At 71.0% G+C, this 56872-nt stretch carries 51 protein-coding genes and 1 riboswitch (2 of these 52 only partly in view); of the genes, 12 read left to right on the top strand and 39 right to left on the bottom strand.

All coding sequences use genetic code 11. The features are described 5' to 3' along the window. Together ACFWJW_RS20350 and ACFWJW_RS20345 are read right to left on the bottom strand one after the other, a co-directional pair. Window positions 1–347 carry the 5' portion of a hypothetical protein gene (locus ACFWJW_RS20350; RefSeq protein ID WP_387242980.1) on the bottom strand. The gene continues 697 nt to the left of window position 1, outside the view, so only the first 347 of its 1044 coding nucleotides appear in the window; it begins with the start codon at window positions 345–347; its stop codon lies beyond the left edge, outside the window. Between the two features lie 562 nt (window positions 348–909). Continuing rightward, window positions 910–1764 carry a LysR family transcriptional regulator gene (locus ACFWJW_RS20345; RefSeq protein WP_387242977.1) on the bottom strand — a complete coding sequence of 285 codons (855 nt, stop codon included), beginning with the start codon at window positions 1762–1764 and terminating at the stop codon, window positions 910–912. An 80-nt stretch (window positions 1765–1844) separates the two neighbouring features. On the opposite strand from ACFWJW_RS20345, the gene ACFWJW_RS20340 reads away from it, so the two are divergent. Further along, window positions 1845–2339: a cupin domain-containing protein gene (locus ACFWJW_RS20340; protein ID WP_387242974.1), complete on the top strand. Its 495-nt coding sequence runs from the start codon at window positions 1845–1847 to the stop codon at window positions 2337–2339. Here ACFWJW_RS20340 and ACFWJW_RS20335 read toward each other — a convergent pair. Together ACFWJW_RS20335 and ACFWJW_RS20330 are read right to left on the bottom strand one after the other, a co-directional pair. Beyond that, the gene (locus ACFWJW_RS20335) at window positions 2336–2752 is read right to left on the bottom strand and encodes a DUF6463 family protein (RefSeq protein ID WP_387242971.1); all 417 of its coding nucleotides are present in this window, start codon (window positions 2750–2752) and stop codon (window positions 2336–2338) included. The genes ACFWJW_RS20340 and ACFWJW_RS20335 overlap by 4 nt on opposite strands. Window positions 2753–2862: 110 nt before the next feature. Continuing rightward, window positions 2863–3507 (bottom strand): DUF2867 domain-containing protein, encoded by a 645-nt coding sequence (locus ACFWJW_RS20330; RefSeq protein WP_387242968.1) that lies wholly within the window; start codon window positions 3505–3507, stop codon window positions 2863–2865. A gap of 127 nt (window positions 3508–3634) precedes the next feature. Here ACFWJW_RS20330 and ACFWJW_RS20325 point away from each other — a divergent pair, with 127 nt between their 5' ends. Next, window positions 3635–4255, top strand: coding sequence for a TetR/AcrR family transcriptional regulator (locus ACFWJW_RS20325; protein ID WP_387242965.1), 621 nt, complete (start codon window positions 3635–3637; stop codon window positions 4253–4255). Between the two features lie 248 nt (window positions 4256–4503). Continuing rightward, window positions 4504–5676, top strand: a complete 1173-nt coding sequence (locus tag ACFWJW_RS20320) for an FAD-dependent oxidoreductase (protein ID WP_387242962.1) — start codon at window positions 4504–4506, stop codon at window positions 5674–5676. 238 nt (window positions 5677–5914) lie between these two features. Here the strand turns inward: ACFWJW_RS20320 and ACFWJW_RS20315 are convergent, their stop codons facing one another. From ACFWJW_RS20315 to ACFWJW_RS20295, 5 genes are all read right to left on the bottom strand, one after another. Beyond that, window positions 5915–6709: an enoyl-CoA hydratase/isomerase family protein gene (locus ACFWJW_RS20315; protein ID WP_387242959.1), complete on the bottom strand. Its 795-nt coding sequence runs from the start codon at window positions 6707–6709 to the stop codon at window positions 5915–5917. Continuing rightward, a complete protein-coding gene (locus tag ACFWJW_RS20310; protein ID WP_387242956.1) occupies window positions 6706–7932 on the bottom strand; it encodes a CaiB/BaiF CoA transferase family protein in 1227 nt (408 codons plus the stop codon). The genes ACFWJW_RS20315 and ACFWJW_RS20310 overlap by 4 nt, the downstream gene beginning before the upstream one ends. A 49-nt stretch (window positions 7933–7981) precedes the next feature. Continuing rightward, entirely contained in the window at window positions 7982–9352 is a 1371-nt protein-coding gene (locus tag ACFWJW_RS20305) for a M20/M25/M40 family metallo-hydrolase (protein ID WP_387242953.1), read from the bottom strand. Window positions 9353–9453: 101 nt separating this feature from the next. After that, window positions 9454–10731, bottom strand: a complete 1278-nt coding sequence (locus ACFWJW_RS20300) for an MFS transporter (RefSeq protein WP_387242989.1) — start codon at window positions 10729–10731, stop codon at window positions 9454–9456. 215 nt (window positions 10732–10946) lie between these two features. Continuing rightward, window positions 10947–11393, bottom strand: a complete 447-nt coding sequence (locus ACFWJW_RS20295) for an ATP-binding protein (RefSeq protein WP_387242950.1) — start codon at window positions 11391–11393, stop codon at window positions 10947–10949. Between the two features lie 255 nt (window positions 11394–11648). Between ACFWJW_RS20295 and ACFWJW_RS20290 the strand changes: the two genes are divergently transcribed. Beyond that, complete coding sequence (locus tag ACFWJW_RS20290; protein ID WP_387242947.1) at window positions 11649–12548, top strand: LysR family transcriptional regulator; 900 nt, start codon at window positions 11649–11651, stop codon at window positions 12546–12548. Window positions 12549–12863: 315 nt separating this feature from the next. On the opposite strand, the gene ACFWJW_RS20285 is transcribed toward ACFWJW_RS20290, so the two are convergent. From ACFWJW_RS20285 to ACFWJW_RS20265, 5 genes are all read right to left on the bottom strand, one after another. Next, window positions 12864–13793, bottom strand: coding sequence for an IS481 family transposase (locus ACFWJW_RS20285; RefSeq protein WP_387242945.1), 930 nt, complete (start codon window positions 13791–13793; stop codon window positions 12864–12866). 211 nt (window positions 13794–14004) lie between these two features. After that, the gene (locus tag ACFWJW_RS20280) at window positions 14005–14697 is read right to left on the bottom strand and encodes a hypothetical protein (RefSeq protein WP_387242942.1); all 693 of its coding nucleotides are present in this window, start codon (window positions 14695–14697) and stop codon (window positions 14005–14007) included. Between the two features lie 800 nt (window positions 14698–15497). Then, on the bottom strand, window positions 15498–18905 hold the full coding sequence (locus ACFWJW_RS20275) for a M48 family metallopeptidase (RefSeq protein WP_387242939.1): 3408 nt from the start codon (window positions 18903–18905) through the stop codon (window positions 15498–15500). Then, complete coding sequence (locus ACFWJW_RS20270; protein ID WP_387242936.1) at window positions 18902–19432, bottom strand: hypothetical protein; 531 nt, start codon at window positions 19430–19432, stop codon at window positions 18902–18904. Before ACFWJW_RS20270 ends, ACFWJW_RS20275 begins: the two co-directional genes overlap by 4 nt. Window positions 19433–20876: 1444 nt before the next feature. Further along, window positions 20877–22268 carry a peptidase C39 family protein gene (locus tag ACFWJW_RS20265; protein WP_387242933.1) on the bottom strand — a complete coding sequence of 464 codons (1392 nt, stop codon included), beginning with the start codon at window positions 22266–22268 and terminating at the stop codon, window positions 20877–20879. A gap of 227 nt (window positions 22269–22495) precedes the next feature. Between ACFWJW_RS20265 and ACFWJW_RS20260 the strand changes: the two genes are divergently transcribed. Together ACFWJW_RS20260 and ACFWJW_RS20255 are read left to right on the top strand one after the other, a co-directional pair. Further along, entirely contained in the window at window positions 22496–23080 is a 585-nt protein-coding gene (locus ACFWJW_RS20260) for a uridine kinase (protein WP_387242930.1), read from the top strand. 475 nt (window positions 23081–23555) lie between these two features. Continuing rightward, the gene (locus ACFWJW_RS20255; RefSeq protein ID WP_387242927.1) at window positions 23556–25448 is read left to right on the top strand and encodes an AAA family ATPase; all 1893 of its coding nucleotides are present in this window, start codon (window positions 23556–23558) and stop codon (window positions 25446–25448) included. An 82-nt stretch (window positions 25449–25530) separates the two neighbouring features. Here the strand turns inward: ACFWJW_RS20255 and ACFWJW_RS20250 are convergent, their stop codons facing one another. From ACFWJW_RS20250 to ribD, 10 genes are all read right to left on the bottom strand, one after another. Continuing rightward, the gene (locus ACFWJW_RS20250; RefSeq protein WP_387242924.1) at window positions 25531–26661 is read right to left on the bottom strand and encodes a hemolysin family protein; all 1131 of its coding nucleotides are present in this window, start codon (window positions 26659–26661) and stop codon (window positions 25531–25533) included. Continuing rightward, a complete protein-coding gene (locus ACFWJW_RS20245) occupies window positions 26658–28031 on the bottom strand; it encodes a hemolysin family protein (RefSeq protein WP_387242921.1) in 1374 nt (457 codons plus the stop codon). The genes ACFWJW_RS20250 and ACFWJW_RS20245 overlap by 4 nt, the downstream gene beginning before the upstream one ends. Before the next feature lie 174 nt (window positions 28032–28205). After that, a complete protein-coding gene (locus ACFWJW_RS20240; RefSeq protein ID WP_387242918.1) occupies window positions 28206–28658 on the bottom strand; it encodes a PH domain-containing protein in 453 nt (150 codons plus the stop codon). 58 nt (window positions 28659–28716) lie between these two features. Beyond that, window positions 28717–29565 carry an ATP phosphoribosyltransferase gene (gene hisG, locus ACFWJW_RS20235; protein WP_387242915.1) on the bottom strand — a complete coding sequence of 283 codons (849 nt, stop codon included), beginning with the start codon at window positions 29563–29565 and terminating at the stop codon, window positions 28717–28719. Between the two features lie 50 nt (window positions 29566–29615). Continuing rightward, entirely contained in the window at window positions 29616–29888 is a 273-nt protein-coding gene (locus ACFWJW_RS20230; RefSeq protein ID WP_042157533.1) for a phosphoribosyl-ATP diphosphatase, read from the bottom strand. 34 nt (window positions 29889–29922) lie between these two features. Then, window positions 29923–30408, bottom strand: coding sequence for a 6,7-dimethyl-8-ribityllumazine synthase (gene ribH / locus ACFWJW_RS20225; RefSeq protein WP_018087562.1), 486 nt, complete (start codon window positions 30406–30408; stop codon window positions 29923–29925). A 54-nt stretch (window positions 30409–30462) separates the two neighbouring features. Next, on the bottom strand, window positions 30463–31779 hold the full coding sequence (locus ACFWJW_RS20220; protein WP_387242911.1) for a bifunctional 3,4-dihydroxy-2-butanone-4-phosphate synthase/GTP cyclohydrolase II: 1317 nt from the start codon (window positions 31777–31779) through the stop codon (window positions 30463–30465). After that, the gene (locus ACFWJW_RS20215; protein WP_387242908.1) at window positions 31776–32429 is read right to left on the bottom strand and encodes a nicotinamide riboside transporter PnuC; all 654 of its coding nucleotides are present in this window, start codon (window positions 32427–32429) and stop codon (window positions 31776–31778) included. Before ACFWJW_RS20215 ends, ACFWJW_RS20220 begins: the two co-directional genes overlap by 4 nt. After that, a complete protein-coding gene (locus ACFWJW_RS20210; protein ID WP_387242905.1) occupies window positions 32426–33070 on the bottom strand; it encodes a riboflavin synthase in 645 nt (214 codons plus the stop codon). The genes ACFWJW_RS20215 and ACFWJW_RS20210 overlap by 4 nt, the downstream gene beginning before the upstream one ends. A 1-nt stretch (window position 33071) precedes the next feature. Then, window positions 33072–34199, bottom strand: a complete 1128-nt coding sequence (gene ribD / locus ACFWJW_RS20205) for a bifunctional diaminohydroxyphosphoribosylaminopyrimidine deaminase/5-amino-6-(5-phosphoribosylamino)uracil reductase RibD (protein WP_387242902.1) — start codon at window positions 34197–34199, stop codon at window positions 33072–33074. 153 nt (window positions 34200–34352) lie between these two features. Further along, window positions 34353–34483, bottom strand: a riboswitch (FMN riboswitch). Window positions 34484–34657: 174 nt separating this feature from the next. Between ribD and ACFWJW_RS20200 the strand changes: the two genes are divergently transcribed. Then, window positions 34658–35428, top strand: a complete 771-nt coding sequence (locus ACFWJW_RS20200; RefSeq protein WP_387242899.1) for an SDR family oxidoreductase — start codon at window positions 34658–34660, stop codon at window positions 35426–35428. A gap of 343 nt (window positions 35429–35771) precedes the next feature. Here the strand turns inward: ACFWJW_RS20200 and ACFWJW_RS20195 are convergent, their stop codons facing one another. After that, entirely contained in the window at window positions 35772–37040 is a 1269-nt protein-coding gene (locus tag ACFWJW_RS20195; protein ID WP_387242895.1) for an ROK family transcriptional regulator, read from the bottom strand. A gap of 70 nt (window positions 37041–37110) precedes the next feature. Between ACFWJW_RS20195 and ACFWJW_RS20190 the strand changes: the two genes are divergently transcribed. After that, on the top strand, window positions 37111–38340 hold the full coding sequence (locus tag ACFWJW_RS20190) for an MFS transporter (protein ID WP_387242892.1): 1230 nt from the start codon (window positions 37111–37113) through the stop codon (window positions 38338–38340). Between the two features lie 295 nt (window positions 38341–38635). Here ACFWJW_RS20190 and ACFWJW_RS20185 read toward each other — a convergent pair whose 3' ends face one another. Beyond that, complete coding sequence (locus tag ACFWJW_RS20185) at window positions 38636–39139, bottom strand: acyl-CoA thioesterase (protein WP_387242889.1); 504 nt, start codon at window positions 39137–39139, stop codon at window positions 38636–38638. A 285-nt stretch (window positions 39140–39424) separates the two neighbouring features. Here ACFWJW_RS20185 and ACFWJW_RS20180 point away from each other — a divergent pair, with 285 nt between their 5' ends. Continuing rightward, window positions 39425–39985, top strand: a complete 561-nt coding sequence (locus ACFWJW_RS20180) for a cysteine hydrolase family protein (RefSeq protein ID WP_387242886.1) — start codon at window positions 39425–39427, stop codon at window positions 39983–39985. Window positions 39986–40223: 238 nt separating this feature from the next. Next, complete coding sequence (locus ACFWJW_RS20175; RefSeq protein WP_387242883.1) at window positions 40224–40634, top strand: RidA family protein; 411 nt, start codon at window positions 40224–40226, stop codon at window positions 40632–40634. 79 nt (window positions 40635–40713) lie between these two features. On the opposite strand, the gene ACFWJW_RS20170 is transcribed toward ACFWJW_RS20175, so the two are convergent. After that, window positions 40714–42099, bottom strand: coding sequence for a uracil-xanthine permease family protein (locus tag ACFWJW_RS20170; protein ID WP_387242880.1), 1386 nt, complete (start codon window positions 42097–42099; stop codon window positions 40714–40716). A gap of 317 nt (window positions 42100–42416) precedes the next feature. Here ACFWJW_RS20170 and ACFWJW_RS20165 point away from each other — a divergent pair, with 317 nt between their 5' ends. Continuing rightward, the gene (locus ACFWJW_RS20165) at window positions 42417–43178 is read left to right on the top strand and encodes a DUF5995 family protein (RefSeq protein WP_387242877.1); all 762 of its coding nucleotides are present in this window, start codon (window positions 42417–42419) and stop codon (window positions 43176–43178) included. A 71-nt stretch (window positions 43179–43249) separates the two neighbouring features. Here ACFWJW_RS20165 and ACFWJW_RS20160 read toward each other — a convergent pair whose 3' ends face one another. The 4 genes from ACFWJW_RS20160 to ACFWJW_RS20145 all read right to left on the bottom strand — a co-directional run bounded on the left by ACFWJW_RS20160 (window position 43250) and on the right by ACFWJW_RS20145 (window position 47396). Further along, complete coding sequence (locus ACFWJW_RS20160) at window positions 43250–44950, bottom strand: flavin monoamine oxidase family protein (protein WP_387242874.1); 1701 nt, start codon at window positions 44948–44950, stop codon at window positions 43250–43252. A gap of 93 nt (window positions 44951–45043) precedes the next feature. Further along, entirely contained in the window at window positions 45044–45859 is an 816-nt protein-coding gene (locus ACFWJW_RS20155) for a carbon-nitrogen hydrolase family protein (RefSeq protein ID WP_387242872.1), read from the bottom strand. 209 nt (window positions 45860–46068) lie between these two features. Then, window positions 46069–46356, bottom strand: a complete 288-nt coding sequence (locus ACFWJW_RS20150) for a hypothetical protein (RefSeq protein WP_387242869.1) — start codon at window positions 46354–46356, stop codon at window positions 46069–46071. Between the two features lie 104 nt (window positions 46357–46460). Then, entirely contained in the window at window positions 46461–47396 is a 936-nt protein-coding gene (locus ACFWJW_RS20145; RefSeq protein WP_387242866.1) for a LysR family transcriptional regulator, read from the bottom strand. A gap of 54 nt (window positions 47397–47450) precedes the next feature. Between ACFWJW_RS20145 and ACFWJW_RS20140 the strand changes: the two genes are divergently transcribed. Next, window positions 47451–48899 carry an MFS transporter gene (locus tag ACFWJW_RS20140; RefSeq protein ID WP_387242863.1) on the top strand — a complete coding sequence of 483 codons (1449 nt, stop codon included), beginning with the start codon at window positions 47451–47453 and terminating at the stop codon, window positions 48897–48899. 14 nt (window positions 48900–48913) lie between these two features. On the opposite strand, the gene ACFWJW_RS20135 is transcribed toward ACFWJW_RS20140, so the two are convergent. The 8 genes from ACFWJW_RS20135 to ACFWJW_RS20100 all read right to left on the bottom strand — a co-directional run. Beyond that, entirely contained in the window at window positions 48914–49369 is a 456-nt protein-coding gene (locus ACFWJW_RS20135; protein WP_018087583.1) for an Lrp/AsnC family transcriptional regulator, read from the bottom strand. Window positions 49370–49379: 10 nt separating this feature from the next. Continuing rightward, window positions 49380–50852, bottom strand: coding sequence for an amino acid permease (locus ACFWJW_RS20130; RefSeq protein ID WP_387242860.1), 1473 nt, complete (start codon window positions 50850–50852; stop codon window positions 49380–49382). A gap of 380 nt (window positions 50853–51232) precedes the next feature. Next, window positions 51233–52696 carry a GuaB1 family IMP dehydrogenase-related protein gene (locus ACFWJW_RS20125; RefSeq protein ID WP_387242857.1) on the bottom strand — a complete coding sequence of 488 codons (1464 nt, stop codon included), beginning with the start codon at window positions 52694–52696 and terminating at the stop codon, window positions 51233–51235. A 177-nt stretch (window positions 52697–52873) separates the two neighbouring features. Next, a complete protein-coding gene (locus tag ACFWJW_RS20120) occupies window positions 52874–53317 on the bottom strand; it encodes a barstar family protein (RefSeq protein WP_235464673.1) in 444 nt (147 codons plus the stop codon). After that, window positions 53314–53781 carry a ribonuclease domain-containing protein gene (locus ACFWJW_RS20115; RefSeq protein WP_387242853.1) on the bottom strand — a complete coding sequence of 156 codons (468 nt, stop codon included), beginning with the start codon at window positions 53779–53781 and terminating at the stop codon, window positions 53314–53316. Before ACFWJW_RS20115 ends, ACFWJW_RS20120 begins: the two co-directional genes overlap by 4 nt. Window positions 53782–53972: 191 nt before the next feature. Then, window positions 53973–54989: a sugar-binding transcriptional regulator gene (locus tag ACFWJW_RS20110; RefSeq protein WP_387242850.1), complete on the bottom strand. Its 1017-nt coding sequence runs from the start codon at window positions 54987–54989 to the stop codon at window positions 53973–53975. Window positions 54990–55209: 220 nt separating this feature from the next. Next, a complete protein-coding gene (rpe, locus tag ACFWJW_RS20105; RefSeq protein WP_387242847.1) occupies window positions 55210–55893 on the bottom strand; it encodes a ribulose-phosphate 3-epimerase in 684 nt (227 codons plus the stop codon). A 54-nt stretch (window positions 55894–55947) separates the two neighbouring features. Beyond that, window positions 55948–56872, bottom strand: the 3' portion of a protein-coding gene (locus tag ACFWJW_RS20100) for an RsmB/NOP family class I SAM-dependent RNA methyltransferase (RefSeq protein ID WP_387242844.1). It continues 509 nt past the right edge of the window; the window shows 925 of its 1434 coding nt (coding positions 510–1434); its start codon lies beyond the right edge, outside the window — the gene reads right to left on this strand; it ends in the stop codon at window positions 55948–55950.

Here is a 56872-nt window from a genome sequence, read left to right as displayed (position 1 = left end):
TTGAAGTCGCTTACCCACTTCTCCCGGGAGGACGGAACCATGATGGCGTCCGAACCCGACGTCGGGGACGGGATCTTGGCCAGCTCCGCGGCTCCGGAAGTCGAAGCACCCTCACCAGGGTTGGAATGCGGTTCGACCGGGCGGTCCGCCGGCCGTTCCGCCGGCCGCGCCGGCTCCTCACCGGGCTTCGGGACCTCCTTGGGCACGGGTTCCGGAGCCTTCCCGATGCCCGGCGCCGTAAGGAGATCGGTCCCGATCTGGGTGAAGATCTCGGCCGTGCTCGGCGGACGATGCAGCCTCTCGGCATCCGCGGGGCAGCGGCTGGACCACTCCTGCTCGCTTTCCACGCCGGGGTCCCACGGTCCACAGGCCCGAGCGGCGGACGCCGGCGCGGCCATCCCGAATACCGCCGCCCCGACAACGGCGACAAGGGCAACGCCCTGGAACGCCCGGTGGCGTCCCGGCGCCTCGCCCGCCGGTCTCCTCTTGCGAGAGATCTCGTGTGACATCTTTTTTCCTTCCTTCCGCCGGGCGGCCGATGCATCAGCCCGTTCCCGAACTCCCCAAAGATTGCGATACGAAGAATTCCTCCCTTCGGCACATAAGGAGAGCCCCGCTCCGCACTACGGGTTCCGCGGACTTATCGGTAACTTCCACAAGATTCCGGAGCTCATTTCGCGGAAGACGAGAGAACCCCTAGAACGGTTCCATCACCGAACCGAGAGCCATTCTCATATTTCGGCTCGGACCATTCATGAGGCACACCAAAATCCCCTGACCTGCCCGCTCGTTCGCACTCATGCACCCATCACAAAAGGGATGACGCGCACCCTCCCGAGGAAGCAGAAACATCGCGGGTCTTCGCCCAGTCCCCCAAGGACGAATTACCGCTCGCGTACTTCACCATGCTCAGCGCTGATAGGCGGCGATCGCGGTCCGGACGAACGAGCGGATCAGTGGATTCGTGTCCTCGCCCGCGTTCCATGCCACGACCACACGGCTCGGCGGCATATCGATGAGCGGCACCACGGTGAGCCCCGCCGCCGGCTCGTGGTGCAGGAGGGTGATCCCGACCGTGCCGTTCCAGAGAACGGCTTGCTGACATTCCTGAACGGCGCGCACCACCGGGCCCTCACGGGGTTCCCCGCCGTGCCAGTAGGACTGCCAGCGGGGGTCGGTGCCCTCCGGAAACCGGAACCAGCGGCGATCGGCCAGGTCGGCCGGCTTCAAACCGCCGCGCCGGGCCAGCGGATCATCGGCGCGCAGCAGTGCTCCCACCGGGTCGGCGCGCAGCGCGTGCACGGTCAGGCCGGTCTCGTCGAAGGGGCCGCGGGTCAGGGCGACATCGACCAGTCCGGCGTGCAGCCCGCAGGTGGGGTCGGTCAAATCGGCCTCGCGGATGCGGACTTCAACACCCGGGTGCAGCCGGTGGAAGGCGCCGGCCAGCCGGGATGCGCCCGGGTCGGTGCTGCCGCCCAGCATGCCGACGGTGAGGATCGCGGCACCGGCCGCCGCGGCCACGCGTACGCGTACCCGGTCGGCCTGATCGAGCAGCGAGCGCGCCTCGTCGAGCAGCACCGCCCCCACCGGAGTCAGCGTGACACCGGCGGACGATCGGTCGAACAGCGCGGCGCCGGCCTCGGTCTCCAGCTGCTTGATCGCCCGGCTCAGCGGCGGCTGGCTCATGTGCAGCCGCGCGGCGGCCCGGCCGAAGTGGAGTTCCTCGGCGACCGCGACGAAGTAACGCAGCGTGCGTAGCTCCATGCTGCGACGATACCCGGACGGTATCGATGACACGGAACAGGTCTTGGACCGCCGCATCGCCCCGGCAGTGGAATGGGCACATGACTGACGAACCGAAGACCAGTGAGCCGATGCCCGACCCCGCCGTATCGGTGGTCGGTCCGGGCGACGGCGAGACGATCCTCCTGGGCACCACGCGCATGCGGGTCCTGGAAGACGGCAGCAACACCGGGCACCGTCTGGGCCTCGCCGAGTCCGTCCTCGCGCCGCACACGCCCGGACCGCCCCAGCACCGCCATGCCCAGCACGACGAGGGCTTCTACATCATCTCCGGCACCGTGCGGTTCACCGTGGGCGACAAGGACTACGACGCGACCCCGGGCACACTCGTGATGGTCCCGCCCGGAGCCCCGCACACCTTCGCCAACACGACCGACCAGCCGGCCGTCATGCTGAGCACCTTCACGCCGGACCTGTACGTGCAGTACTTCCGCGACCTGGAGGAGATGTTCGCCGGCGGCCAGGCGCTGACCCCACAGGGGAGCCTCCAGGTGATGAGCCGTTACGCCACCGAGCCCGCCGCCGACTTCACCTAGGGAATCCGCGTCGCGTCCGCGTGCGGCTCCGAGTTGGCGCGGCCGGCGGCGCGGCGGCCGCCGGCCCACAGCAGGATGCTCGCGAGCAGGAAGAGCGGCCAGGGCGTGAGGATGAGGATGAAGGCGTCCACCACGCACCAGAGCCCCAGCGTCCACGCGAGGAACGGCGGTGGTGTGATGCCGCGGCGGTCCAGCCACAGAACGATCAGTCCGACCACGATGAGGGGCGGGCCGAAGCTCTCCAGGGACAGCCAGAGCGCGCTGTTGGCCGGGCTCATATCGGAGAAGCGCTCGTGCCACAGAGCCCCGCTGAACCACTCCCCCGCGTAGCGTGCCGCTCCCTCCACCGTTAAGGCGGAGAGCGTGTGCGCGGCTCCGAGAAACACCAGGAGCCATCCGGCCCATTTGATCATCTCAATCCTCCGGTCTGTGAGGGGCGTGGAGCCACTCGGCTGTGGAGTCGCGCGACGTCACGCGGGTGTCGTTCGGTTGTCGTTCGGTTGCCGTTCGGCCGTGGTTGGGGTCAAGCCGGGCCGGCGGCATCTCTGCGCGCGGCGTCTCCGGCGTCTCCGGCGTACCTGCGCGGGCGGCCGTGGTCGAGCCAGGCGCGTTCCCATTGGCGGGTCAGTGCCGGGTAGACGATGAGGTACCGGAACGGTGCGATGGCGGCCATGTAGAGCCGTCCGAACAGTCCGTTGGCCTTGACCAGGGCCGCCATACGCAGTGCGTATCCGCCGTCGTCGGTCGGCACCCAGCCCAGATGCATGACGCTGTGGACGGTTTTGTTGGCCAGCTCGCGGGCCGCCTCGTTGTCGAGCTGGTAGACCTCGGCGAACGGGTCGGCACAGGGGACGGCGTCGTCGGCGGTCCGGGCGAGGTCGCGCGGAAGGCGGTCACACAGCGAGTCGACCCGCCCACCCAGGCCCGCCCGAGCGGTGTCCCAGCCGAGCAGGGCACCGAGCTTCCAGCGCACCGCGAACAGCAACCGGACCGCGGCGGGATCCTTCCGACTGTCGTACGCAGTCTTCAGCGCCCTGACCATCACAGGAAAGTCGTCGGGCCCGGCACCGGGCGCACGGAAGGACCACACGTCCTCGACCCGGAAGTCGTGCGTGAACTCATGGATCCGCCACGGCTGTGCCGTGTGGGCGGCTTTCGGGATGCGCATCGGTCATTCCTTCCGGGCCGGCGTGCCCTGCCAGTTGGGCCGGGACCCGCCGGCGCACCAGAGATACGGACGGACCCGAGTTACGGAACCGATGGTTTCGATACTCACGGTTCCGTATGATGCACCCATGTCCGCTCGAGAGCAAGCCCGCAACCAGGGGGGCCGCCCCCGAGACAGCCGCGTAGACGACGCCATCGCCTCCGCCGTACGAGAGCTGCTGTCCGAAGTGGGATACACGCGGCTCACGATGGCCGAGGTCGCCGCGCGAGCCGGCGTGGGCAAGGCGGCGATCTACCGGCGCCACGCCACCAAACAAGAGATGATCTTTGACGTTCTGCTGCCGGATCAGTTCCTGGCCGTGGCACCCGACCACGGCTCGCTCCGCGCCGACCTGGCCGCCGTCATCGCCGAAATCGCGGACAGCATGGCCCTTCCGCCACAGGGGACGGTCCCCGGCCTGCTGGCCGATATCCACGCCGATCCCGCCCTACGCGACCGGTTCGAAGAGAAATACCTGGGAGCCCAGCGCCGGACCCTCACGGAGATCCTGGACCGCGCGACCGCACGCGGCGAACTCACCACCCGCCCCGCCCCGGCCACCCTCAACGCCCTGCTGGTCGGCCCCGTCTTCGCCTGGCTGTTCCTGCTGTCCGAATCCCCCGGCCAACTCCCCGCCCTGACCACCGCACTCCTCGACGCGACACTCGCCCTCATCGGCCCGATCCAGGCCCTTGAGGACGAGCGGTAGGGACGGGCCGGGGCACGGGGCTGAAAGCACTGCCGAGTCGGCAGCAGGACCACGAACAGGTCCACGACGGCAGGACGTTGAGCAGGGACAACTGCCCCGAACCATAGGCATCGTTCCCGCGGCGTGCCGTGACCAGGGAGGCCGGGGTCTTGGAGCCGCCGCGCCGTACGGCCCCACCAGGCACCGTGCCCAGGTGCATCATGGAACTGAACGCCCGAGGGGACCAACGCAACAGAGCGGACGGGTACGTGACACACATTCTGGTCATCGGTGGCGGGATCGCCGGAGCGGCGACCGCGCTGGCCCTGCACAAGGCGGGATTAGACGTCACCGTGCATGAGGCGCACCCCGACACGGCCGAGGACATAGGGGCGTTCCTGACCCTGGCGAGCAACGGGATGCGCGCACTGGCGCAGCTCGATGCCTCGGCTGTGGTCACCGCGCTCGGTTTCCCGCTGCGCTCGATGCGCGTGCTCGACGACCAGGGCAGTGAGGTGGCCCAGGTGCCGCTGGGCGAGGCCGACGACGCGCTCCTGCGGTACCGGTGCCTGCGCCGGGGCGAGTTGAGCGCCGCGCTTCAGGCCGAGGTCGTGCGTCGCGGAATCCGGCTGACGCACGGTGCGCGACTGGTGTCCGTCGAGAACGGTCCGGACGGGGTGAGCGCGCGATTCGCCGACGGCGGCGTCGCGACCGGCGATCTGCTCATCGGCGCGGACGGCCTGAGCTCGGCCGTCCGGCGCTCGACAGCACCCGGCGTGGAGCCCGTCTACGCGGGGCAGAGCGTCTTCTACGGCTACACGCGCAGCGCCCCGGTGGCGGAGGACACCGGCCACATCACCATGGTGCGGGGCAGCTCCGCCGCCTTCGGCTACGCGGTCTCCCCGGACCGGGAGACGTACTGGTTCGCCCGCGTGGGCGGAGACGCCGTCCCCGCCCACGACCTCGCCCACCCCACACCGTCCCGCTGGCGCGAGCAACTCGTCGCGACGCTGAGCAAGGACGCCACCCCCGCCGCGGGCATCGTCGCGGCCTCCACCGACGACATCATGGCCACCAACGCCACCGAGATCCCGCCCGGCACCCCCTGGCGTTCCGGACGAACGCTGCTCATCGGCGATGCGGCACATGCGGCCTCACCGGCGACGGGCCAAGGGGCCTCGATGGCCCTGGAGGACGCGGTCATCCTCGCCAAGTCCCTACGGGACATCCCCGACCCGGAGCGCGCCCTCGCCCTCTACGAGGCGTGCCGCCGCCCCCGCGTGGAGCACAACATCACCACCAGCGGAGAAATCTCCCGCGGCACCCGCGCCCCTTCCCGCCCCGCCGGCGGACCGCCCCCGCAACGCCCCGGCGACGACGCTCTCACCGCCCAACTGGACTGGAACCGCGACATGAACGCCGTCCCCGGCAAAACGGACTGAGTAGCGGATCCACCAGGCCCTCGCCCGGCTCCGGCATGGGAAAACCAGCTTCGAACGAGCCCAAGCTGGGCCGTGCTGAGTTCGTGCTGACTTCCGCTGCCGCCCCTTCCTGTCCGTTCGGGGGTGTTGCGCTGGGTCAGTGCTGGCTTCTGGCGCTGAGGGCCGAACCGCGGACAGCACTGAGACAGACAAGACGCGCACTCTTCACTGCGCGTCATCTGCCGCACATCCTCCCTGCTCAGCCCGCGAGGGGCGGATCCGGTGCGCCTGCCGCCGAGGGCCCGAGGAAGGCGGCGACCGCCGGACCGAAGTGCGACCGTGCCACCACCGGCCGCGGATTGACGGCGGTGGCCGTTCGCTGCGGCCCCAGCACGGCGCCGACCGCCAGCTTGGCGGCGCGGATCGCCGCCGGCGGCTGCGCGGCGATGGCAGCGGTGAGCCGGCTGGTGCGATCGGTGAGTTGCGCCGCGGGCACCTGGTGGTCGGCCAGTCCGAGCACCACCGCCGTGCGGGCGTCGACCAGCCGGCCGGTGTAGAGCAACTCCCGTGCCACGGACGGTCCGGCCAGGGCGACCATCCGGGCCGCGAAGGCCGGGCTGGCGAGGATGCCGAGCCGGGCGATCGGCATCCCGATCCGGGCGGAATCCTCCATCAGCCGCAGGTCGCAGGCGAGGGCGAGCTGGCACCCCGCTCCGGCGGCGACCCCGCGGATCTCGGCGATCACCGGGACGGGACAGTCCTCGATCGCGGAGAACGCCTCTTCCATGTGCGCGAACGACCCTTCGACGTAGCGGGGTTCCGCGTCCACCCAGTCGGTCATGTCGGACCCGGCGCAGAACGTGTCCCCGTGCCCGCGGATCACCAGCACCCGCAGCGACCGGCAGGCGCCGAGTTCCCCGACCTCCCGGGCCAGCCGCGCCCAGGCCGCGCCGGGGAGGGCGTTGCGCCGGCTGCCGTCACCGATGCAGATCTCGGCGACCGCCCCGGACCGGAATGTCGCGATGCTGACGTCGGGCTCGGGTACGGCGGTCACTTCACGGCCTTTCGGGCGCGCAGGTCGGACCACTTCCGCGGGCCGACCCCCATCGCGGTCAGCACCTGCGCGGTGTGCTCCCCGTGCCGGGGCGGCGGTGTGCGCACGGCCGCCGGGCGCTCGGACAGCTTGATGGGCGAGGCGAGCGTGCGCAGCAGGCCGGCGTCGGGGTGGTCGAGTTCGGTGACCATGCCGCGCGCGACGACCTGGGGGTGCCGCAGCGCCTCGTCGACGGTGTTGATCGGTCCGACCGGTATCTCCGCCTCGGCCAGCAGCGCGGCCCATTCCTTGGCCCCCCGGGCGCCCAGCGCGTGCTCGATGAGCGGGAGCAGCTCCTCGCGATGGCGGACCCGGTCCGAGTTGGTCGCGAAGCGCGGGTCGTCGGCGAGTGCGGCGAGCCCGATCGCGGTGGCGAAGCGGCGCCACTGTCCGTCGTTTCCGGCGGCGACCATGAGGTGACCGTCAGCGGTGGGAAATGCCTGGTAGGGCACGATCGTGGGATGGGCCGAACCGTAGCGCTGCGGAACGCTGCCGGAGGCGAAGTACCCCCCGGCGACATAAGTCAGCCAGGCCACCTGGCCGTCCAGCAGCGACACATCGACCCAGTCGCCGGTGCCGGTGTGCTCACGGTTGCGGAGGGCCGCGAGGACGCCGATGGCGGCCCACATCCCGGCGGCCAGATCGGCCGGCGACACCCCGAAGCGCACAGGCGGCCCGGTGGGCTCACCGGTCACGCTCATGACGCCGCTGACCGCCTGCGCGATCGCGTCGTAGCCGGGCTCGTTCCTGTACGGCCCGGTCTGCCCGTACCCGCTGACCGAGGCGTACACCACGGCGGGATTCCGGTCGCGGACCTCCTGGTAGCCCAGGCCGAGGCGGGCCGCCGTACCGGGCCGGAAGTTCTCCACGACAACATCGGCGGTGGTGGCCAACTCCCGTATCAGGGGCAGGCAGTCGGGGTCCTTGAGGTCGACGGCGATACCGCGCTTGTTGCGGTTGACGCTGTGGAAGTACGCCGCGTCCTCGCCCTGGAAGGGCGGTCCCCAGGCGCGGGTGTCATCTCCGGAGACAGGGTCCTCGACCTTGATCACATCAGCGCCCAGGTCGGCCAGCACCATGGTGCAGAACGGCCCGGACAGGATGCGGGACAGATCGAGGACCTTCAGACCGGTGAGGGCTCCGTCGTGGACGAGCCAGGGCTCGGGCTGTGGTGTGGTGTGCATGCGCGGTGTCACGCCTCTGTTCGAGTGGTTTCGCCTGGCGGCCGGACATTCAGGAACCCAGTTCGAGCAGGAGCTCCATGCAGATCGCGGTGGCATCGAGGAAGTAGTCGACGCGGAGGTTCTCGTTGGGCGCGTGGTTGGCCTGGTCGGCGTTGGCCAGCGGCAGGCCGATGCTGGGCACACCGAGGATCCCGGTGAAGATCCAGTCGGGAAGCGTGCCGCCATAGGCGGGGATCAGCAGCGGATCACGCCCGGTCACCCGGGAGATGGCCCGCGCCACCCTGGGCGTATGGGGGTTGTCGATCGAGGTCCGGGACGCCGGTACGCCACAGACCATGGTGACCGTCACCTCGGGGGCATGGACCCGCAGGTGTGCGGCCACCCGCTCGAAGACCACCTGCGGGTCCTGCCCCGGCGTCAGCCGGATATCGACACCCGCCTCCGCGGTGTCGGGGATGATGGTCCGGTCCACATCCCCCGTGGTGATCCCGTTGATCGTGAGCGTGGGGCGGTCAGCCAGCCGCTCGTAGAAGGACAGCCCGTTGAACGCGGGGTCCATCGCGGTGAGTCCGATGCCCCCGAGGACTTCCTGCAGGTCGAGCGGGAGGGCGGCGAACGCCGCCCGATCGGCGTCGGACAGCGGTTCCCGGCCGTCGTCGAAGCCCTCGACGAGGACCCGGCCGCTGGGGTCCTTGAGACTCGCCAGCGCCTGGACCAGCCGCCATGCCGGGTTCGGCGCGACATTGCCGAAATTCCCGGAATGCAGCGGGTGGCTCGGACCGGTGGCGCCGATCTTGAGACGGATCATGCCGCGGACCCCGTGCGAGACGCACCATTCACCGGACTCATGCACCGAACGGTCACTCCAGACCACGAGATCGCAGTCGAACCGCTCCTGGTGCGCGCGCAGGGTGTCCGCCAGTGTGGGGCTGCCGATCTCCTCCTCGCCATCGAGGAGCACGGTGACCGTGCAGGGGAGCGCGCCGATGTGCTCGTCGAAGAGGCGCAGCGCCTGTAGGTGCGCATAGTGCTGCCCCTTGTTGTCACCGGTGCCGCGGCCCCAGATCCGCCCGTCCCGCAGGACGGGGGTGAAAGGATCGGAGTCCCACTTCTCGCGTGGCCCGGCCGGCTGGACGTCGTAGTGGCCGTAGAGCAGGACGTGCGGCGCTCCCGTCGGTCCCGCACGGTGGCCGACCACCAGCGGCCGGCCCTTGCCGGCGAGCACCGACGGGGTCAGGCCGGCCCGCCTGACCTCTTCGACGGCGACATCGGTCGCGGCGGGGAACCCCTCGCCGGTCATGCTCACACTGGGATGGCTGACGTACGCCATCAGACCGGCGATGAGTTCGTCCTGACACCCCTGCACGAGTTCGCGTGGCGTGGCGGGGAGTTGGGTGCGGATCGTGGAAGCGTCAGTCATTGTTGACCTCGTTCTTTCTGGGCACTGCGGGCAGGGCGCCGGTCAGGCAGGGTGTGTCCAGGCGGGGATACATAGGGCGGCGCGGTGGCCGTCCGGGTGGGTCAGCGCACGGTGAGGAAGCGGCGGGCGGCCAGCAGGGAGGCGATGCTCAGGGCGCCGATCGCCATGATGTAGAAGCTGGGCGAGAGGTGACTGCCGGTGGCAGCGATCAGCCAGGTGATGACCACGGGTGCGAAGCCGCCGAAGGTCATGACGCCGATGTTGTAACTGAGGGACAGGCCGGTGCCGCGGGTCGCGGTCGGGAAGACCTCGGACATCAAGGCGGGCAGCGCACCGAAGTAGCCTGCCTTCAAGACACCCAGGATGAACATCACCACGCCCATGACCAGCAGCGACGGACTGCCCGACAGCAGCAGGAACAGTGGGTAGATGCTGAGGATCATGGCGGCCCCGGCGATGAGCATGACCTTGACCCGGTCGATCCGGTCCGAGAGATGGCCAACCAGAGGAGTGAGGGTCGTCAGTGCCACGCCGGACACCGCCGCGCCGATGAAGCCGGCGGAGGACGGCAGCCCGAGGACCTCGTGTGCGTAGGTCGGCATATAGACGATCACGTAGGTCACCGCGGTGGACATCGCCAGTGCGCCGACCATGAGGAGCACCGGCAGTTTCTGGTTCCGGAGCACCTGGCGGATCGGGGTCACCGCTACCTCTCCCGCCGACGCGACGTCGGTGAATTCCGCGGTCTCCGGGACATGACGGCGGATCAGGTATCCCACCGGGCCGATCAACAGGCCGACGATGAACGGAATGCGCCAGCCCCAGGAATCCAACTGCGCTCCGGAAAGGCTCAGACTAAGTACGGTGCCGAAGGTCGCGGCCAGCAGTGTCGCCGCGCCCTGCGAGGCGAACTGCCAACTCGCCATGAATCCCCGTCGGCCGGGGGCTTGTTCGGCCAGGAATGCGGTCGCGCTGCCGAACTCCCCACCCGCTGAGAATCCTTGCAGCAGACGGGCCACCAGAATCATTACCGGTGCGGCCATTCCGATGGACTCATAGGTGGGCATCACGGCGATCAGCAATGTGCCGATCAGCATGAGCTGGATGGTGAGCAGCAGCGCGGCCTTGCGCCCGGCGCGGTCCGCATACGTTCCCAGTACCAGCGCGCCCAGAGGCCGGACCAGATACGAGACCCCGAACGCGCCGAAGGCGAGCATCAGGGACACCGTCGGATCGCCGGCCGGGAAGAATGCCTTGGAGATCGAGGCCGCGAAGAATCCATACGAGGTCAGGTCGTACCACTCCAGCATGTTCCCGGCTGTGGCCGCGAGCACGGCACGCCGTGCTCGGCTCTTACTGACAGGCTTCTCGGCATCCATCTGATCTGTCTCTCTCAGGGTCGTCACGAGTGTCACTCCCTCGAATCGAGCAGGCGAACCGCCGCGAAGGGCGGCATCGCCGATGGGCGAGTCCGAAGCGGAAAAACGGATCCGGCAACTCGTTGAGCGATGACGCTAGAGCCACCCGATCGTTCGCACAATCGCAACTTCTAGAACACCTGATTGCCAAAAAGGCAACGCACAGCGGAATTCCCTCACACCGCGGGAAGGTCCGCCCATCGCGTGATCCCGCCGGGGACGACACGAGTGCCGTGCCGGGCGGCCAGGGCGGAGACGATGCCGTTCCCCCGACCGTGTTCCGCCGGGGTTCGGCCGTCGGCAGGCCGGGGCACGGACCCGGCGGGACCCGCGTCGGTGACCTCGATACGCAGCGCACGGGACCCCTCGGCCACCGTCCGCGAAAGCTGGAGCACGGCCGGCGGGAGAGCATGGGTGACCGCGTTGGTGACCAGTTCCGAGATCACCAGGACCGCGTCCTCAATGGTGGCGGGAGGCAGATTCCAGCCGGTCAGCACGGTCAGCGCCCGTCGACGCACCAGGCCGACGGCCTCCGGTATATGCGGCAGCGGAATGTGGAATTCGGGGTCCCCACCCGGCATCGCATACGAGCCGGAGTATTCGGTGGGAGCTGTCGCATTCATCGCTTTCCCCTGCCGCGGCCGCCTGCGGGAGGGTGCACACCCGAGCGATCAAGGGAACCTTGGGCCGACCGCCGGCTGATCGACGAGTTAGCCGTACGAGAGACGTACGAGAGACGCTTTTCGTCTTACGGGCCGCCCGGCCGGGTGAGCCCGCAGGGCATAGAACGAAGGTAGACACAGCACCAGCATTCGCACAATCGCAATTTATCGAACAATTCGTTGCCCAAAAGGCAATGCCCTTCTATGCTTGACGGCATGCTGAACAGTCCGGCTCTTGAGTACTTCCTTGAAGTGGTCCGCACCGGCTCGGTCAATGAGGCATCCAGGCGACTTCTGGTCGCCGGCTCGGCCATCAGCCGGCAGATCGGAAAACTGGAGCAGGAGATCGGGGTACCGCTCTTCGAGCGCCGTCCGCGCGGAATGGTGCCGAGTGCGGCCGGCGCCCTCTTGGCCGCTTATGCGCGCCGCGCCGCGCTGGAAACCGATCAGGTGCTCGCGGACATCCGCGGCCGCGGCCGGCTGGGGACCATTGTCCGGGTGGCCAGTTCACAGGGCATCGCGCAGGAATTCCTCCCGCACGCCATGGCCTCCTTCCGCAAGGACCACCCGGGCACCACCTTCCAGCTTCCCGTGGTGGCCCCCTCGCAGGCCACCCAAATGGTCCAGGACGGCACGGCCGACCTCGCCATGACGTTCAGCCTCGCACCCATTCCCGAGGTCCGCGTGATACACGCCCAGCGCGCCCCGATCCAGGCCCTGGTCCGCTCCGACCACCCCCTCGCCGACCGCAACGAAATCCATCTGCACGACCTCCTCCCCTATCCGGTCGCACTCACGGAGGAAGGCGCCACGAACCGGCGTCTTTTCGACCTCTGCTGCGCGATCGAGGGAATCAGCTTCGAACCCCTGCTGGTCAGTTCCAGCTCCAGCGCCCTGTCGGCCTTCGTGAGAGAGGCCAACGCCGTGTCCCTGATCGGCCACATCAGCATCCATGAACGCCTGCGCATCGAGGGTCTGAAGGCCATCACCATCCTCAACCCGGAAATGCACCTCCGCACCATCCAGATCCAGGCCATGGTCGGCCGCCAACTCACCGCGGTGGTACAGGAATTCGCCGACCACCTCATCCGCCGGCTCGGAGAAACGGAGGTATAGCTCTTCGACGGACTGCGCCCTCAAGCGGCACGCCCACTGCCCCATCCAGCGCCGACCAGCGCCCAGTTCGCCGCCGCCACGGACGAGAACCCGACGAACAACACCCCAGAGGCCCAGCGGCGCTGACCGGGGCACCCAGACCGCTGACCGCCCGCGACCGAGGCCAGCAGCCGCGTGAACAGGTTCAGAGAAGCGACGATGCCAAAGGTGAGGGTGCGGCCTGCCCTTTGAACTCCGCACAAGCTGCGCATGAGTTGATTGCCGTGCCGAGCGCCTGCACCCGCGAGACCGTCTAGATGTGCGACTGACGGACGCCTATGACAGTGGGTCTTGGGCTTTCTGGCGTAGGCGTTCGTAGGGAGTCTGGCCAGTGAGGGCTCCGTGGGGGCGATGGTAGTTGTAGTAGTCCTCCCACTCCTGCAGCTTGATGTTGAAGAGGTTGACGTCGTCGATGATCTGGCCCTCCAGCAGGCGATAGAACTCCTCGGAGTCGATGCGGTGGGATCGTTCGACCTTGCCGTTCAGCCGTGGGGTACGCGGCTTGATGCGGACGTGGCCGATGCCTTTGTCGAGCAGGTGCCAGTGGAAGGACTGGCCGAATCCCTGGCCGTTGTCGGTCTGGACCTGCTCGACGGCGAAGGGGAGCTTGGCCAGCACGTAGTCGATGAACTGGATGGCGGTCTTCTGGTCGTTGCGGGGGTAGGCGCGCAGAATGCGCAGCCGGGTGCAGTCGTCGATCGCGGTGTACTGGTAGTAGCGCTTCTTGCGGCCGCTCTGGCCGAGCGGCTCGATGAACTTGACGTCGACCAGCTGGTGGCCGGGGCGCTGCTTCTCGTAGCGCTTCCAGCGGGTGGTGTGGCGCTTGTAGCGCTGCGAGGCCGGCAGCCGGTTCAGCCCGACCTTCTTCAGGATCCGCCAGACCCCGGATGTGCTGATGGCCACGTCGTGGTAGCGCTGCAGGTACATGGCGATCTTGGCTGGGCCGAAGTGGTACTGACGACGCAGCCACAAGATCTTCTCCACGACGTCGGCCGCCGTGGCGCTGGGCATGTGGTGCGGGGCGCTGGAGCGGTCCTTCAGTCTTTCCAGGCCCTCGGCCTCGTAGCGCCGCTGCCACCGGTAGTAGCACTGACGGCTGATCCCGTAGTAGCGGCAGGTCGCCGCAACACTGCCGCTGACTTCCTCAACGTGCCGCAGCACCGCCAGCCGATGCCGAGCACGTCGTTGTAGTTCCCGTTCGGTCATGCAGGTCTCCTAGGAATCAGAGACCCATCTGTCAACAACCTCAGTCAGTTTTAGACCTAGAGTGCGCTCCACACGTACTCCCTCACGTCCTTGGCAAAGTTCTCGAGATCGTCGACCGCTACTACCAAGCCTTGCAGGGCCCCATCATGGGTGTGGGTGGTGAAATGCATGTGGGACCGCTCGAATGCCGTCTCGGGCACGTCCGTGGCATTCAGCGCCAGGCTGACACGCCGCTGCCCGATTCTTGCGCGTCCACCCACTGCCGCGTCAGCGAGCTGACGAACGCCTGGGTGTCCGGAGCAAGATACCGCCCGCCCCAAGACATCTGGCCCAGGTATTTCGCTCCGTTGTTGTTCAGCTGTTGCCAGGCGCCGCGGATGGTGTCGCTCGGCTTGGCGGCGGTACCGGTGAACTTCTTCATCTCCCACAGCCTGAACACGAATCCCACCGCACCATCCTCAACGCGGTGGATGATCAGCCCGTCCGGGCCGCTGTCAGTCACCGTCGAAGAAGGCGGATCAAGGATCTCCACGCGTCGTCCGGGGTCGAGGGTGAGGTCCCGTGTCAGGAGGTACCAGAGCCACTCACCTATGTAACCGGTGACGCCAGTGGTGTCGTTGGCTTCGAATACCGGAGCCGCGACGTTCAGCACGTGCTCTCGGTCCTTGTCGACAAGCTTCGTGCCTGTTATGGCAGCCTCACGCCACAGCTCAAAGGCGAGAGTGTCCAAATCGGCCCGGGCGACCATGATCTCATCCGCGATATCCCAGACCGCCGCTGCTCGGTCTATAGGTTCCTGGCCGATGGTCCTCACTAGGTCCCATGGGCACACCTGATCACGGCCGCGCGGCTCGCGTCGCGTCAAATCAATGAGGCGGCCGCCGACCGATTCGGCGCGCTTCATTGCCTGACCTGCAGAAACTCGCAACTCGCCGTCCCCCCACCCCCCGGCCCGGTGCCGGGCCGCGAGGGCACGACACTGTCCATACGATCACCCTACCCACCCATGAACCTCCTTCATCTGCTGTCGTGAATACCTGCAGAAGTAAGGCGTCGGGCAAACCGGTCGGCACCTCAGGCACGTGGCCATCAATATGAGCGAGACCCGACCGCAGAGGCAGATTTGGCCGGCGAAGCCCTCCGGTGGCTGGCGGGGCGCCGACGGGGTCGGCGGGGGAATTGGGCGCAGCAGTGGGGTGGGTGAATGCGCGCGGCGACAGCACCGCCCAAACGGCGAGGACCGCCGCTCCGCGCCGGGATCAGTTCGCCTACGGCAGACGCCCGCGACTGGAGACCTGCACGAAGACCATGCCAACGTACAGGTGCTAGCAAAACCGCAGGTCAACGGATGGATGGTCCTGCACCGTGAACTGCTACGCGCGAGGTAAACAGTGGTACCTCACCACCGAGCTTCCGCATGGGAGGCCGCGTCATGTACAGGATTTCGGCGCTCAATGAGTGGGTCATTGCACAAGAGAAGGCAGATCACGTTCCAACGCTGCTCTGAGTCCCCTCAGTAAGAAGTCCATGAAGCGCGCAGTACGCGCTTCTTGAAGGCTATACGCAAGGCGGACGGTGGTGCCTCGATCTTTCGGGGTCCCGGCGCGCGACTTGCCATCATGTCGTACGCACATAGCAGTCGAGTTCATAGAGCGCTTTCCCTTGCTGGCGTGGGCCCCGGCCTCTGTCACCCAGCCCACATCGTCACCGCGCAGGCTCAGACTGACCGTAGCGATCGACCGGTACCCCGAAGCGCCGGAATCTCAGGCGGACTTCGTCCAACTCGTTCCGGGCCGAGATCAGCGTGCGCACACTGCGCCCGAGGAGGGAGACGTCGTCTTTCTCCACCGCCTGGTGGCACTGCGCTCCGCCCTTCACGGCGAGCGCGGCGGCCCGGAACCAGTGCTTCTGGGCGGACTGCTCCGGAATCGGAGTGACCGCCAGGGCCCGGCGGCCGCTCACCACCCAGCGGTCGCACACGAGAAGGAGCGCATCCGGGTTCCGGCTGCTGTTTGTCAGCGCGGTGCCCATGGCGCGTACATTCGCTGCGAAGTCCTGCTGCATGGCCCGGCCCCCGTTCATCTGCCACACGATCATGCGCTGCCGGACGGTCGTGCCGGAACCAGGCTCCCCGGGCGACGGTCCGGGATCGCGCTCCTGTGAACGCGGGAAGGCGGCCGTAAACTCCTCGTTCCTCCGCGCCATCTCCTGCCACCAGCCGGAGAACAGCGCAAGGACGGTGACACAGACCAGAGCCAGGTAGGCGCGATGCCACCAGATCCGGCCCGCCGCAGCCGGCTGGTCGGGAGGTGGCACCCCCGGACCACGTCGCTGCCGCCATCTCCAGGCCGCGGTGAGCACGGCGCCCGCGCCCACCGCACAGGTGCCCAGGGCAACGGCGCTCGGTGCGAAAAGGAATTGGAGGACCTGCCAGCTCTTCGCGGGCCGCCAATCACAGGTGTCCGTCAGGACAGCGAGGGGTGGTGTGCAGCCGTCCGCCCCTGTGAGGACGAACGTCGCGGCGGCCCCCGCGACCGACGTCGCTCCCGCGACACCGGTGACGATCAGCGCACGAGCCCGCCCGGAGAGCCCGCGGCGCCTTGTCGTGCGGGACGCCGCGACCGTGGCAAGGGCAACGGCGAGCACCAGCGCGAGGGCGATCGACGACTGGGAGCTCTGGAACCACTGGAGCCACACCCGGGACGAGGAGTACCTGTCGGCCGGCCGCTGGGTGTGCAGCCAGAGTCGTGCGGCGACCACGGCCAGGATGCCCAGCGCTCCGCCGCCCGCCACCAGGCCCAGGGCCGGACCCGTACCCAAGGGCCGGGAGGCCGGCCCATCGGTGCACTGCACCGCGCCGGGCCGGGTCGTGCTCCGGCGACCACGCCGGTGGCGCACGGCCCGGATCGCGACCCCGATCGGGGTGACGATCGCCACCACGAAGAAGCCCACGGACATCGAGAACGCCGCCAGGAAACGCAGCAGCGGCCAGTATTGTGCCGGCTGCCAGCCGCACGCCGACTGCACAGACATCTGTGGGGCGCATCCGTCGGTGGCCCCCAGGACGAAGGCACCGGCCAGCCCCAGCAGCAGCGCGCAGCCCGCCGCGACAAGGGCCGTCGGCAACCGGCACCCGGGCGCCTGCGCACAGACCAGGATGGCGGTCGCCGCGGCGGCGGCACACAGCGCCACCGCGATCCAGAGCAGGACGAACATGTTCCAGGCTGTTGTTCCTCGCTCGTCCCAGGCGACGGGCCGCAGATGCAGCCACGCCCGGATCGCCGCCACGGCGCAGACCGCCAGCGCGCCACCGACCGCACCACGCTTGAGCACCCAGCCGAGCGGGGGCAGTCCGGTCGGCACGGCGGGCGGCATGTGCGTCTCCGGCAGCGCTCGGCGCACCCACTCCGGTACGCCCGCGACGGGACGGCGCATCCAAGCGGTGAGGGGATAGAGCCACAACAGCACGCCACCGACCATGAAGGCCGGCTCCATCATCAGCACGAGGCCGAAGACCGGGGAGAACTCACGCAAGGACCGCAACTGGCCGGGGGTGCCGGAGTACGGGAAGTGGTCCTGCAGGCGATCGAACAGCCCGGAGATGTGCGCATCCCCCAGGTAGAGGTGCCCTTGCGTGTTCCACCAGACGAACCAGGAGCCGAAGACGGCCACCGTGACGGTCAGACCCCCGAGCTGCACCCACCGAAGTGACCGGCCGCGGCACATCCTGATCCACACCTCGACGCACTGCGCCGCCCACCAGGTCAGCCCTGCGCACCCCGCGATGAGAAGCAGCAGCACATGAGGGTGGGATGGTGGCCAGTCGCGGCTGGAGGAGCGGAAGACCAGTTCACCCGCGGCCAGCCCGAGGCCCAGCCACACCCCCGCCCGGAGTCCTGAGGGGGTGGGCCGACCGGCCAGCAGAGCGTGGGTCACGGCCCTCCACAGTGCCGTGCCGACGATGCCGGTGATCAGCGCCGCCTCCAGCCAAGCGGACACGGTGTCGGCGTCACGAGGGAGGGGGAGGTCGCGGTCGAGGAGCAGGAGCGTGGCCTGTCCCGATTCCACGACGGCCGCCGCCGCCAGCACCATGGTGGTCGCCCGGATGCCGAACAGCGCCGCCGGATCCAGCAGCGATTGCCGGCGCTCCGTCCACGCAGGGTGAGTGCGCCACAGGGAGACGAAGCGGCGTCCTACGTTTCGGAAGCTGAAGCCCACGGTCATCGGAGCGGCCCCGCCCACGGCGAGCGCCTGCGGGCTTCCGCCCCACCGGACCGCGTCAAGGTCCGCATACAGCTCGCGGGTCCGGAGCACATCGGCGCGTGCCAGCATCACCAGAGCCGCCAGGACCAGCGGGTACACCAGGCCGCGCAGACCGATCAACCACCCGCTCGGCAGTTGTTCGAGGAACTCTGACGGGCTCGCCATGGGCGGATAGATGTTCATCACGGCATACGGGAGCAGGACCACGAGCGCGAACGCCCGCCACAGCGCCTCGGTGGCATAGGCGATGTCCACGTCCCGGTTCCGGATGTGCGCGAGCTCGTGCAGGACGACGGTACGGAAACCGTCGGGGTCCGCCGCGCGTCGCGCGATGAGCCCGCCGTGCAGGCTCACCGTGTGGCTGCGCCACCGCCCGAAGACCACCGCACTGGGCGTGGCCGCCACCGGGTCCATCACAAACGACGGCGGCCTGTCCAGTCCGGCCTGACGCGTCAGCTGCCGCAGTTCATTGAGAAGTTCGGCATCCGTGACCGCCACGAGTCTGCCGCCGCGTACCTTCCAGCGCGGCAGCCAGACGTAGCCGATCAGCGCGAGCACGAAGACCAGCAATGTGCCGCCGATGCTCCAGGCCCAAGAGGAGGGGTACGTCACCGAGTTCAGACAGGCTTGATAGGCCGCCTCGCCACGGACGCCGCGGTCGGCGAGGCAGCTGCCCGGGTCACGAGGCGTGGCACGTAAGCCCCTGGCCATGATCCAGGTCAGCTGGAGACAGCTCGCCGTCACCAGGACGACCAGCAGGATGAAGCGGAGCGTCGTACCGGCGCCGAGCACCCTGCGGTCAAGCCGGGAAAGATCCGCCTCGGCCTCCGTGTTCAGCGGCGAGGTCATTCGCCCTGCCGCCGCCGCTGCGGCCGGTCAGGGGCGCCGTCCGCCTCCGCATCCCGACGGAGACCGCCGCCCGGCAGCGCGTCGAGCGCCAGGCGGGCCGCAACGCCGTCAGCGACCGCGAGCGCCCGCGGGTCTTCGACCCCCGCCGCCGTACAGCGCTCCAGCACCGTATCCCGCACCTGGACGATCTGCTCCTGGGACAAGGTCGGCAACTGCAGAGGGGTGGGGTCGCCGGACCGCCGGAACAGTCTCCGCACCCGGTTCCGCAGCCGGGGAGCCGCCCCCTCGCCGACCGTGCTCAGCGTCTGCTTCGCCAGCTCCGCCAGAACGGCCCAGAGCACGGGCGTCACCAGGGCGACCACCAACTCCAGCCCGAACCCCAACGGCTCCCGTCTGCGGCCACGCCTCAGCAGAGCGCGGTCCACCGCCGCGTCATCCAGGTCCCGCATCCCTTCGATCAGCGGCAGTTCCTCCGACGCCGTCTCGGCGACTACATCGCAGACCACCTGACGCACCGCCAGTCCCACAGGCTCCCCCTACGCTCGCATACCTGCCATTGGCTCTCTGCTTCCCTCACACCCACGAAGTACCGGTCGTAAAGAACGGCCCCCGCGGTGCCGTGGCCCACGGGCAGTGGCCGTCAGCGGGACGGCCACTTCTACGGGTAACAGGGGTTGACGGGACCATTGGCAGCACCAGGAGCTTTGGCCGATTCCCCCCGCCCCCGACCGGAGTGGGGCCGGAAGCATGCCAAACCGGCCGGTTGGAAGGATGGGAAACCGAGGGTCGCCGGCGGCTCCCCGGCCCTGCCCGCCGGGGAGCGTGTCCGGGCACGCATTCTGCAGGGGTCCGGCCGTGCCACCCGCAACACGCGCGACTACGCCGCCGTGATGATCCTCGGACAGGCACTGAACGTCCTACCTGTCCGGACGAGACGTCCAGGCCACCATGCCCGTCCGCCACACCACTGCCGCCCAACCTTGCGGTCGCACCGACGCTGCAAAGCGCTTCGATGGCACACTTCGGCGCCCTATCGTCAATGGAGCAACTCAAGGGCTCTCTCCCGAGCTGTCGTATAGCCAAATCATCAACCAGAGCCCTCATTTGGCGCCGCCGGAATTCCGAGCTACAACAACACACCCTGGCGGGAAGACCCGTCGGTGACGCTTGGGCGGATTGGCACGGATTTGGCAACGGTAGTAGACAAAGGTGTTGGTTCGCCGGGCAAGCGAGGGCGCGTACCGGACCAGGGGCCCGGTGGGCGTAGCGCCCGGCAGCGTGAGAAATCGTTCGACCGCAAGAAGGACGCGGTGGATTGCGCCACCAAGATGGAGAACGACAAGCGGGAGAACAGCTACGTCGATCCTTCTGCCGGCAAGCTGTCCGTGCGGCGCTATGCGGCCGACTGGCTCGCCCTGAAGCCCATGGCGGTCGGCACGGAGGAGCCCTACGAGCGCGTCATGCATCTTCGCGTCCTCTCACAGCTGAGGAAGAAGGCCATCTCCCAGGTCACTTCGGCCGATGAGAGGACGCTTCCCAGCTTCGATGAGATTTCAGCCTTGGCCAAAGAGACTGGTCCACGTCTGGAACCTGCTGTGTGGCTCATGGCTCGCCCCCTTGGAACATCGCGAAGAGGGCGAATGGCGCGACATACCGGCGCCCGCCACCCTGGAGCCGACTGCCGAACGGCTGCCCATTCGGAATCAGGCCGGAGGCATGATCTACCCCGACCTTTTCCGTGAGTCCTGGGACCGCGCCCTCAAACGCCTCAGCCTTCCCGACCACAACCCGCACGACCCCCGCACAAACGGGCCACCGTGACCCTCAGCAACGCCGTGCCCATCCACGAGTTCTCGCGCCGGCTGGGCCACAGCTCGATCAAGATCACGGTGGACCGCTACGGCCGCCTCACCCTCGACGGCAGTGAGCGCTGCCGTCAGGTCAGCGGGGCGGCCTTCGGGGTACAGATGCTCAGCGGATCCCCAGCTCCCCCAACACCCGCCGCTGAGTTGCTGCCGGTTCAGCCGGGAAGTAGAGGTAACAGACCCCTCCCGAACCGCCGACGACCTTGCCGTCGGCGTTCTTCCGCTTGGTGCGGAGCCAGATGTTTTCGAACTGCCGGCGCTTGTAGACGTGCCGGACCGCCGCGTCGTCGGGCGAGGCCGGGTCGTTGGCGATGATGTCGCCGGTCTTGGTGAAGCCGACGACGGTCATCAGGTGGCCGGCGGTGCCGTAGCCGGCGCCGTCGAGTTCGGTTTTGAGGAAGGACTGGGAGGTGATGACCGGGATGCCCGCGTGGATGAGGCGTTCGACGTCCGTGAGGGAGGCGAGGCGGGTGACGATGCCCTGGAGGTCCCGGTAGGTGGCGGCGTAGGCGGCGTTGAAGGGCCAGTTGCCGCAGCCTTCGTACTGGTAGTCGAAGGTGTAGCGGGCGGCGTGGCAGACCTGGGGGTCGGCGTAGTCGGGGTTGACCCAGGAGAGCTGGTCCCGGGTGGGCTTCCGGCCCCAGGATTCGATGATCATCTGGGAGGAAGTGGGACTGCACCAGGCTTCGCCCCCGTTGTCGTACTCCGGGTACTGGCCCTTGTGGATCTCCTGGGAGTAGTGCGGGACGACCAGCTCGCGGCCTACCAGGCCGGGCCGCGATGCCGGCACCTCGAAGCGGTCGGGGAGGTCCGAGGCCATGGCGCCCAGCCGCCAGACGGTGGGGGTGAGGGCGGTGCCGGGCCTGCGGTGGAGGGTGACGCGCAGCTGGTACGAGGTCAGGCGGAGGCCGCTCGCGGGGGTGTCGATGGCGAAGGTGTCGGTGGAGATGCTGCTCTTGCCGTCCTTCTGGTCGTCGACGGAGGTGCGGCGGATGTCGGCGTCGCTGTCGCCGGCGGTCCAGCGGCCCATCACGTACCAGGGGGTGCGGGCGCCGTCGGAGTAGGTGCCGCGCAGTTCGACGGCGATCCAGGTGCCGGGCGGGGTGTGGGCGTTCCAGGAGGCGACGGCCTCGGTGGCCGGAACCTTGAGGGAGTGCGCCGGGGAGGTCCAGACGGCGTACTCCCAGGCGGTGGTCCGGCCGGTGTGCGGATCCTTGTAGTCAAGGGTGCCGGCCGGGCGGACGAGGCGGATGCCTGGGCGGGCGCCGTGGGTGGGGGCGGTGCCCTGGGCGTGACCCTTGTGCCAGTCGGCGGTGGTGGTCCAGGCGTGATAGTCCACGAGGCTCTTCGATCGGCGCGCGGCGGCTTCCGGGGTGGCGGCGGCCGCGGACGCTTCGGGCGTACGGGCGGCGTCGGCCTGCGCCGAGGGGGTGGCGGCACCCGCCGCGGCGGCGAGTGCGGCGGCCAGGACGGTGCGCCGGGGTGCGGAGCTGGTCATGGTGGAGGTCCCCCAGTGGGATGCAGACGAGTGGACGGAGAGGTCGGGCCGGGCGGCGGACGGGCGGCTGGTGGCGGACGAGCAGCGGGCGGCGGGCGGCTGAGCAGTGGCTCAACTATTCCGGTTCCGGGCCTGCTGCGGAAGGCGGTGCGGGGCGCGTCGCGGCACCAATATTGGTGTGGACCACTGGCGTCGGAGGGGTGGGGCCGGCGGCGTACGCTGGCGCAATGGACCCTGCTCTGGCCTCGCTCGCCGCCCGGCTGCGTACCGTGCCGCCCTCCTGCGGTCCGGTGCGGCTGATCGCGGTGGACGGGCACGCCGGCTCGGGCAAGAGCACCTTCGCCGAGCGGCTGGCCGGCGCGCTGGGCGGGGTGCCCGTGGTGCACACCGACGATCTCGCCACCCATGAGGAACTCTTCGCCTGGAGTGAGCGGTTCGACGCCCAGATCCTGGCGCCGCTGTCCCGGGGCGAGACGGCGCGCTACGGCGTCTACGACTGGGTGCGCGGGGAGTTCACCGAGGAGCGTGCGCTGGCGCCCGCGCCGCTGGTGCTCGTCGAGGGTGTGGGCGCGGGCCGGCGGGCGCTGCGGCCGTTTCTGGCGTGCCTGCTGTGGATGGAACTTACGCGCGAAGACTCCTGGGAAAGGGGTCAACTCCGGGACGGGCCGGGGCTCTCCGCGTTCTGGCGTGGCTGGATTTCGGCGGAGCAGGCGCACTTCGCGGCGGATCCTTCGCGCCCCTTTGCCGATTTCCTGGTCCACCAGGGGCAGATGGGGTACGAGGTAGCCGTGGGGCCTTCCGCGACACCATGATCGGCCCCGCTTCTCACGCTCCGTAGTGGACCATGGTCGACGCGCCCGGCGACGCCGACAGGGTCCCGCCGAGTACCTCAACTCGGCTTGACCTGGGGGGCGTACAGGACTTACGTTCTCAATGTGCGGTTCAACGGACCGCCCACAGATGCGAAGCCCCCGGTTGTTCCCCCGTGATCGGGGGCTTCGTTCTGTCCGAAACCGGCCCGCACGGCCGCCGGGCGCCCGCTCCCCCTCACCCTGGGTCACCGCATTCTTCGCGCCGCGGCGCCCGGCCCGGCCCCCCACTGTTGCCCCGTACCGCCCTCTACGGCCTGCACCGATCCCGCGGGTACCATGCGAGTCCGTGCCACCGCAGGCCAGCACCGAGGTGCGCGCGGAGACGGTCAACTCCCGCCCGCGGTATGCCGGTTAGGGAGCCGCCGCCGGGCACACGCCCGGCGGCCGCACGGGGGACGCTTTGTGGGGGGACGGGATGGATTTCGGCACTCAGGCTTCGTCCGCCCCGGCCGAGCTCGCCTGGCTGCGCGCGGTCGACGCCTACACCGTGGGCGCGTATCCGCAGGCCGAGGAGGAGTTCCGGGCCGCGGTACGACTCGATCCGACGATGGCCGACGCCTGGCTCGGTCTGCACGCACTGCGCGCCGACACCTCCATCGCGCTGCTGCGGATGCACCGGCACCGCGACCGCTTCGGCGAGATGCGCGCCCGCCACCGACGCACCCTCAACTCCTGGTACTGGCTGGGCTGGTGGGTCCAGCCGGTGCTGGAGACCGGCCGCGATCTGCTGCTCGCGCACGCCTCGCACTGGCTCGACGGCCGCCATGTCGCCGAACTGGACCAGGCGCTGGCCGGCTGCCCGCCGGTCGACACCGACCCCCAGGTGCGCTTTCTGCACGCCTGCCGCGCCTATCTCGTCAAGGACTGGGACCAGCTCGTACGGCAGACCGAGCCGCTGCTCGCCGATCCGGTGCTGGGCATCGAGGCGGGGCTGTTCGGTGGGATGGCGCGGGTGCGGCTGGAGATGTACGGGCAGGCCGAGCCACTGCTGTCCGCCGCGCTGATGCGCTGCCGCAGCGAGCAGCCGCAGCGCAAGGAGCTGCGCTACTGGCTCGCCCGCGCCCATGAGGGCACCGGCCGCAGCGCCGCGGCGCTCCCCCTCTACCGCGCCGTGCACCGGGTCGATCCGGCGTTCATGGACACCGCGGCGCGGCTCGCCGCCATCGCCGAGGGCGACGGCCTGGACGAGGGCTCCGATCTCGCGACGGTCTCCGCCGCCGGCCTCGGCCAGGAGGCCGGCGGCGATCCCGATCCGCTGGCCCCGCTCGATCCGGTCGACGGCCGTGAGCTGCTGGTGACCGGCGAGGCGGACGGGCCGGAGGGCGAACCGGGTGGCGCGCCCGCCGGGGGCGACGCGGCGGCCCGGGTCAAGGCGACGGCCCGGGTGCCGCGCGGCGCCGAGCGGCTGCCCGCCGGGCCCGCCGATCCGGTGCTGCTGGAGAAGGCGCTGGCCGAGCTGGAGCGGATGGTCGGCATGGAGCCGGTCAAGCGGCAGGTGCGGGCGCTGTCGGCCCAGCTGCGGATGGCCCGGCTGCGGGCGAGTCAGGGGCTGCCGGTGCAGCCGCCGAAACGACACTTCGTCTTCTCCGGGCCCTCCGGCACCGGCAAGACGACCGTGGCCCGCATATTGGGGCGGGTCTTCTACGCCCTGGGGCTGCTCGGCGGCGACCATCTCGTGGAGGCCCAGCGGTCCGATCTGGTCGGCGAGTTCCTCGGCCAGACCGCCGTCAAGGCCAATGAGCTGATCGACTCGGCACTGGGCGGGGTGCTCTTCGTCGACGAGGCGTACAGCCTCTCCAACTCCGGCTACAGCAAGGGTGACGCCTACGGCGACGAGGCACTTCAGGTGCTGCTCAAGCGCGCCGAGGACAACCGCGACCGGCTCGTGGTCATCCTGGCGGGCTACCCGGAGGGCATGGACCGGCTGCTGGCCGCCAACCCCGGCCTGTCCTCCCGCTTCACCAGCCGCGTCGACTTCCCCAGCTACCGGCCGCTGGAACTGACCGCCATCGGTGAGGTGCTGGCCGCGGAGAACGGCGACCGCTGGGACGAGGAGGCCCGCGACGAACTGTGCAGCATCAGCGGTCATGTCGTCGAGCAGGGCTGGATCGACGAACTGGGCAACGGCCGCTTCCTGCGCACCCTGTACGAGAAGAGCTGCGCCTACCGCGACCTGCGGCTCGCCACCTGGCTCGGCACCCCCACCCGCGACGACCTCGCCACCCTCCGGCTGCCCGATCTGATGCAGGCATACGGCGAGGTGCTCTCCGGGCGCGGGCCGGATCCGCTGGGTCGGCCGGAGTACTGACCGTCGCGGTCCGGGCCGGCCACGCCGTCAGCGCCTCCGGACAGCACTGCATCCCTCGGCGCCCCGGCCCGGCGCCGCACGTTCAGCCCGCCAGCGCCCGGTTCTCCGCCGGCCGCGCAGCCTCCTCGCGGGGCTCGCCGACCCGCTCGCCGCTCTCCCGCCGGCCGGTGCGGGCCGCCGGGGCCCGCCGGTGGGCCGGGTCGCGGACCTCGCCGACCAGCATTTCCAGGACGTCCTCCAGGGCGACCAGACCGAGCACCCGGCCGGTCGCGTCGGCGACCGCTGCCAGGTGGGAGGCGGCCCGGCGCATCGCCGTCAGGGCGTCGTCCAGGGGCAGCTCGGCGCGCAGCGTGGTCATCGGGTGCCAGATGCGCTGGGGTACCGCGCGGTCCCGTTCCTCCAGGTCCAGGACGTCCTTGACGTGCAGATAGCCCATGTACGCACCGCCGGGGGCGCACACCGGGAAGCGGGAGTAGCCGGTCCGTACGGTCAGCTCCTCCACCTGGCGGGGCGTCACGGTCGGGTCGACGGTGACCAGCCCCGCCCGGTCGAGGAGGACGTCCGTGACGGGGCGGCTGCCCAGTTCCAGGACGTCCGAGAGCTGTTCCTGTTCGGCCGGCTCCAGCAGGCCCGCCTGCCCCGCGTCCTCGACGAGGTGGGTCAGCTGCTCGCTGGTGAAGACCGCCTCGACCTCGTCCTTCGGCTCCACCCGGAAGAGCCGCAGCACGCCGCGGGCACAGGCCCCGAGCAGCGCGGTGACCGGGCGGCACAGCCGCGCGAAGGCGACCAGGCCGGGGCTGAACCACAGGGCGGTCTTCTCCGGCGCCGCCATCGCCAGGTTCTTGGGGACCATCTCGCCGATGACGAGGTGCAGGAAGACCACCAGCGCCAGGGCGATGACATAGCCGAGCGGGTGGACCAGGGCGGCGGGGAGGTGCACCGCCGCGAAGAGCGGTTCCAGGAGATGGGCGACGGTCGGTTCGGCGACCGCACCGAGCGTCAGCGAGCAGACGGTGATGCCGAACTGCGCGGCGGCCATCATCTGCGGGAGGTTCTCCAGACCGTGCAGCACCTGCCGGGCCCGGCCGGAGCCCTGGGTCGCCAGCGGTTCGATCTGGCTGCGGCGTACGGAGACCAGGGCGAACTCGGCGCCGACGAAGAAGCCGTTGGCGAGCACGAGCAGCACCGCGAAGAGGAGCTGGACCAGCGTCACCGGGCCACCTCCGCGCCGACCACGACGGGTTCACGGGACGCCCCGGGGACGGCGGGCACCGTGACGGTCGCGGTCCGGACGATCCTTATCCGCTCGGCGCGGTGGTGCGACACCAGCCGCACCCGCAGCCGCCAGCCGTCGAGTTCGGCGATGTCGCCGGGGGCCGGGATCCGGCCGAGTATGTGTGCCACCAGTCCTGCCACCGTCTCGTACGGTCCTTCGGGGGCGTCCAGGCCGATCCGCCGCAGGGTGTCCACCCGGCAGCCGCCGTCGGCGTCCCAGGCGGGGCGGCCCTCCTCGGGCGGGGCCTGGCCCAGTTCGGGCAGGTCCACGCCGTCGTGCTCGTCGCGGACCTCGCCGACCAGCTCCTCGATGATGTCCTCCAGGGTGACCACACCGGCCGTGCCGCCGTATTCGTCGACGACGACCGCGATCGGCTGTTCGCTGCGCAGCCGCTCCAGCAGCGGCTGCACCGGCAGCGTCTCGGGCACCAGCAGCGGCGGTACGGCGATCCGTGCCGCCGGGATACGCAGCCGCTCGTGCTCCGGGACCGCCAGCGCGTCCTTGAGGTGCACCATCCCTACGATCTCGTCGAGGCGGGTGCGGTAGACGGGAAAACGGGACAGGCCGGTGGCGCGGGTGAGGTTCACCACGTCCTCGGCGGTGGCGGAGGACTGGAGGGCGCTCACCCGCACGCGCGGCGTCATCACGTTCTCCGCCGTCAGGTCGCCCAGCGAAAGGGTGCGCACGAACAGGTCCGCGGTGTCCTGCTCGATCGCGCCGGCGCGGGCGGAGTGCCGGGCGAGCGAGACCAGTTCGCCGGGGGTGCGGGCGGAGGCCAGCTCATCGGTCGGCTCCACGCCCAGGGCGCGCACCAGGCGGTTGGCGACGGTGTTCAGCAGGGTGATCACCGGGCGGAAGAAGCGGGAGAAGGCCCGCTGCGGGCCGGCCACGACGCGGGCGACGGGCAGCGGCTTGGAGACCGCCCAGTTCTTGGGGACCAGCTCGCCGACGACCATCTGGACACCGGAGGCCAGCAGCATGCCGCTGACCACGGCCGTACCGGGGACCGCGCCCTGGGGCAGGCCGGTGGCCAGCAGCGGGCCGGACAGCAGCTCGGCCAGCGCGGGCTCGGCGAGCATACCGACCACCAAGGAGGTGATCGTGATGCCCAGTTGGGTGCCGGACAGCTGGAAGGAGAGTTCCCGGAGGGCGGAGACGACGGTGTGGGCGCGGCGGTCGCCGTCGGCCGCGGCGCGCTCGGCGTCCGCCTTCTCGACGGTGATGAGTCCGAACTCGGCGGCGACGAAGAAACCGTTGGCCAGGATCAGGACGAGGGCCGCGGCGAGCAGCAGCAGGGGGCCGGTCATGCCGCCGCCTCCGTGGTATGCGGGGGTTGGGGAGGGGCGGCGCAGGTACTACAGGACGATCCGTCCATTGCCGGAGGGAGTCACTCCTCGGGTCGCAGTGGTCCCACTGAGGGGCGGGGCGCAGGGTGCGCCCCGGAGAACAGAGTAAACAGCGGGGCCCGCCTTAGGGCAGGCTCACCCGGCCGTGTGGTCGACAGCACCATGCTTCTCGGTGAGGTCGCGCAGCGCCCGGGCGTCCCGGATGGCCTGGTCCCGGGCGATGCCGGGCTGGATGCCCATGGCGGGCAGGCTGGTGCCGTCGGCGAGGTCGAGATGGACCCAGGGGTCGCCGGCCCGGAGGTTGACCCGCACGACCTGCGCCCAGGCCAGTTCGCGCTTGGTGGTGAGGTTGACCACCGTGACGCCCTCCTGCCGCGCGACCACCTTCGGGCGGGCCAGCAGCAGGAGGACGGCCAGCACCAGCAGTCCGGTGACGACGAAGCTCAGCCGTTCGCCGCCGCTCAGCTTCGGCAGCGCCAGCGCGATCGCCGTGAGGGCGGCGAGCTGGGCGAGGCCGACGGAGTACAGGACGACCCGGGTGCGGGTCGGCCGGAAGGTCACCGGCAGGCTGGGCAGGGGCGCGGACACGTCGTCGGTCTTCCGTCGTGGGTGATGCGGTGCGTTCGGGTGGGTGGCCGGGGCCGGGTCAGAGTCGGCAGGCGTGGATGCCGGTGGTCAGGATCGCGCGGGCGCCGAGGTCGTAGAGCTCGTCCATGATGCGCTGGGCGTCCTTGGACGGGACCATCGAGCGGACCGCGACCCAGCCCTCGTGGTGCAGCGGGGAGACGGTCGGCGACTCCAGCCCCGGGGTGAGGCCGACGGCCTTCTCGACGTGCTCGACCCGGATGTCGTAGTCCATCATCACGTAGCGGCGGGCCACCAGGACGCCCTGCATACGGCGCAGGAACTGGCGGACCTTCGGGTCGTCGTCCGGCGCGCCGGTGCCGCGGATCACGACGGCCTCGGACTTCATGATCGGCTCGCCGATGATCTCCAGTCCGGCGTTGCGCAGGGTGGTGCCGGTCTCCACGACATCCGCGATGATCTCGGCGACGCCGAGCTGGATGGCGGTCTCCACGGCGCCGTCGAGGTGGACGACGGAGGCGTCCACGTCGTTGTCGGCGAGGTGCTGGCGGACCAGACCGGCGAACGAGGTGGCGACCGTCATGCCGCCGAACTCGCTGACGTCCTTGGCCGTGCCCGGGCGGGTGGCGTAGCGGAAGGTCGAGCCGGCGAAGCCGAGCTGGAGGATCTCCTCGGCCGGGGAGCCGGAATCCAGCAGCAGGTCACGGCCGGTGATGCCGATGTCGAGCTTGCCGGAGCCCACGTAGACCGCGATGTCGCGCGGGCGCAGGAAGAAGAACTCGACCTCGTTCTCGGCGTCGACCAGGACCAGTTCCCTGCGGTCCTTGCGCTGGCGGTAACCGGCCTCATGGAGCATCGCCGACGCAGGCTCGGACAGTGAACCCTTGTTGGGGACAGCGATGCGCAGCATGAGAGCAGGTTCCTTTGCGGGTGAAGGGTGTTGGGGTGCGGTGCGGTGGATCAGAGGTGGGCGTAGACGTCGTCGAGGGAGATGCCCTTGGCGACCATCATGACCTGGAGGTGGTAGAGGAGCTGGGAGATCTCCTCGGCGGCGGCCTCGTCGGACTCGTACTCGGCGGCCATCCAGACCTCGGCGGCCTCCTCGACGACCTTCTTGCCGATCGTATGAACGCCTGCCTGCACCAGCTCGGCGGTACGGGAGGTGGTGGGGTCGCCGGTGGCGGCCTTCTGCTGGAGCTCGGCGAAGAGCTCCTCGAACGTCTTCTTGGACATGATGGTGACCACCCTACGCGGTTGCCCCCTCGGCTCAGCGCCAGGGCTCGGACACGGTGCGCAGCGTCGCGGCGGTGGCGACGGCGGCGGTGACCGCTTCGTGGCCCTTGTCCTCGGTGGAGCCTTCGAGGCCGGCCCGGTCCAGGGCCTGCTGCTCGGTGTCGCAGGTCAGCACGCCGAAGCCGACCGGTACACCGGTGTCCACCGAGACCTGGGTCAGGCCCTGGGTGACGCCCTGGCAGACGTAGTCGAAGTGCGGGGTGCCGCCCCTGATGACCACGCCGAGGGCGACCACGGCGTCATAGCCGCGGCCGGCCAGGACCTTGGCGACGACCGGCAGCTCGAAGGTGCCGGGCACCCGCAGCAGCGTCGGCTCGTCGATGCCGAGCTCGGTGAGGGCGCGCAGCGCGCCGTCCACGAGGCCGTCCATCACTTGCTGGTGCCACTGCGCCGCGATGACGGCCACCCGCAGGTCGCCACAGTTCTTCACGGTCAGTTCGGGTGCGCCCTTGCCGCTCACGGTTCTCCTCGTTCGGGTGATGGTGCCGGTTGGTGGTGACGTGGTGCCGGTTGGCTACTGGTTGTCGCAGGTGGTGGCGGAAGCGGGCGCGGCGTGGGCCGCTCCCGTGGCGCCGGTGTCCAGCCAGGGCAGGTCGTGCCCCATCCGGTCCCGCTTGGTGCGCAGGTACCGCAGATTGTGTTCCCCGGCCTGGACGGGCATCGCCTCCCGGCCGGAGACCCGCAGGCCGTGCCGCACCAGGGCGGCGGTCTTCTCGGGGTTGTTGGTCATCAGGCGCACCGAGCGCACTCCGAGGTCCTGGAGCATCTGGGCGCCGGCCGCGTAGTCGCGGGAGTCGGCGGGCAGCCCCAGTTCGAGGTTGGCGTCGAGGGTGTCCCGGCCGCGCTCCTGGAGTTCGTAGGCGCGGAGCTTGGACAGCAGGCCGATGCCGCGTCCCTCGTGGCCACGGAGGTAGATCACCACACCGCGTCCGGCCTCGGCGATCCGCCGCTGCGACGCCTCCAGCTGGGGGCCGCAGTCGCAGCGCAGCGAATGGAAGATATCGCCGGTCAGGCACTCGGAGTGCACCCTGACCAGGACGTCCTCGCCGTCGCCGAGCTCCCCGGCGACCAGCGCGATGTGCTCGACGCCGTCGACGGTGGAGCGGTAGCCGTAGGCGGTGAACTCGCCGTGGGCGGTGGGCAGCCGGGTCTCGGCCTCACGGCGGACGGTGGGCTCGGACGACTGCCGGTAGGCGATCAGGTCCTCGATGGAGATGATCGACAGTCCGTGCTTACGGGCGAACGGCACCAGCTCGGGCAGCCGCAGCATCGTGCCGTCCTCGCCGGCGATCTCCACGATGGCGGCGGCCGGGCGCAGTCCGGCCAGCCGGGCGAGATCCACGCCGGCTTCGGTGTGGCCGTTGCGGACCAGCACGCCGCCGGGCCGGGCGCGCAGCGGGAAGATGTGGCCGGGCCGGACGAAGTCACCGGCGGTCGACTCCCCGGCGGCGAGCAGCCGCAGGGTGGTGGCGCGGTCGGCGGCGGAGATGCCGGTGGTCACGCCGTGCGCGGCGGTGGCGTCGACGGAGACGGTGAAGGCGGTCCGCATCGACTCGGTGTTGTGCTCGACCATCTGCGGGAGTTCCAGCCGGTCCAGCTCCGGGCCCTCCATGGGGGCGCAGATCAGCCCGCGGCACTCGCTCATCATGAACGCGATGATCTCGGGGGTGGCCTTCTCCGCGGCGATGACGAGGTCGCCCTCGTTCTCGCGGTTCTCGTCGTCCACGACGACCACGGGGCGGCCGGCGGCGATATCGGCGATGGCCTGCGCGACGGGGTCCAGCGCCAGGGCCGCGGCGTCCTCGTCGTACCAGCTCTGTAGTGCGGTCATGCCGCTGCTCCTTCCAGGACGGTGCGGTCGGCGACGCGGGTGCGCAGCCACCAGTCGCGCATGCCCCATACGACGAGGGCGAGATAGACGACGTAGACAAGGCCGGAGAAGGCGAGCCCGCTGCTGAAGGCGAGCGGGACGCCGACGACGTCGACCAGCAGCCAGGCGAACCAGAACTCGACCAGTCCGCGGGCCTGGGCGACCATCGCGGCGAGCGTGCCGACGAAGATGTAGGCGTCCGGCCAGGGGTTCCAGGACAGCTGCGGGATCAGGGTGAAGAGGGTGCCGACGGCCGCGGTGCCGGCGGCGGTGCCGCCGAGCAGCAGGCCGCGCTCGCGCCAGCCGGCGAAGCGTACGGCGATGGAGCCGTCCTGGGCCTGCTGCCGGCCGCGCTGCCACTGCCGCCAGCCCCACAACGCCACGCCGATGACGAGGAGTTGCTTGCCGACGCCGCCGCTGAGATGGGCGGAGGCGTAGGCGGCGACGAGGATGACACCGGAGAGGAGCTGGGCGGGCCAGGTCCAGATGGAGCGCCGCCAGCCGAGCGCCAGCGCGGCCAGACCGATGGTGTTGCCGATCATGTCCGACCAGATGACGTGCTGCCCGAAGGCCGTGAATGCCTCGCCGTTCAGCGTGTCGAGGACGCTCACCGGTCCATCTCCTTGATCTCCTCGAGGTCCCTGAGGTCCGCGCCGGTGCCGGTGCCCCGCCCGAGCAGCCGCTCGACGTATTTGGCGAGGACATCGACCTCGAGGTTGACGGGGTCGCCGGTCTTCTTGATGCCCAGCGTGGTCAGGGCGAGGGTGGTGGGAATGAGGCTGATGGTGAAGTAGTCGTCCGCCGCGTCGACGACGGTGAGGCTGACACCGTCGACGGTGATCGAGCCCTTCTCGACGACGTAGCGGGACAGCGCGGCCGGCAGCGCGATCTTGACGATCTCCCAGTGTTCGCCGGGGGTGCGTTCGAGGATCGTGCCGGTGCCGTCGACATGGCCCTGGACGAGGTGCCCGCCGAGCCGCCCGCCGAGCGCCATCGGGCGCTCCAGGTTGACCCGCGAGCCGGCGGCCAGCGCGCCGAGGCTGGAGCGGTTCAGGGTCTCGGCCATCACATCGGCGGTGAACTCACCGTCGGCGGTGTCCACGACGGTCAGACAGACACCGTTGACGGCGATCGAGTCACCGTGCTTGGCGTCCTCGGTGACGACGGGGCCGCGCAGCCGGAAACGGGAAGCGTCACCGAGGTTCTCGACGGCGGCGACCTCACCCAGTTCTTCGACGATTCCGGTGAACACTTCAGTTCTCCTCGTGGAGCGGGTGGCGGATGGGGGTGGCGGTGATGCGCAGGTCGGGTCCGAGCCGTTCGGTCTCGGTCACGTCGAGCCGCAACGCCTGGGCGATGGTGGTGATTCCGGCGTCGCCGACGACGGCCGGTCCGGCGCCGAGCAGTACCGGCGCGAGGTAGCCGACGACTTTGTCGACGGCCTGGGCGGCGAGGAAGGCACCGGCGAGCGTGGGGCCCCCTTCGAGCAGCACGGAGCGCACCTCGCGCTCGTACAGGGCCTGGAGCAGCGCGGGAATGTGCAGCCCGCGCCCGTCGGCGGCGCGCGGCAGCCGGACGATCGGGGCGAGGCCGTCGAGGTGGCCGGCGTCGGCGTCCTCGGCGACCGCGATGAGGGTGGGCGCGGTGCCGTCCAGGACACGGGCGCCGGCCTTGACGACGGTGGCGCCGGAGTCGACGACGACCCGCAGCGGCTGGCTGATCTCGTCGTCGGACAGCCCGCTGATCCGGGCGCCGAGCTGCGGGTCGTCGGCACGGGCGGTGCCGGAGCCGACGATCACGGCGTCCGCGGCGGCGCGCAGCCGGTGCACATCGGCGCGCGACTGGGGCGAGCTGATCCAGCGGCTGGTGCCGTCCGCGGCGGCGATCCGGCCATCGAGGGTCGCGGCGTACTTCCACAGCACGAAGGGGCGGCGGCGCAGCACCGAGGTCAGCCATGCCTCGTTGCCGGCCGCGGCCTCGTCGGCGAGCAGCCCGCCCTCGACGTCGATCCCGGCCTCGGCCAGGGTGACGGCGCCGCCGGTGGCGGTCGGGTCGGGGTCGGAGACGGCGTAGACGACGCGGGCGATCCCGGCGTCGATCAGTGCTTGGGCGCAGGGACCGGTGCGGCCGGTGTGGTTGCAGGGTTCGAGGGTGACCAGTGCGGTGCCGCCCCGGGCGCGTTCGCCGGCGGCGCGCAGGGCGTGGATCTCGGCGTGCGGGCCGCCGGCCCGCTGATGCCAGCCCTCGCCCGCCGTGCGGCCGGCGGAGTCGAGGACGACGCAGCCGACCACGGGGTTGGGGCTGGTGTGCCCGAGCCCGCGCGCGGCGAGCTCAATGGCTCGGCGCATCGCCGCGATTTCGACGGGGGCTGCGGTGGCCACCGGGTCCTCCTGCCTCTCAGGGCACGGACTCCGGGGCTGTCTGGACGACAGAAGCGGAAACGACGCCACGGGAACACCGCGGCCGGAAATACGCGGACCGTCCGGGGAAATACCCGGACGCGCCGCCGACGGCGGTGTACCGAAGCTCGCCCGCCGCGCACTGCCTCCCATCCGGACTTTCACCGTCGGTGCAGGAATTTCACCTGCTCAACCGGCCGCTGGCTGCGGACGGGTCGCGGACTGTTACCGCCGGTTCGGAATTACACCGACCCCGGAGTGCGCTGCTGCTTTTATGTCAGTACAGCTTCAGTCTGCCACGCCGGGTCGTGGCCCATGCGGGCGAAGCCCTGTGGGCTGCCTCACAGCCCCCGGCGCGCCGCCCGTGTCACACACGGCGCGCGTAGGGCGTCATAGCGGGGACGTACCCGTCCCTTCTCCTCTGCAAGGACTGATCCGCGATGGCGACAATTCTGGTGACCGGCGGCACGGGCACACTCGGGCGGCCCCTGGTGCGCCGGCTGCTCGACGACGGCCATGACGTCCGGTCACTGAGCCGGCGGCCGCACACCGGCACGGAGCTGCCCCGGCCACGGTCGTACGCGGTCGATCTGCGCGACGGCACGGGGCTGCCCGAGGCGCTGGCGGGTGTCGACACGATCGTGCACTGCGCCTCGGCACCGGCCGGCGGCGACATGGAGGCGGCGGGCCGGCTCGTCCAGGCGGCGAAGGCGGCGGGCGTCCCGCACCTGGTGTACATCTCGATCGTCGGGGTGGACCGGGTGCCGCTCGGCTACTACCGCACCAAGCTCGCCGTGGAGCGGCTGATCGAGGACTCCGGCATCGGCTGGACGGTGCTGCGCACCACGCAGTTCCACGATCTGGTGCTCCGGATCGTCAAGGCGGGCGCCCGGTCCCCGGTGCTGCCGGTACCGACCGGGGTACGGGTCCAGCCGGTCGACGTACGCGAAGTGGCCGCCCGCCTCGCCGAGTTGGCGTCCGGCCCACCGGCCGGCCGGGTCCCGGACATGGGCGGTCCCGAGGTACTGACCGCCCGCGACCTCGTACGCTCCACACTGGAGGCGGGCGGACGCCACCGCCTCCTGGTCCCCCTGTGGCTACCGGGCCCCACCGCCGCCGCACTGCGCCGCGGCGGCAACCTGACACCGGAACATTCCGAGGGCCGGCGGACGTATGCGGAGTTCCTGGCGGAGCGGGTGGGAGCGAACTGATGGGCGGCTGAGACCGGACCGTTCACCCTGTCGGCCTCTGTCGGGAATCCCCCGGCCCGGCACTCGTCGGGCCCCAGGCCCGGCACTCGTCGGGGAGGGTCGGCCTGGCACTCGTCGGGCATGCCCAGACCCTGCCGGTCCTCGGGCATGCCCAGGTGCTGTCGCTCCTCGGGCATGCCCAGGCGCTGCCGCTTCTCAGGTGTGTCCAGACCCTGCCGCTCCTCCGGCATGCCCAGACCCTGCCGGTCTTCGGGAATACCCTCCGCCCCGCGGCACGTTGTGGCCCGCAAGGGGGCGCCCGTATCCCCTACGGGATCTGTTCCCACTCCCCCGACGGGATGCCTCAGGAACGGGGCGCCGCCTCCGGGCCCGCGGCTCCGAACAAGTCGTTCTGGGCGGCGTCCCGTGCGGCGAGCACCGCGCCGAGCAGTACCGCCCGCCCGCCCACCGCCCCCGCACGTACGTCGGTACGCAGCGGGGAGAGCCGGGCCAGATGGCCGGCGACCCGGTCGGCGAGCTCGGCGCCGCCGCCGCGGCCGACTTCACCGCCGAGCACGACACACCCGGGGTCGAGTACGGCGCACACGGCCGCCACGCCGAGGGCGATCCGTGCGGCCAGCGCGTCGAGGAAGGCGGCACCGGCGTCGCCGGCGGCCACCGCGGCCCGGACGACGGACTCGGCGGGCGGGCCCTCGGCGCCGGGCAACAGCTCGTTCACCCCGTCCGCCGCCCCCGTGGCCCCCTCGGGCGTCAGACCATGTTCCGCCGCGAGGGCGCAGATCGCGGCGGAGCCGGCCAGGGAGTGGAAGCCGCCGTCGCAGCCGTTCGCGGAGGGCAGCGCGTCGGTGCCGGGGACCGGCAGAAAGCCGATCTCGCCGGTGCCGCCCGAGGCGCCGCGCCGCAGCGCGCCGTCCAGGACCACGGCGGCGCCGGTGCCATGGCCGAGCCAGAGCAGGACGAAGGTGTCGCGGTCGCGGGCCGCGCCGCCGCGCTGCTCGGCGATGGCGGCGAGGTTGACCTCGTTCTCCAGGAGGACCGTTACGCCCGTGCGTGCGCGCAGCGCGCCGACCAGCCCGACGTGCCAGGACGAGGCCCAGTCGGTGCCGGCGAGTCGCCCGGTGGCGGGGTCGACCAGGCCGGGCGCGCCGACGGCGATGGCGTGCGGCGCGGGTGCGCCCGCCGTGGCGAGCGCCTTGTCCACGGCGGCGAGTGCGGTGGCGACGGCCGTATCGGGGGCGACGTCCGGGCCGATGGCCACGGTGTGTTCGGTGCGCACCCGGCCGAGGAGGTCGGCGACCGCGACGGTGATGCTGTGCGTCCGCAGATCGAGGCCGACGAGATGGGCCCGGTCGGCGACGATCCCGTAGAGCCGGGCATTGGGCCCGCGCCGCTGCGCACCGCTCTCGCCGACCACGGCGATCAGCCCGGCCTCCTGGAGACGGTCGACGAGGTCCGCCACGGTCGGCCGGGACAGTCCGGTCAGCGATTTGAGCTGACCTGCCGTCAAGGACCCTTCGGACTGAAGGAGTTGGAGCGCCAGCCGATCGTTGATCTGCCGTGCCGTGGTCGGGGAGGCGGTGCGGCCGGCCGCTGCCGTGCGCGGTGCATGCATGGCGGGATTCTTTCATTCGGCCGGACCAACCGCCTTATTATCAGGCAGGGTTCCTGATAATTTACCGCGCATGGCTGGCATCAGCGTTCCCGACGGCCCCAACCCACTCCCCCACACCGAGCTGCGCCGGGCGCGCCGGTCCATTGCCGCGGTGTTCCTCATCCACGGCTCGGTCACCGGAAACTTCGCGACCCGTATCCCCTGGATCCAGGACCACACCGCCATCTCACCGGGCCAACTCGGCCTGGCGCTCGCCTTTCCGGCGATCGGCGCGTCCCTGGCGATGCCGCTGGCCGGCCGGATCAGCCACCGCTTCGGCGCCCGCACCGCGCTGCGCGGCCTGCTCGCCCTGTGGACCCTGTCGCTGATCCTGCCCGCCCTCTCCCCCGGCCTCTACGCACTGTTCCCGGCGCTGCTGATGTACGGCGCGGCCTCCGGGATGTCGGACGTCGCGATGAACGCGCTGGGCGTGGAGACCGAGGACCGGCTCGGCAAGCCGATCATGTCGGGGCTGCACGGGATGTGGAGCGCGGGCGCCCTGCTCGGCTCGGCGGCCGGCACTGTCGCCGCGCACGCCGGCTGGGACGCCCGGCTCCATCTGGCCGGCGCCGCCCTCGTCTTGACCCTGCTCGGCGCGCTCGCCTGCCAGGGCGTACTGGATCTGCGCAGCACCCCCGAGGAGCATCCGCCGCCGCGCTTCGCGCTGCCGCCGAGGTCGGCGCTGATCATCGGGGCCATAGGGTTCTGCGCGGTGTTCGCGGAGGGCGCCGGCCTGGACTGGTCGGCGGTCTACCTCCGCGACGAGCTGGGCACCGACGCGGGTCTGGCGGCCGCCTCCACCACCGCCTTCGCCTGCACGATGGCGGTCGCCCGGCTGGCCGGCGACAAGGTGGTGGCCCGGTTCGGTGCGGTGCGTACGGTGCGGGCCGGCGGCGTACTGGCCACGGCCGGCGGTCTGCTGATCGTCGCGGCGCGGCATCCGGCCATGGCGATGGGCGGGTTCGGCCTGATGGGCCTCGGGATCGCGGTGGTGGTCCCGCTGGCCTTCGCGGCCGCCGCGCGCAGCGGCCCCGCCCCCAGCCAGGCGATCGCGGGCGTCGCCACGATCACCTACACCTCCGGCCTCATCGCCCCGTCCGCGATCGGCGGGCTGGCCCAAGCGACCTCGCTACCGGTGTCGTTCATGCTGGTCACGACGCTGGCATGCGGGCTGGTGGCGGGCGCGCGGGTGCTGGGGGTGCCGAGTCGTACGGCGTCGGGGAGCGCTCCGGCGGTGGCTGGGGATCTGGAGAGGTCGTGAGCGGCGGGTGTGGATGAGGCGCGGTGCCGGGCGGTCCTGAGCAACGGCTCGCCGACGGCGGGCGGGTGCGGTCGGCGGCGGGCGGGTGCGGTCGGCGGCGACCGGCCTGGGTGCGCCGGCGGCACCGCCCGGCCGCGTGGCCGGCGGAAGCACCCCGAGCCGGAGTGCCCGCCGGCGGCAACGGCGGGGCTCGGGCCGCCTGCGTCTCCGTGCCCGCCCCAAGGCCCGTCGGGCTCAGGCCGCCGGCCCGGCAAGGCTCAAGCCGCCTCCGCACCCGCCCACGGCCCAGCGGCCCTCAAGCCGCCTCCGCCTCCGTACCCGCCTCGGTGCCCGTGCCATCGCCGGCGTCCTGCCGGAGCAGCCGGCCGGCGATGGTGCGGGCGCGGTCGGACCACGGGGTGGGGCGCAGCGTCTGCGCGTCGACGCGGACGAGTACCCGATGGCCCTGGGCGTAGGTCGCGGTGCCGTCGGCCGAGCAGAGCCGGAAGCCGTAGGTGAGGCCGGTGCGACCGAGGCGTTCGACCCAGAGGTGCGCCGCGTACCGGCCGGGCCGGGTAATCGGGCGCTCATAGGAGACCTTCATCTCCTTGATGACATTGCACATATCGCCCGCGGCGGCCCAGTCACCGTCGAAGGTGAAGCCCTGGCCGTGCCAGTACTCCGCCCAGGCGCGCTCGGCGAGCAGCGGATAGCGGGAGTTGTGGAGCATGCCGAGCGCGTCGAGGTCGTCGAAGTGGACGGTGACGGGCACCAGTTCGCCGTACGGGACGGTGCTGGCCTGAAGGGGTTCGACGCTCACGAAGGGTGCTCCTGGTTTTCTCGCGCTGACCGGCGCTGTTGGTGCGAAGGGTGCTCTCGGGGACGGGTGAGGCCCGTACGACGAGCCCGAGCCATGGTAAGCGGCTGCTTAGGATGCCCGTTCGCCGGGATGCCTGGAGGGGGAAGCGCACGAGGGCCGCCACGGGCCAGGGCCCCCGCGAGTGCACGGACGAGGTAGGGAGCACCCAACCCGCTTTTCCCCCAGACTTACTCTCGTCCCCCCTCAAGATCTCGTCCCCCGATCAAGAACGGACGGTAGGCAAGCATGGCGAAGAGCGCCCTCCTCGTGATGGACGTCCAGCAGGACATCGTCGACATCGCCGACGACGGCTCCGGATATCTGCCGCGCCTGCGCAGCGCCATCGACGGCGCCCGGGCGGCGGGCATTCCGGTGATCTACGTGGTCATCGGCTTACGGCCGGGCAATCCCGAAGTCAGCCCTCGCAACAGGGTGCTCACCTCCCTCGTGCGGGAGGGCCTCTTCACCGAGGGCGCCCCCGGCACGGCGATCCACCAGGACGTGGCGCCCCGGCCGGACGACATCGTGGTCACCAAAAGGCGGGCGAGCGCGTTCTCGGGCAGTGACCTCGACGTGGTGCTGCGGGCGCGCGACATCGACAGCCTGGTTCTCACCGGCATCGCCACCAGAGGCGTCGTGCTGCACACCCTGTGCCAGGCCAACGACCAGGACTTCGGCCTCACCGTCCTGGCCGATGCCTGCCTCGACACCGATCCCGAGGTCCACCGGTTCCTCACCGAGCGGCTGTTCCCGCAGTGGGCAGATGTGGTCGCGGTCGAGGACTGGCTGCAAACCATCGCACCGTAGTAGCCGGAGGCCGGCCGGGCCTCGCGTGGCTTCGCGTCGTCTCGCGTGGCCTCGCGTCGACTCCTGTCGTCTCCCGTGGTCTCGCAGGTGGCATCGCCTCCCCCTGCGAGACCGCGCCACCCCTCCTCGGCCGTTCCCCGCCCCGGAAATTGCGTCGAACGCGGAGTCGATCCCTGAGAAGGTCATGGGCGTCCCGGATCCACCGCGAAAGGCCGGATCCACCGCGAGAGGAATGCCCGTGCCACGCGCCGTCACCTTGATTCGCTCCGCATCCCTGTCCGATGTCGCCGAGTACGCCTATGCGGCCACGGCCCCGGCCGAGTCGCGGCTGATCTTCCTCGCCGGTGCCTGTCCGCTGAACGAGGACGGCTCCACCGCGGCGATCGGGGACGTCGCGGGGCAGGCGGCCAAGGCCGTGGAGAACCTGCGGACCGCTCTGGCGGATGCCGGTGCGGCACTGCACGACGTCATCAGCACCCGCGTGCTCGTGGCCTCCACCCGGCAGGAGGACCTGGTGACGGCCTGGGAGGTGGTCCGGGACGCGTTCGGTGACCACGACGTGCCCAGCACGTTGATGGGGGTCACCGTGCTCGGCTACCACGACCAGCTGGTAGAGATCGAGTCTGTCGCCGCCGTGCTCGATTCCTGAGCCGCCGGAACGTCGTTGCCAGGGCGGCCTGCACGCGGGAGAACGACCGGCCCCTGCGGCGCATCCGCCCCGCGCGGCATCAGCCGTCCCCCTCGCCGCGCTCCCCGTACTCGCTGGTCCCGGCGTCGAGGAGTGGCGTGCGGGGCCGGGCCGCCGCGCTGGAGAGCCAGCGCAGGGAGTGGTAGCCGGTGAGGACGGTGAGCGTGCCCAGCGCGATGCCGCTGAGTTCGAAGTGGTCGGTGAACTTCAGCGAGACGCCGCCGATCGCGATGATGATTCCGGCCGCGGCGGGAATGAGGTTCAGGGGGACCGAGAAGTCCACCTTGTTCCGCACCCAGATCTGGGCTCCGAGCAGGCCGATCATGCCGTACAGGATGACGGTGATACCGCCCAGCACCCCGCCGGGGATCGCCGCCACCACCGCGCCGAACTTCGGGCACAGGCCGAAGAGCAGGGCGAAGCCGGCCGCCGCCCAGTAGGCCGCGGTGGAGTAGACCCTGGTGGCCGCCATGACGCCGATGTTCTCGGCGTAGGTCGTGGTGGCGGGGCCGCCGACCGCGGTCGACAGGACGGTGGCCGTGCCGTCGGCGACGATGGCCATGCCCATCTTGTCGTCCAGGGGGTCGCCGGTCATGGCGCCGACCGCCTTGATGTGGCCGGCGTTCTCCGCGATCAGCGCCACGAGGACCGGCAGCGCGACAAGGATCGCGGAGGCGGAGAAGTTCGGTGCGTGAAAGGTGGGAACGCCGATCCAGTCGGCCTTCTCGACGCCGGAGAAGTCGATGCGCCAGTGGTCCGTGAGCTTGCCCGCGCCGTTGACGGAGTGAATCCTTCCCGCGGTGCGGTCGAGGATCCAGGACAGCGCGTAGCCGAAGACCAGGCCCAGGAAAATGGCGATCCGCGACCAGAAGCCCCGGAGCACGACGAGCGCGAGTCCGGTGAACATCATCGTCGCCAGGGCCGTCCACTGGTCCTGCGGCCAGTACGTGGCGGCCGTCACGGGGGCGAGGTTGAAGCCGATCAGCATCACGACCGCGCCGGTCACGGTCGGCGGGAGCACCGCGTGGATCACCCGGGCCCCGACGACATGAATGGCGATGCCGCAGCCGGCCAGGCAGGCGCCCACCACGAGCATCGCGCCGGTCAGGGTGCCGGCATCGCCGCCCTGGCCCGCGATCACGACGGAGACGCCCACGAAGGAGAGTGAGGAGCCCAGGTAGCTGGGGATCCGTCCACGCGTCATCACCAGGAAGAGCGCGGTGGCGACGCCGGATGCCATCAGGGCCAGGCTGGGGTCCAGGCCCATGAGGACGGGGGCGACGAAGCAGGCTCCGATCATCGACACCACGTGCTGGGCGCCGAGCGCGATCGTCCGCCCCCACGTCAGGCGTTCGCCGGGCCGGACCACTTCGCCGGGCTTCAGATGGCGCCCGTCCCCATGCAGTTTCCACCCGAAGCCGGCCATGATCACTCTCCACTCTGCGACGCCCTGCACGTCACAGAGCCGAGGTGATTCATAGTCGAACGACCGCGTCGGAACAAACTGAGGCCGAGGGGTATGCGGGTGCGCCCGGGAGGGTGGGTATTTCAGCCGCTCTCCGCGCGGGGATGCCGCGGTGTGCGGCAGGCCGCCCGGCTCCGTACGAGAAGGGCTGACCGGCCGGTTTCCCGGGCGCGGCGAAGCAGGGCAGGCCACAAGCGGGCGCGCCGTCGAGTACCCCGTTCCGGTCATCGGCGACCGGCGCACCTCACTATCCGCAATTCCACTGTCACGCTGAGTCGATGACGACAACTCAGGAATGCGGCGGTCCCGGCGGCCGTACGGAGCTGGCCGGGGGGTCCGCCGCCCGTCCCCCGACCGCCGCGGGGCCGGTGGCGGACACGGGTGTGGCGGAGGTGCTGGCCCGGATGCGGGCGCTGGCCGCGGGGCTGCCCGCCGAGGACGGGGTGGCCGTCTTCAACGGGGTCTATCTGGCCGTCACCGAAGCGGTGGCGCGGCGCATCGGGGACGGGACGTTCCAGGATCCGGCGGCCGCCGGCGAACTGGACATCCGCTTCGCGCGGCGTTACTTCGACGCGGTGGAGGCCGCGGCCGCCGGACTGCGGCCGCCGGCCTGCTGGCGGCCGCTCTTCCAGCTCCGCCGCCATCCGGGGGTGCGTCCGCTCCAGTTCGCGCTGGCCGGGATCAACGCCCACATCGGCCACGATCTGGCGCTGGCCGTACTGGACACCTGCCGGGCGCTGGAGTGTGAACCGGCGGCGCTGGAGCAGGACTTCGACCGGGTCGGCGGGGTGCTGACGAGCCTGGAGGAGCGCATCCGTGAGCTGCTGATGCCCGGCCCCGATGTGCTGGACGTCGCCGATCCGCTGACGCATCTGATCGGGTCGTGGAGCCTGGACAAGGCCCGGGACGGTGCCTGGGTGGCGGCCCGGGCGCTGTGGAGCGTACGCCGGCTGCCGGATGTGACCGAGGAGCTCACCGAGCGGCTGGATGCCGGGGTGGGCCTGGTCGGGCGGATGCTGCTGACTCCGCTGCCCGGCTGATCCCGCACCCGCACGGCGCGGCGAAGACGCAGGAGTGGATCACCCGAGGTGACCCACTCCTGCCATGCGCCTCAGTCCTCCGGCAGTTCCACCGGTGCGATCTCGTCGTAGACATCGCCCGGGCCCGGGTTGGTGGCGTCCGTCGTGCCGCCGAAGTGGTGCATCACGCCCCACACCGCGTTCAGTGCGGTCTGCACCGCGCCCTCGGCCCAGCCGGCCGTCCAGGAGATGTCGTCGCCGGCCAGGAACAGGCCGCGTTTGTCCTCGGGGAGGCGGTCCTGCATGAAGTGCGTGAACAGGCGCCGCTGGTAGCGGTAGTGGCCGGGCAGGTTCGCCTTGAAGGCGCCCATGAAGTACGGCTCGTTCTCCCAGGAGACGGTGACCGGGTTGCCGATGATGTGCTTGCGGATGTCGACCTTCGGATAGATCTCCGAGAGGGACTTCAGCATGACCTCCATCCGCTCGTTCGCCTCCAGCGGCAGCCACTTGAGGCTGTCGTCGCACCAGGTGTAGGAGAGGCAGATGACGGCGGGCTGGTCCGGGCCGTTGTCGAGCAGGTAGGTACCGCGGGTCATCCGGTCGGTCAGCGTCATCGACATGACGTCCCGGCCGGTGTCCTCGTCCTTGTCGAGCCAGAAGGGCCGGTCGACGGGGACGAAGAGCTTGCTGGACTCCATGTAGTGGGTGCGCTCCATCGCCGTCCAGTGGTCGATGGGGAAGAGCGAGTCATCGCAGGCGATCTTGCTCAGCAGCATCCAGGACTGCGCGGTGAAGACGGCGGCCTCGTAGGTGCGGATGTCGCCGTGGGCGTCGGTGACGGTGATGCGGTTGCCGGCGGTGCGGTTCAGGCGGGTGACCGCGGGCCGGGGCGTACCGTCGTGCAGCGACGACAGCGAGGTGCCCGGCGCCCAGTGCACGATCTTCGCCGGCTCGCGCTCCCACAGGCGGAGCGGCAGCTGCTGGCTGCCGCCGACGATGCCGCGGTGGTGGTCGTCGGCCTCGGTGTAGACGACCCGCAGGATCTCCAGGATGGAGTTGGGGAAGTCGGTGTCCCAGCCGCCGGTGCCGAAGCCGACCTGGCCGAAGATCTCCCGGTGACGGAAGGACTTGAAGGCCGTCGAGTCGCAGAGGTAGCCGTAGAAGGTCTGGTTGTCGAGCTTCTCGACGAGCCGGGACCAGATCTCGCGGATGCGCGGGACATCGCGCTCGCGGATCGCCTGGTTCATGTCGGAGAAGTCCGCGCCCTCTTCCAGGCAGGCGTTCCAGGCGTCCATGACCTGGTGGTAGACCTCGGGGAGGTCCTCGACGGTACGGGCGTAGTGCGACTCGCCCTTGAGGTCGACGACGGTCGACGGGGTGTCCGCGGCCAGCGGGTTGGGGAAGGGCGTGGTCTCCAGGCCCACCAGGTCGATGTAGTGCTGGAGCGCCGTCGAGGACGGCGGGAAGCGCATCGCGCCCATTTCGGCGGTCAGGCCCGCGGCATCGGCCGGGGTGCCCTCGAAGCCGACGGTCCGCAGCCGGCCGCCTATTCGGTCCGCCTCGTAGACGACGGGCTTGAGGCCCATCTTCATCAGCTCGTAGGCGGTGACGATGCCGGAGAGGCCGCCGCCGATGACCGCGACCTCCTTGCCGTGCTCGGTCGCGGGGATCTGGCCGAGGCCCGCCGGGTGGGCGAGGAAGTCGTCGTAGGCGTACGGGAAGTCCGGGCCGAACATGGTGATCGGCGGCTGGGCATCCGCGTGGTGGGCGGCGGTGGGCACCGTGGACGTCATCGGGGACGAGCTCCTTGCAGACAGGGCACAGCAGGCAGGGCAGCGCAGGCCGGGTGGGCCGGCCTGCGGCGGATCGGGGGGCGGGCGGTCAGGTCACGTCAGCGGGCCGTACAGCTCCGGTCGGCGGTCGTGCAGATAGGGGTTGTCCGCGCGGGACTGCTTCAGGAAGCCGGCGTCGACCTCGGCCCGGACCAGCTGCTCGGTACGGCCGGCGCGGGTGCGGACCACACCGTCCGGGCCGGCCAGGCAGCTGAGGCCGACGAACTCGAACTCGCCCTCCGCGCCGACCCGGTTGACGTACGCGACATACATCTGGTTCTCGAAGGCGCGGACCGGGATGACGGACTCGGCGACGAACTGGAAGGGATGCATCTGCGCGGTGGGCACCAGCAGCAGATCGGTGCCGGCCAGCGCATGGGCCCGGACGTTCTCCGGGAACTCCACGTCGTAGCAGATCAGCAGGCCGATCCGGAGCCCGGCCAGCTCGGCCTGGACGACGGCCCGCTCCCCCGGGGTGAACCATTCGCGCTCGAAGCAGCCGAAGAGATGGGTCTTGCGGTAGTTCGCGAGGCGCTCGCCCGTGGGGCCGATGAGCTGCGCGGAGTTGTACACCGCGGCGCTGTCGGGCTCGTCCTGCGCGGCGCGCTCGGGGTAGCCATAGAGCACCGCGAGGCCGTACTCGGCGGCGATCTTCCCGATGGCCTGCGCACTGGCGCCGTCGGCGGTCTCCGCGAGGCGGTGGACGTCGCCGCCGATGGCATAGCCGGTGAGGAAGAGCTCGGGGCAGGCCAGCAGTCCGGCGCCGGTGGCCGCCGCCGCGCGGGCCGCGTCCTCGATCACCCGCAGATTGTGCGCGACATCGCCGGGCCGGCCCGAACTCTGGAGCAGGGCGGTGTGCAGCGACGTCATGGGACCCCTCGGCGGGACGGTGCGGGTGGACGCATTGACGGTACGGGCCGCCGGTGATCCGGGACAAGGCGCCACCGTTGCGCGCCGATGGACGATTCATTGCGTGTTCAAGGGACTGTGCGGTGATTCGTTGCGCCGGTGCCGGAGCGACATCGGGCGGCTGCCGCCCGACGCCTCGGCGTGCGCCGGGCCGCGGGTCAGCGCCCGGGTCAGCCGCAGGTCAGCGCCTGGGTCAGCTGACTCCTGAGCCCCCCGGGGGTCAGGTTGGCGGTCATCCGGTCGAGGACCGTCACCGTACGGAGGTAGTCGTCGTCGGTCAGTCCACGCATCAGGCGGGCGCGGGCGGCCTCGACCAGGCTCGCGACCTCGGCATGGGTCCGTCGGCCGGCCTCGGTGAGCGCGAGGGTGTCACCGTCGGCGGTGAGCCGGCCCCCGGCGATCAGCGCATCGGCGACCTCGTCGAGAGGGCGCGCGAAGACGGAGCAGGACGGGACCACCGACGGCGCCGAGGGACGATTTCGGCGCGGCGAACGGGCCCTCCGGGGAGGACTGACCGGCGGCGGGCCCGGCGCCGGGGCGGGTCGGACCTCGCCGGGACGGGTCAGACCTCGTCGGGCGGCACGTCCCGCAGGCTCTCCCGCACCGTCTCCCGTACCAGACCGCGCAGCCAGCGGTGTCCCGCGTCGGCCTCCTGGCGCGGGTGCCAGGCCATCTCCATGGTCAGCGGCGGCAGTTCGAACGGGATCGGCAGCGTGCGCAGCCCCAGGCCGCGGACCGTCGCCACCCCGGCCCGCTCGCTGGTCAGGCCCACCGCGTCGCTGTCGCGGACCATCATCAGCGACGCGGCGAAGGTCGGGACGGTGGCGATCACCTTGCGCCGCAGTCCGCGGGCGGCGAGCGCCGCGTCGACCGGCCCGGTCAGCCGGCCGCGGCGGGAAAAGTTGAGGTGTGCCGCGTCGGCGAAGCGGCGCGCGGTGAGCTTCCCGGTGGTCAGCGGGTGGCCCGCGCGCACCACCGCGACGTTGCGGTCGACGAACAGCTCCTCCCGCCGGATCTCCGGCTCATGGCTGTCGATGACACCGAGCTCCAGGTCCGCGGCGCCGTCCCGCAGCAGCGGCACATCGATATGGCTCTCCCCGAGGAAGCGCAGCACGACCTGCGGCGCTTCCTCGGCGACGCGGGCGACCAGGCGCGGCCCGAGGGAGGTGACGAAGAGGTCGTTGGCGTAGAGGGTGAACACCCGGGCCAGCCGGGCCGGGTCGGCGGGCGCGGACGGGGCCAGCACGCCGTGGGCCGCCTCCACCAGCCGGTGCACCTCGGCCCTGATTTCCAGCGCGCGCGGGGTGGGCACCATATGGCGGCCCGCACGCACCAGGACGGGGTCGCCGATCGTACGGCGGATACGGCCGAGGGCGCGGCTCATGGCCGGTCCGGAGAGCCCGAGCCGGTCGGCGGCCGCGGTCACGCTCTGCTCTTCGAGCAGGGCGTCCAGCGCCGTCAGCAGATTGAGGTCGATGTTTGCGTTTCGCGCAATCATGGAGTGCACCCCTTGCATTTGAGGTCAACTGAACGGGACCTTAGCGTCCCGGTCATGACCTCCACCGTTTCCCCTCCGGAGTCCCCACCCGGGTCCGTCGGCCGGCTCGCCCGGCGGCGCTCGGTGACGGCCGCGATGTGCGCCTGTGTACTGGTGGCGCAGTCGCTGGTGGCCGCGATGAACCTGGCGATACCCAAGATCGCCGCAAGCGCTCTGCACCCCTCCCCCGCCCAGCTGTTGTGGATCGTCGACACCTATGTGCTGGTCTTCGCGGGGCTGTTGATCCCGGCCGGTGCGCTCGGCGACCGGGTGGGCCGCAAGGGGGTGCTGCTCACCGGGCTCGCTGTGTTCGCCGCGGGTGCGCTGCTGTGCGCGCCGGCGGCCACGCTGCCGGTGCTGCTGGCGGGCCGGGCCCTCTCGGGCGCGGGCGCCGCGCTCCTGGTGCCCGCGACCATGTCCGTACTCCTGCACACCGCGCCGCCCGACCGCCGGGCCGGGGCCGTCGCCGCCTGGAGCACGGCGGTCGGTGTCGGCGGGCTGACGGGCAACGCGGGCGGCGCGCTGATCCTGCAATTCCTGCCGTGGCAGGGGCTGTTCTGGGCATATGTGCCCCTCGCGCTGGCCCTGCTGGCCTGGGTGGCGGCGGCCGCGCCCCGGATCCCCCGGCAGACCGCGACGCTCGATCTGCCGGGCTCGGCACTGCTGGTCCTCGGGGCGGCGGCGCTGCTCTTCGGCATCATCGAGGGCCCGGGGCGGGGCTGGGCCTCGGCCACGGTGACCGGCGCGTTCGCCCTGGCGCTGGTGGTGTTCGCGCTGTTCGTCCGGCACGGGCTGCGGGCCGCGCACCCGGTGCTGGACCCCCGGCTGTTCCGGCTGCCGCGGCTGCTCGCCGGGAGCCTCGGGATCGCCGTCACCTTCTTCGGGATGTTCGCGCTCTTCTACGTCAACGCCCAGTTCCTCCAGTACGTGAAGGCGTACTCGCCCCTCCGGACGGGCTGCGCCATCGCGCCGCTGGCCCTCGGGATGATGGCGGTGACGAAGTACGGCCTGCGCTGGGTGCAGCGGGCCGGCGAGGCCAGGACGGCCGGTGCGGGACTGGCACTGATCGCGGCCGGTCTGCTGCTGCTCTCCACCACGGACGCCCGCACTCCGTACCTCTGCTACCTGGCGTTTCTGCTGGTGATGGCGGCCGGTGCGGGGCTGGCGATGCCGACGCTGTCGCATGCGATCGTGGCGTCCGTACCGGCCCACCGCTCCGGGATGGGGTCGGGACTCCAGGGCGCGGCGCGGGAGTTGGGCGCGGCGCTGGGTATCGCCGTGGTGGGCACCGTGCTGTCCGTGCGGTTCGCCGCGGGGACCGGGCACGGCGCCACGACGGTCACCGCGTTCGCCGACGCCACGGCGCTGGGCCACCGGATCGCGGCGGGGGTGGTGCTGGTGGTGGGAGGTGCCGTGGTGTGGGGGCTGCGGGCCGGCGCCCGAGCCGGGCGCGGCGGGTCCTGAGAGAGGGACGGGGGCTAGCCCGGCGCCCCCGAGCTGTAGCGCCGCAGCAGCGGGGAGAGCACCAGCACGGACTTCGTCCGCTCCACGAACGGCTCGCCCGCGATCCGCTCCAGCACCCGTTCGAAGTGCCGCATGTCGGCGGCGAAGACCTGGACGACGGCGTCCGCCTCACCGGTGACGGTGGAGGCGGACGCCACTTCCGGGTAGCGCGACAGGCCGCGGTGGATCGCCTCGGGCGAGGTGTTGCGGCGGCAGTAGAGCTCGACGAACCCCTCGGTCTCCCAGCCGAGCGCGGCCGGATCGACCCGTACGGTGAATCCGGTGATCGCGCCGTCCGCCCGCAGCCGGTCCACCCGGCGTTTGACGGCCGGTGCGGACAGCCCGACCTCCTGGCCGATGTCGGCATAGCTGCGGCGGGCGTCCTCGGCGAGGGCGTGGACGATGCGTTCGTCGAGATCGTTCAGTCGCACTGCGGGTGGATCACTTCTCTGCGGTGGCCAATCGGGAGCGGCGCATGCCGTATCCGAAGTAGACCACAAGGCCCACAGCCATCCAGACACCGAAGACCACCCAGGTCACGGCGCCGAGGCTGCCCATCATGTAAACGCACAGCAGAAAACCGATCGCCGGGAACAGCGGCGAGAGCGGGGTGCGGAAGCTGCGCGGCATGTCGGGGCGGGTGCGGCGCAGCACGATCACCGCGACATTGACCAGCGCGAAGGCGAACAGGGTGCCGATGCTGGTGGCGTCGGCCAGCTCGCCCAGCGGCACCGCCGCGGCGAGCACCCCGCAGAACAGCGAGACGATGATGGTGTTGGCGCGCGGCGCGCCGCTCTTCGGGTGCACCTTGGAGAAGACCTTCGGCACCAGGCCGTCCCGGGACATCGCGAACAGGATGCGGGTCTGGCCGTAGAGCACGGTCAGCACGACGCTGGCGATGGCGATGACCGCGCCGAAGGCGAGCAGCACGGCCCACCAGCTCTGGCCGGTGACCGCCTTCATGATCCCGGCCAGCGCGGCCTCCGAGCCCTCGAACTTCTGCCAGGGCATCGCGCCCACGGCGATCGCCGCGACCAGGCAGTACAGCGCCGTGACGATCACCAGCGAGAGCATGATCGCGCGCGGCAGGTCGCGCTGCGGGTCCTTGGCCTCCTCACCGGCGGTGGAGGCGGCGTCGAAGCCGATGTACGAGAAGAACAGGGTGGCGCCCGCGGCGCTGACGCCCGCCATGCCCATCGGCATGAAGTTCGCGTAGTTGCCGGACCGCACGCCCTGGATGGCGACGCCGCAGAACAGCAGCAGCGCGGCGATCTTGACGACGACCATGATCGTGTTGGCGCGGGCGCTCTCCTTGGCGCCGCCCAGCAGGAACACCATCGCGAGCAGCACGACCAGCAGGGCCGGCAGGTTGAAGACGCCGCCGTCACCGGGCGGCTGGGACAGCGCGTCCGGGATGGTGAAGCCGAAGACGCCGCTGAGCAGCTCGTTCAGATACTGGCCCCAGCCCACGGCGACGGCCGCGACCGAGACGCCGTACTCCAGGATCAGGCACCAGCCGCAGACCCAGGCGACCAGCTCACCGAGGGTGGCGTAGGCGTAGGAGTACGACGAGCCGGAGACCGGGATGCTGCCCGCCAGCTCCGCGTAGGACAGGGCGGAGAACAGGGCGGTGACCCCGGCGATCACGAAGGCGAGGATGACCGCGGGGCCGGCGTCCGGGACGGCCTCGCCGAGGACCACGAAGATGCCGGTGCCGAGCGTGGCCCCGATGCTGATCATGGTCAGCTGCCACATGCCCATCGAGCGGCGGAGGGTTCCCCCCTGCCCCTTGCCGCCCTCGGCGACCAGCCGCTCGACGGGCTTGCGCCGCATCAGCCGAGTGGCCAGGCCCCCTGACGAGGGGGGCCGGGGGTCGCTGTCCCCTGCGGGCGGGGCTGCGCCGTGCTCCAACACTGGGGTGGCTCCTTTATCGCTGCCGATCAGATGACGGTACGGATGACGGCGACCGGCAGCGGTCGGTACAAGGGCATGCCGGAGCACACCGCAGCAGGAGACCGCCGAGCAGGCGGTCTCCGCCACTCCACGTACAGCGCTTGACCTTACGGCCCGCCGCTGACCTGCCGTAATGCAGGTTCCTTGCGCAACAGTGCACGATCGTTGCGCACCGGCGCGGCGGGCGGTCGTTCGTTGCGCGCCAGGTTCCGATCGTACGGGTTCCCCCGCCTGGCCCCGACCGGGGCCCCGGGTTCCACTTAGCCGAACGGCCCCGCACCGAGTCGGTGCGGGGCCGTTGAGCGGCGGCGACGACGGCCGGTGAGCGGCCGTGTGACGCGTCAGTTCCAGCTGTCGTGCAGCGGCTTCCCCTCGGCGTAACCGGCGGCGCTCTGCACACCGACCACGGCCTTCTCGGCGAACTCCGCCAGGGAGGCCGCGCCCGCGTAGGTGCAGGAGCTGCGGACGCCCGCGATGATCGAGTCGATCAGGTCCTCGACGCCGGGGCGCGCCTGGTCGATGAACATCCGCGAGGTGGAGATGCCCTCCTCGAAGAGCCCCTTGCGGGCCCGGTCGTAGGCCGACTCGTCGCTCGTACGGTTGCGCACCGCACGGGCCGAGGCCATCCCGAAGCTCTCCTTGTACGGCCGGCCGTCGGCGGTGTGCTGGAGATCACCGGGCGATTCGAGGGTGCCGGCGAACCAGGAGCCGATCATGACGTTGGACGCGCCCGCGGCCAGCGCCATGGCGACATCGCGGGGGTGCCGGATACCGCCGTCGGCCCAGACGTGCTTGCCGAACTTCTTGGCCTCGGCGGCGCACTCCAGCACGGCGGAGAACTGCGGCCGGCCGACGCCGGTCATCATCCGGGTGGTGCACATCGCGCCCGGTCCGACGCCGACCTTGATGATGTCCGCGCCGGCCTCGATCAGATCGCGGACGCCCTCGGCGGAGACGATGTTGCCCGCCACGATCGGGACCTGCGGGTCCAGCGCCCGGACCGCCTTGATCGCGCTGATCATCGACTCCTGGTGACCGTGCGCGGTGTCCACGACGAGGGTGTCCACACCGGCCGCCAGCAGGGCCTTGGCGCGGCCGGCCACATCGCCGTTGATGCCGACGGCGGCCGCGATCCGCAGCTTTCCGTCCGCGTCGGTGGCGGGGGTGTACAGGGTGGCGCGGAGCGCGCCCTTACGGGTGAGGATGCCGATCAGCATGCCGTCCGCGTCGACCGCGGGCGCGAGCTTGCGGTTGGCGGCGTCGAGGCGGTTGAAGGCGTCCCGCGGGTCGATGTCCGCGTCCAGGACCAGCAGGTCCCTGGACATGACCTCGGCCACCTGGGTGAAGCGGTCCACCCCGGCCAGGTCGTGCTCGGTGACGACGCCGACCGGGCGGCCGCTCTCGACGACGATGCCCGCGCCGTGCGCCCGCTTGGGCAGCAGCGCCAGGGCGTCGGCCACGGTCGCGACCGGGGACAGCACGATCGGCGTGTCCAGGACCAGATGACGGCGCTTGACCCAGGTCACGACGTCGGTGACGACATCGAGCGGAATGTCCTGCGGGATGACGACCAGGCCGCCACGGCGGGCCACGGTCTCGGCCATCCGGCGGCCGGCGATCGCCGTCATGTTGGCGACCACGAGCGGGATGGTGGTCCCGGTCCCGTCGTGCGAGGCCAGGTCCACGCTCTGGCGGGAGCCGACGGCGGAGCGGCCGGGCACCATGAACACATCGTCGTAGGTCAGGTCGTACGGCACCGAAGAACTCTCTTCGAGCGCGCCGTTCTTCGGGTTCAGGAATCGCATATGGCCAGGATACGGGCCCTGACCAGGGGTCATATGATTGTCCGAGCGCTTCGTCGGGCGTGTGTGCGATCCCCCAAGGGGCCTCGCGGCGCCCGGTGAGTCCCCGCCGTGCGGGGATGCTCCGCGCGGGCGGCGGACCGCCTGGCATCGCCGCTGGTCGGGCCGCCGCGACCGCCGCTACGCGCCCTGCCGGGCCCGCCCCCGGGCCATGATCACGGCCAGTCCGGCGTCCGTGTCGCGCCAGTAACCCACCGCATCCGCCAGCACTCCCTCGACGATGCTCCACTCGTCGGGCGCCGCGGCCGCATACCCCTGCCAGCCGGTCACCACGAGCAGCCGGCCGCGGTCGGCCGGGCACCAGGACAGATCGGTGAGGCAGTCGGCGAGCGCGTCCCAGTTGCGGCCGAACCACTCCGGCAGCCGCAGCGCCCCGGCACACCGCTCCATGAAGGCGGCCTTGTCCGCGACCCCGTCGAGATCCAGGGACGCACCGGTCCAGCCGGCGTCCCGGGCGGCGGCCAGCGCGTCCGCCACCGCGCGCTCCGCGGGCCAGGGCAGCACTCCCGGGGGCGTGCTGCCGTCGAGCACCGCGGCGAGCGGCCGGGGTACGGGAGCCGTCATCGGAGCGCCGCCTTGAAGGACCGGTAGTGATCTTCGGTGTAGTACGTCTCATGGCTCTGGCCGGTGACGAGCCGGCGGGCGCCGCGGTCCGGGGCGCCCGGCGTGGGAACGGTGTACTCGTGGTAGTAGCCGCGCGGCTGACGGGGCAGCAGTCGCTCCCGGTTGCCGAAGACCGTTCCGTCCTGGGCGTACGGGAAGGGACCGCCGGCGTCGATGAGGCGCAGGGTGTCCCGTGCCTGGGACGGCAGCTCGCCGGCCGGCACGACCGGCATGCCCTGCGCCCAGGCCGGTACTCCGGAAGCGCGGGGCGTACCGTCGACGGCCGTGGCGGTGGACCGCGGCGCCGCCTGCGAACTCCCGTGGGCGCCACCGCCCGTGGAACACCCGGTGAGCACCAGGAGCATCCCGGCGAGCAGCGCGCCGACGACGGCGGCGGCGCGGCGCGGGGAGAAGCGGATCACCATGCGCCGATGCTGTCACAGGGCCGCGCAGGCTGCTCGTCGATGAGCGCGCCGCGGGTGCCCATGGGGGGCGCGGCCCCGGGCTTACGCGGGCCGCCACCCGGCGCCGCCTCCGGGGCCGACTGTGGGTCCGGCTCCAGCTCCGGTCTTGGGTCCGACTCCGGTTCCCCGTCCGGCTCCGGGCCCGGCGTACGTCACGCCCCGTCAGGGTCCGCCCGGTCCAGTGCGGGGCGCGGCCCCGGGCCGGTCTCCAGCAGCAGATGGTCGGCGGCCGCGGTGTCCGTCACCAGGCTCGTCACCAGCCCGGAGCGCAGCACCGCGCCGATCGCGGCGGCCTTGCGCCCGCCGCCCGCGATGGCGACGACCTCCGGGATACGGCGCAGCCGGTCCGCCTCGACGGTGATGCACCGCTCGCCGAGGTCCCGGCCGATCCGGCGGCCCTCGGCATCGAAGAGGTGCGCGGACATCTCGGCGGCGGCACCCAGCGAGGCGTAGTGCTCCCGCTCCTGCTCCGACAGCATGTCGTAGACGGTCGAGACGCCCGGCTCCCAGGAGCCGATGGAGACACAGGCGACGGTGACCTTGTCGAAGTAGTCGAACGCGCGGGCGATGCCGGTCTGGCGGCGCAGCGCCTCGGCCGTCGCCGAGTCGGGCAGCAGCATCGGCGCGTAGATCGGGTGCGCCTCGCCCCCGGAGACATCGGCCGCGCGGCGCACCGCCTCGACGGAGCCGCGGTCGGCGGTCCCCGCGTCGTAGACACCGGTCAACTGCACGACGGTGCACGGCGGGAGGCGGTGCAGCGCGGCGGCCATGTGAATGGTCGACCGGCCCCAGGCCAGCCCCAGCACATCGCCCTCGGTGACCAGCTCACCCAGCAGGTCGGCCGCGACCTCGCCCAGGTTCTCCGGGTCGGCGGCGTCCTCGGGCGGGGTCTGGCCGCCGAAGGCGGGGGGAGCGTCGGCGGGCGACTCGACGACCACCGCGTGCCGCAGGCCGTAGCGGGCCCGCAGGGCGTCGGAGCGTTCGGCGTCCAGTTCGGAGGGCACCCGGATCTCGATCCGTACGAGATCACGCTCCAGCGCCGTCTCCAGCACCCGCGCGACCTTGAACCGGCTGACGCCGAATTCCTCCGCGATCTGGATCTTCGACTTGCCCTCAAGATAGAAACGGCGGGCCATGGCCGCGGCCTGCACCAGCTCGGCAGGGCCCATTCCGGACTGTGGGCGGCTGGCTACCACGAAATTCTCCCCTTTTGCGCATCTGATCGAGTCTTTGCTCATCCTTTCAGAAACCCGGCGGCAACGGGGACCATCAGCGCCCCGACCCTCATGAACGCTCGGTGGCGCCCCGCACAAGCGGCGGCGCGGCCGCGCCACGAGGAGATTCCGGTGGCCGGAATGGACCGGTCCGCCCGCGCCCCCGCTCCGGAATTCAGTGCGCGCAGCCCCAGCCCGCCGCCGCGGTCGCCGTCTCGGCCTTTTCGCGCAGGTCCCGGACCGCCTTCGCCGGATCGTCCGCGCCGTACACCGCGGAGCCGGCGACGAACACATCCGCGCCCGCCTCCGCGCACCGCTCGATGGTGGCCGCCGAGACCCCGCCGTCCACCTGAAGCGCCAGCTGAAGGCCGTACCGGGAGATCAGCTCACGGCTACGGCGGATCTTCGGCAGCATGATGTCGAGGAACGCCTGGCCGCCGAAGCCGGGCTCCACGGTCATGATCAGCAGCATGTCGAGCTCGGGCAGCAGATCCTCGTACGGCTCGATCGGCGTGGCCGGCTTCAGCGCCATCGACGCCCGCGCCCCCTTGGCCCGGATCTCCCGCGCCAGCCGCACCGGCGCGGCCGCCGCCTCCACATGAAAGGTCACCGAACCGGCCCCGGCCTCGATGTACTGGGGCGCCCAGCGGTCCGGGTCCTCGATCATCAGATGCAGATCGAGCGGGGTGTCCGTCGCCTTGCTCAGCGACTCGACCACCGGCACACCAAGGGTCAGGTTCGGAACGAAGTGGTTGTCCATGACGTCGACGTGCAGCCAGTCGGCGCCCTCCACCGCCTTCGCCTCCTCGGCAAGCCGAGCGAAGTCCGCGGACAGGATGCTGGGGTTGATCAAGGCCATGCCCCCCAGTATGGCGTGCGCTCCGGGGGGCCAGGGAGGGGGGACGGCCGTCCCTCAGCCCACCCGTCGCAGCAGGGCCAGGTACATCGCGTCCGTGCCGTGCAGATGGGGCCACAGCTGGACGTCCGGGCCGTCCCCGAGGGCCGGGACGCCGGGCATCAGCGGGCGGGCGTCGATCCACTCCGTCTCGAACGGCTCGCCGCCCCGGCCCTTGAGGACGTCGTCCACCACGGCGCGGGTCTCGGCCGGATGCGGTGAGCAGGTCGCATAGCCGACGACGCCGCCGATGCGGACCGCCGCGAGCGCCTGCCGCAGCAGTTCGCGCTGGAGCGGGGCGAAGCCGTCCAGGTCCTCGGGGCGGCGCCGCCAGCGGGCCTCCGGGCGGCGGCGCAGCGCGCCCAGGCCGGTGCACGGCACGTCCACCAGGACCCGGTCGAAGGCACCGGGCCGCCAGGCGGGGCGGGTGCCGTCGGCCGCGATCACCGCGTACGGGCCGGGGTTGCCCTCCAGCGCCCGGGCCACCAGACGGGCGCGGTGCGGCTGCTTCTCCGACGCCAGCAGGGCGGCGCCGCGCTGCGCGGCGAGCGCCGCCAGCAGCGCCGCCTTGCCGCCGGGGCCGGCGCAGCCGTCGAGCCAGGCGCGGTCGGGGCCCTCGACGGGCGCGTTCGCCAGCGCCAGGGCGACGAGCTGGCTCCCCTCGTCCTGCACCCCGGCCCGCCCCTCGCGCACCGGGTCCAGAGCGCCCGGCTCGCCGCCTTCCGCGAGCCGCACCGCGTACGGGGACCAGCGCCCGGGGAGCGCGCTCTCCTCGCCGGCCACCGTCAGCAGCTCCTCGGCGGTGCTCCGGCCGGGCCGGGCCACCAAGGTCACCTCGGGGCGCTCGTTGTCCGCCTCCAGCAGGTCCTCGATGCCGGCCCGGCCGCCGCCGAGCGCGTCCCACAGGGCCGAGACGATCCAGCGGGGGTGTGCGTGCACGAGG

This window comes from Streptomyces sp. NPDC127097, assembly GCF_042724075.1.
Lineage (GTDB): Bacteria > Actinomycetota > Actinomycetes > Streptomycetales > Streptomycetaceae > Streptomyces.
Note: the sequence above shows the minus strand (reverse complement) of the source record. Positions and strands in the feature narration are given on the sequence as shown.

Coding starts and splice junctions, on each gene's coding strand:
- ACFWJW_RS20325 (WP_387242965.1), top strand. CDS start 3,635: ATGTCCGCTCGAGAGCAAGCCCGCAACCAGGGGGGCCGCCCCCGAGAC.
- hisG (WP_387242915.1), bottom strand. CDS start 29,565: ATGCTGCGCATCGCTGTCCCCAACAAGGGTTCACTGTCCGAGCCTGCG.
- ACFWJW_RS20340 (WP_387242974.1), top strand. CDS start 1,845: ATGACTGACGAACCGAAGACCAGTGAGCCGATGCCCGACCCCGCCGTA.
- ACFWJW_RS20255 (WP_387242927.1), top strand. CDS start 23,556: ATGGATTTCGGCACTCAGGCTTCGTCCGCCCCGGCCGAGCTCGCCTGG.
- ACFWJW_RS20260 (WP_387242930.1), top strand. CDS start 22,496: ATGGACCCTGCTCTGGCCTCGCTCGCCGCCCGGCTGCGTACCGTGCCG.
- ACFWJW_RS20220 (WP_387242911.1), bottom strand. CDS start 31,779: ATGACCGCACTACAGAGCTGGTACGACGAGGACGCCGCGGCCCTGGCG.
- ACFWJW_RS20125 (WP_387242857.1), bottom strand. CDS start 52,696: ATGCGATTCCTGAACCCGAAGAACGGCGCGCTCGAAGAGAGTTCTTCG.
- ACFWJW_RS20180 (WP_387242886.1), top strand. CDS start 39,425: ATGGCGAAGAGCGCCCTCCTCGTGATGGACGTCCAGCAGGACATCGTC.
- ACFWJW_RS20165 (WP_387242877.1), top strand. CDS start 42,417: ATGACGACAACTCAGGAATGCGGCGGTCCCGGCGGCCGTACGGAGCTG.
- ACFWJW_RS20310 (WP_387242956.1), bottom strand. CDS start 7,932: ATGCACACCACACCACAGCCCGAGCCCTGGCTCGTCCACGACGGAGCC.
- ACFWJW_RS20195 (WP_387242895.1), bottom strand. CDS start 37,040: ATGCATGCACCGCGCACGGCAGCGGCCGGCCGCACCGCCTCCCCGACC.
- ACFWJW_RS20160 (WP_387242874.1), bottom strand. CDS start 44,950: ATGACGTCCACGGTGCCCACCGCCGCCCACCACGCGGATGCCCAGCCG.
- ACFWJW_RS20115 (WP_387242853.1), bottom strand. CDS start 53,781: ATGGTGATCCGCTTCTCCCCGCGCCGCGCCGCCGCCGTCGTCGGCGCG.
- ACFWJW_RS20275 (WP_387242939.1), bottom strand. CDS start 18,905: ATGACCTCGCCGCTGAACACGGAGGCCGAGGCGGATCTTTCCCGGCTT.
- ACFWJW_RS20200 (WP_387242899.1), top strand. CDS start 34,658: ATGGCGACAATTCTGGTGACCGGCGGCACGGGCACACTCGGGCGGCCC.
- ACFWJW_RS20190 (WP_387242892.1), top strand. CDS start 37,111: ATGGCTGGCATCAGCGTTCCCGACGGCCCCAACCCACTCCCCCACACC.
- ACFWJW_RS20345 (WP_387242977.1), bottom strand. CDS start 1,764: ATGGAGCTACGCACGCTGCGTTACTTCGTCGCGGTCGCCGAGGAACTC.
- rpe (WP_387242847.1), bottom strand. CDS start 55,893: ATGGCCTTGATCAACCCCAGCATCCTGTCCGCGGACTTCGCTCGGCTT.
- ACFWJW_RS20110 (WP_387242850.1), bottom strand. CDS start 54,989: ATGGGCCCTGCCGAGCTGGTGCAGGCCGCGGCCATGGCCCGCCGTTTC.
- ACFWJW_RS20265 (WP_387242933.1), bottom strand. CDS start 22,268: ATGACCAGCTCCGCACCCCGGCGCACCGTCCTGGCCGCCGCACTCGCC.
- ACFWJW_RS20335 (WP_387242971.1), bottom strand. CDS start 2,752: ATGATCAAATGGGCCGGATGGCTCCTGGTGTTTCTCGGAGCCGCGCAC.
- ACFWJW_RS20330 (WP_387242968.1), bottom strand. CDS start 3,507: ATGCGCATCCCGAAAGCCGCCCACACGGCACAGCCGTGGCGGATCCAT.
- ACFWJW_RS20170 (WP_387242880.1), bottom strand. CDS start 42,099: ATGGCCGGCTTCGGGTGGAAACTGCATGGGGACGGGCGCCATCTGAAG.
- ACFWJW_RS20120 (WP_235464673.1), bottom strand. CDS start 53,317: ATGACGGCTCCCGTACCCCGGCCGCTCGCCGCGGTGCTCGACGGCAGC.
- ACFWJW_RS20285 (WP_387242945.1), bottom strand. CDS start 13,793: ATGACCGAACGGGAACTACAACGACGTGCTCGGCATCGGCTGGCGGTG.
- ACFWJW_RS20245 (WP_387242921.1), bottom strand. CDS start 28,031: ATGACCGGCCCCCTGCTGCTGCTCGCCGCGGCCCTCGTCCTGATCCTG.
- ACFWJW_RS20290 (WP_387242947.1), top strand. CDS start 11,649: ATGCTGAACAGTCCGGCTCTTGAGTACTTCCTTGAAGTGGTCCGCACC.
- ACFWJW_RS20145 (WP_387242866.1), bottom strand. CDS start 47,396: ATGATTGCGCGAAACGCAAACATCGACCTCAATCTGCTGACGGCGCTG.
- ACFWJW_RS20280 (WP_387242942.1), bottom strand. CDS start 14,697: ATGAAGCGCGCCGAATCGGTCGGCGGCCGCCTCATTGATTTGACGCGA.
- ACFWJW_RS20295 (WP_387242950.1), bottom strand. CDS start 11,393: ATGAATGCGACAGCTCCCACCGAATACTCCGGCTCGTATGCGATGCCG.
- ACFWJW_RS20140 (WP_387242863.1), top strand. CDS start 47,451: ATGACCTCCACCGTTTCCCCTCCGGAGTCCCCACCCGGGTCCGTCGGC.
- ACFWJW_RS20305 (WP_387242953.1), bottom strand. CDS start 9,352: ATGACTGACGCTTCCACGATCCGCACCCAACTCCCCGCCACGCCACGC.
- ACFWJW_RS20230 (WP_042157533.1), bottom strand. CDS start 29,888: ATGTCCAAGAAGACGTTCGAGGAGCTCTTCGCCGAGCTCCAGCAGAAG.
- ACFWJW_RS20300 (WP_387242989.1), bottom strand. CDS start 10,731: ATGGATGCCGAGAAGCCTGTCAGTAAGAGCCGAGCACGGCGTGCCGTG.
- ACFWJW_RS20155 (WP_387242872.1), bottom strand. CDS start 45,859: ATGACGTCGCTGCACACCGCCCTGCTCCAGAGTTCGGGCCGGCCCGGC.